General features: G+C 46.8%; 49 protein-coding genes (1 of these 49 running past the window's edge). 26 read left to right on the top strand and 23 right to left on the bottom strand.

All coding sequences use genetic code 11. From position 1 onward, the window contains the following. The 7 genes in view from flhA to C5684_RS00210 are tightly spaced (at most 28 nt apart) and all read left to right on the top strand, a layout consistent with a single transcriptional unit that may run on beyond the window. A protein-coding gene (gene flhA, locus C5684_RS00240) for a flagellar biosynthesis protein FlhA (protein WP_104639034.1) crosses the window boundary here: on the top strand, positions 1 to 1,623 show its 3' portion. The gene continues 576 nt to the left of window position 1, outside the view; 1,623 of the gene's 2,199 nt are visible here — the last part of the coding sequence; its start codon lies beyond the left edge, outside the window; its stop codon occupies positions 1,621 to 1,623. A 9-nt stretch (positions 1,624 to 1,632) separates the two neighbouring features. Beyond that, positions 1,633 to 2,718 carry a DHH family phosphoesterase gene (locus C5684_RS00235; protein WP_104639033.1) on the top strand — a complete coding sequence of 362 codons (1,086 nt, stop codon included), beginning with the start codon at positions 1,633 to 1,635 and terminating at the stop codon, positions 2,716 to 2,718. 28 nt (positions 2,719 to 2,746) lie between these two features. Further along, positions 2,747 to 3,424, top strand: a complete 678-nt coding sequence (locus tag C5684_RS00230; protein ID WP_104639032.1) for a hypothetical protein — start codon at positions 2,747 to 2,749, stop codon at positions 3,422 to 3,424. 8 nt (positions 3,425 to 3,432) lie between these two features. Beyond that, a complete protein-coding gene (gene pheS, locus C5684_RS00225; protein ID WP_104639031.1) occupies positions 3,433 to 4,431 on the top strand; it encodes a phenylalanine--tRNA ligase subunit alpha in 999 nt (332 codons plus the stop codon). Next, positions 4,431 to 6,725 carry a YtpR family tRNA-binding protein gene (gene ytpR, locus C5684_RS00220; protein ID WP_233708595.1) on the top strand — a complete coding sequence of 765 codons (2,295 nt, stop codon included), beginning with the start codon at positions 4,431 to 4,433 and terminating at the stop codon, positions 6,723 to 6,725. The genes pheS and ytpR overlap by 1 nt, the downstream gene beginning before the upstream one ends. Further along, entirely contained in the window at positions 6,722 to 8,032 is a 1,311-nt protein-coding gene (gene aroA, locus C5684_RS00215; RefSeq protein WP_104628751.1) for a 3-phosphoshikimate 1-carboxyvinyltransferase, read from the top strand. Before ytpR ends, aroA begins: the two co-directional genes overlap by 4 nt. Continuing rightward, positions 8,022 to 8,846, top strand: a complete 825-nt coding sequence (locus C5684_RS00210) for a 4-hydroxy-3-methylbut-2-enyl diphosphate reductase (protein ID WP_013890702.1) — start codon at positions 8,022 to 8,024, stop codon at positions 8,844 to 8,846. The genes aroA and C5684_RS00210 overlap by 11 nt, the downstream gene beginning before the upstream one ends. Positions 8,847 to 9,295: 449 nt before the next feature. Here the strand turns inward: C5684_RS00210 and C5684_RS00205 are convergent, their stop codons facing one another. Together C5684_RS00205 and C5684_RS00200 are read right to left on the bottom strand one after the other, a co-directional pair. Next, the gene (locus C5684_RS00205) at positions 9,296 to 11,089 is read right to left on the bottom strand and encodes a coiled-coil domain-containing protein (RefSeq protein WP_013890700.1); all 1,794 of its coding nucleotides are present in this window, start codon (positions 11,087 to 11,089) and stop codon (positions 9,296 to 9,298) included. Between the two features lie 120 nt (positions 11,090 to 11,209). After that, entirely contained in the window at positions 11,210 to 13,801 is a 2,592-nt protein-coding gene (locus C5684_RS00200) for a TonB-dependent receptor family protein (RefSeq protein ID WP_104639030.1), read from the bottom strand. Between the two features lie 296 nt (positions 13,802 to 14,097). On the opposite strand from C5684_RS00200, the gene hemH reads away from it, so the two are divergent. The 16 genes from hemH to C5684_RS00120 all read left to right on the top strand — a co-directional run bounded on the left by hemH (position 14,098) and on the right by C5684_RS00120 (position 32,734). After that, entirely contained in the window at positions 14,098 to 15,060 is a 963-nt protein-coding gene (hemH, locus tag C5684_RS00195) for a ferrochelatase (RefSeq protein ID WP_104639029.1), read from the top strand. A gap of 42 nt (positions 15,061 to 15,102) precedes the next feature. Next, positions 15,103 to 15,729: a SoxW family protein gene (locus C5684_RS00190; RefSeq protein WP_065757265.1), complete on the top strand. Its 627-nt coding sequence runs from the start codon at positions 15,103 to 15,105 to the stop codon at positions 15,727 to 15,729. An 8-nt stretch (positions 15,730 to 15,737) separates the two neighbouring features. Then, a complete protein-coding gene (gene ccsA, locus C5684_RS00185) occupies positions 15,738 to 18,569 on the top strand; it encodes a cytochrome c biogenesis protein (RefSeq protein ID WP_104639028.1) in 2,832 nt (943 codons plus the stop codon). A gap of 121 nt (positions 18,570 to 18,690) precedes the next feature. Continuing rightward, positions 18,691 to 19,992 carry a transcription termination factor Rho gene (gene rho, locus C5684_RS00180; protein WP_013890694.1) on the top strand — a complete coding sequence of 434 codons (1,302 nt, stop codon included), beginning with the start codon at positions 18,691 to 18,693 and terminating at the stop codon, positions 19,990 to 19,992. Beyond that, positions 19,992 to 20,753: a glutamate racemase gene (gene murI / locus C5684_RS00175; protein ID WP_104639027.1), complete on the top strand. Its 762-nt coding sequence runs from the start codon at positions 19,992 to 19,994 to the stop codon at positions 20,751 to 20,753. Before rho ends, murI begins: the two co-directional genes overlap by 1 nt. Positions 20,754 to 20,860: 107 nt before the next feature. Beyond that, a complete protein-coding gene (gene alaS / locus C5684_RS00170) occupies positions 20,861 to 23,470 on the top strand; it encodes an alanine--tRNA ligase (RefSeq protein WP_104639026.1) in 2,610 nt (869 codons plus the stop codon). Then, a complete protein-coding gene (gene ccoS, locus C5684_RS00165) occupies positions 23,470 to 23,667 on the top strand; it encodes a cbb3-type cytochrome oxidase assembly protein CcoS (protein ID WP_013890691.1) in 198 nt (65 codons plus the stop codon). Before alaS ends, ccoS begins: the two co-directional genes overlap by 1 nt. A gap of 1 nt (position 23,668) precedes the next feature. Continuing rightward, complete coding sequence (locus C5684_RS00160) at positions 23,669 to 24,625, top strand: NAD(P)-binding domain-containing protein (RefSeq protein WP_104628758.1); 957 nt, start codon at positions 23,669 to 23,671, stop codon at positions 24,623 to 24,625. An 86-nt stretch (positions 24,626 to 24,711) separates the two neighbouring features. Next, entirely contained in the window at positions 24,712 to 25,260 is a 549-nt protein-coding gene (locus C5684_RS00155) for a YbhB/YbcL family Raf kinase inhibitor-like protein (protein ID WP_199764443.1), read from the top strand. Positions 25,261 to 25,345: 85 nt separating this feature from the next. Then, positions 25,346 to 25,828, top strand: coding sequence for a 3-hydroxyacyl-ACP dehydratase FabZ (gene fabZ / locus C5684_RS00150; protein WP_006016940.1), 483 nt, complete (start codon positions 25,346 to 25,348; stop codon positions 25,826 to 25,828). Then, positions 25,825 to 26,631 (top strand): acyl-ACP--UDP-N-acetylglucosamine O-acyltransferase, encoded by an 807-nt coding sequence (lpxA, locus tag C5684_RS00145; RefSeq protein WP_104639025.1) that lies wholly within the window; start codon positions 25,825 to 25,827, stop codon positions 26,629 to 26,631. Before fabZ ends, lpxA begins: the two co-directional genes overlap by 4 nt. Then, entirely contained in the window at positions 26,628 to 27,935 is a 1,308-nt protein-coding gene (gene clpX / locus C5684_RS00140) for an ATP-dependent protease ATP-binding subunit ClpX (RefSeq protein ID WP_013890684.1), read from the top strand. Before lpxA ends, clpX begins: the two co-directional genes overlap by 4 nt. A 20-nt stretch (positions 27,936 to 27,955) precedes the next feature. Continuing rightward, complete coding sequence (locus tag C5684_RS00135; RefSeq protein WP_006016944.1) at positions 27,956 to 28,993, top strand: rod shape-determining protein; 1,038 nt, start codon at positions 27,956 to 27,958, stop codon at positions 28,991 to 28,993. Between the two features lie 8 nt (positions 28,994 to 29,001). Further along, positions 29,002 to 29,859, top strand: coding sequence for a rod shape-determining protein MreC (locus C5684_RS00130; protein ID WP_013890683.1), 858 nt, complete (start codon positions 29,002 to 29,004; stop codon positions 29,857 to 29,859). After that, positions 29,859 to 31,961 carry a tetratricopeptide repeat protein gene (locus C5684_RS00125; protein WP_104639024.1) on the top strand — a complete coding sequence of 701 codons (2,103 nt, stop codon included), beginning with the start codon at positions 29,859 to 29,861 and terminating at the stop codon, positions 31,959 to 31,961. The genes C5684_RS00130 and C5684_RS00125 overlap by 1 nt, the downstream gene beginning before the upstream one ends. A 2-nt stretch (positions 31,962 to 31,963) precedes the next feature. Then, entirely contained in the window at positions 31,964 to 32,734 is a 771-nt protein-coding gene (locus C5684_RS00120) for a hypothetical protein (RefSeq protein ID WP_013890681.1), read from the top strand. Here C5684_RS00120 and rlmN read toward each other — a convergent pair. From rlmN to rsmA, 7 genes are all read right to left on the bottom strand, one after another. Beyond that, a complete protein-coding gene (gene rlmN, locus C5684_RS00115) occupies positions 32,718 to 33,806 on the bottom strand; it encodes a 23S rRNA (adenine(2503)-C(2))-methyltransferase RlmN (protein WP_041602833.1) in 1,089 nt (362 codons plus the stop codon). The two genes, C5684_RS00120 and rlmN, sit on opposite strands and share 17 nt — an antisense overlap. Beyond that, positions 33,803 to 35,617, bottom strand: coding sequence for a glutamine--fructose-6-phosphate transaminase (isomerizing) (gene glmS / locus C5684_RS00110; protein WP_013890679.1), 1,815 nt, complete (start codon positions 35,615 to 35,617; stop codon positions 33,803 to 33,805). Before glmS ends, rlmN begins: the two co-directional genes overlap by 4 nt. A 9-nt stretch (positions 35,618 to 35,626) precedes the next feature. After that, positions 35,627 to 35,866: a DUF2443 domain-containing protein gene (locus C5684_RS00105; protein ID WP_013890678.1), complete on the bottom strand. Its 240-nt coding sequence runs from the start codon at positions 35,864 to 35,866 to the stop codon at positions 35,627 to 35,629. Between the two features lie 9 nt (positions 35,867 to 35,875). Further along, positions 35,876 to 36,841, bottom strand: coding sequence for a KpsF/GutQ family sugar-phosphate isomerase (locus C5684_RS00100; RefSeq protein WP_013890677.1), 966 nt, complete (start codon positions 36,839 to 36,841; stop codon positions 35,876 to 35,878). Next, on the bottom strand, positions 36,841 to 37,812 hold the full coding sequence (gene msrB / locus C5684_RS00095) for a peptide-methionine (R)-S-oxide reductase MsrB (protein WP_041603003.1): 972 nt from the start codon (positions 37,810 to 37,812) through the stop codon (positions 36,841 to 36,843). The genes C5684_RS00100 and msrB overlap by 1 nt, the downstream gene beginning before the upstream one ends. 85 nt (positions 37,813 to 37,897) lie before the next feature. Further along, positions 37,898 to 39,877, bottom strand: a complete 1,980-nt coding sequence (locus tag C5684_RS00090; RefSeq protein ID WP_104639023.1) for a ribonuclease J — start codon at positions 39,875 to 39,877, stop codon at positions 37,898 to 37,900. Next, entirely contained in the window at positions 39,870 to 40,757 is an 888-nt protein-coding gene (gene rsmA / locus C5684_RS00085) for a 16S rRNA (adenine(1518)-N(6)/adenine(1519)-N(6))-dimethyltransferase RsmA (protein ID WP_104639022.1), read from the bottom strand. Before rsmA ends, C5684_RS00090 begins: the two co-directional genes overlap by 8 nt. An 83-nt stretch (positions 40,758 to 40,840) precedes the next feature. On the opposite strand from rsmA, the gene C5684_RS00080 reads away from it, so the two are divergent. Then, positions 40,841 to 41,395: a phosphorylase family protein gene (locus C5684_RS00080; protein WP_104639021.1), complete on the top strand. Its 555-nt coding sequence runs from the start codon at positions 40,841 to 40,843 to the stop codon at positions 41,393 to 41,395. Here the strand turns inward: C5684_RS00080 and C5684_RS09225 are convergent. The 6 genes from C5684_RS09225 to glyS all read right to left on the bottom strand — a co-directional run bounded on the left by C5684_RS09225 (position 41,354) and on the right by glyS (position 49,424). Beyond that, entirely contained in the window at positions 41,354 to 41,563 is a 210-nt protein-coding gene (locus C5684_RS09225) for a hypothetical protein (protein WP_199764442.1), read from the bottom strand. The genes C5684_RS00080 and C5684_RS09225 overlap by 42 nt on opposite strands. Before the next feature lie 94 nt (positions 41,564 to 41,657). Then, entirely contained in the window at positions 41,658 to 41,942 is a 285-nt protein-coding gene (locus tag C5684_RS00075) for a DUF3240 family protein (protein ID WP_104628771.1), read from the bottom strand. Continuing rightward, positions 41,942 to 45,004 (bottom strand): efflux RND transporter permease subunit, encoded by a 3,063-nt coding sequence (locus C5684_RS00070; protein WP_199764441.1) that lies wholly within the window; start codon positions 45,002 to 45,004, stop codon positions 41,942 to 41,944. The genes C5684_RS00075 and C5684_RS00070 overlap by 1 nt, the downstream gene beginning before the upstream one ends. Next, on the bottom strand, positions 45,004 to 46,068 hold the full coding sequence (locus C5684_RS00065) for an efflux RND transporter periplasmic adaptor subunit (protein ID WP_104639019.1): 1,065 nt from the start codon (positions 46,066 to 46,068) through the stop codon (positions 45,004 to 45,006). Before C5684_RS00065 ends, C5684_RS00070 begins: the two co-directional genes overlap by 1 nt. Next, positions 46,065 to 47,333, bottom strand: coding sequence for a TolC family protein (locus tag C5684_RS00060; protein ID WP_104639018.1), 1,269 nt, complete (start codon positions 47,331 to 47,333; stop codon positions 46,065 to 46,067). The genes C5684_RS00065 and C5684_RS00060 overlap by 4 nt, the downstream gene beginning before the upstream one ends. A gap of 3 nt (positions 47,334 to 47,336) precedes the next feature. Next, positions 47,337 to 49,424, bottom strand: coding sequence for a glycine--tRNA ligase subunit beta (glyS, locus tag C5684_RS00055; RefSeq protein WP_233708594.1), 2,088 nt, complete (start codon positions 49,422 to 49,424; stop codon positions 47,337 to 47,339). A gap of 104 nt (positions 49,425 to 49,528) precedes the next feature. Here glyS and C5684_RS00050 point away from each other — a divergent pair, with 104 nt between their 5' ends. Both C5684_RS00050 and gpmI read left to right on the top strand, forming a co-directional pair. Beyond that, the gene (locus C5684_RS00050; protein ID WP_104639016.1) at positions 49,529 to 50,335 is read left to right on the top strand and encodes an energy transducer TonB; all 807 of its coding nucleotides are present in this window, start codon (positions 49,529 to 49,531) and stop codon (positions 50,333 to 50,335) included. A gap of 1 nt (position 50,336) precedes the next feature. Beyond that, the gene (gene gpmI / locus C5684_RS00045) at positions 50,337 to 51,824 is read left to right on the top strand and encodes a 2,3-bisphosphoglycerate-independent phosphoglycerate mutase (protein ID WP_104639015.1); all 1,488 of its coding nucleotides are present in this window, start codon (positions 50,337 to 50,339) and stop codon (positions 51,822 to 51,824) included. Here the strand turns inward: gpmI and C5684_RS00040 are convergent. From C5684_RS00040 to C5684_RS00005, 8 genes are all read right to left on the bottom strand, one after another. Beyond that, positions 51,821 to 52,543: a metallophosphoesterase gene (locus C5684_RS00040; protein WP_104639014.1), complete on the bottom strand. Its 723-nt coding sequence runs from the start codon at positions 52,541 to 52,543 to the stop codon at positions 51,821 to 51,823. The genes gpmI and C5684_RS00040 overlap by 4 nt on opposite strands. A 6-nt stretch (positions 52,544 to 52,549) precedes the next feature. After that, positions 52,550 to 52,747: a sulfur carrier protein ThiS gene (gene thiS / locus C5684_RS00035; protein ID WP_104639013.1), complete on the bottom strand. Its 198-nt coding sequence runs from the start codon at positions 52,745 to 52,747 to the stop codon at positions 52,550 to 52,552. Positions 52,748 to 52,794: 47 nt separating this feature from the next. Next, entirely contained in the window at positions 52,795 to 53,250 is a 456-nt protein-coding gene (locus C5684_RS00030) for a peroxiredoxin (protein WP_104639012.1), read from the bottom strand. 43 nt (positions 53,251 to 53,293) lie between these two features. After that, positions 53,294 to 53,815 carry a DUF2846 domain-containing protein gene (locus tag C5684_RS00025; protein ID WP_199764440.1) on the bottom strand — a complete coding sequence of 174 codons (522 nt, stop codon included), beginning with the start codon at positions 53,813 to 53,815 and terminating at the stop codon, positions 53,294 to 53,296. A gap of 9 nt (positions 53,816 to 53,824) precedes the next feature. Next, positions 53,825 to 54,469, bottom strand: a complete 645-nt coding sequence (locus C5684_RS00020; RefSeq protein ID WP_013890661.1) for a LutC/YkgG family protein — start codon at positions 54,467 to 54,469, stop codon at positions 53,825 to 53,827. Then, positions 54,462 to 55,904 (bottom strand): LutB/LldF family L-lactate oxidation iron-sulfur protein, encoded by a 1,443-nt coding sequence (locus C5684_RS00015; protein WP_104639011.1) that lies wholly within the window; start codon positions 55,902 to 55,904, stop codon positions 54,462 to 54,464. The genes C5684_RS00020 and C5684_RS00015 overlap by 8 nt, the downstream gene beginning before the upstream one ends. After that, positions 55,901 to 56,644: a (Fe-S)-binding protein gene (locus tag C5684_RS00010; RefSeq protein WP_104639010.1), complete on the bottom strand. Its 744-nt coding sequence runs from the start codon at positions 56,642 to 56,644 to the stop codon at positions 55,901 to 55,903. Before C5684_RS00010 ends, C5684_RS00015 begins: the two co-directional genes overlap by 4 nt. Before the next feature lie 60 nt (positions 56,645 to 56,704). Continuing rightward, positions 56,705 to 57,671 (bottom strand): DNA type IV secretion system protein ComB10 (locus tag C5684_RS00005; protein WP_233708593.1); only part of this gene is annotated, 967 nt, incomplete at its 5' end.

Here is a 57,671-nt window from a genome sequence, read left to right as displayed (position 1 = left end):
AGCCAAGAGGCGGATTTTTATGGTGCCATGGATGGGGCGAGCAAGTTTGTCAAGGGCGATGCGATTGCAGCCATCATCATCACCTTGATCAATATCATCGGGGGTTTTTTGGTGGGGGTGTTCCAAAAAGACATGAGTATCTCTTATAGTGCCTCGACTTTCACCATTTTAACCATTGGCGATGGGCTGGTCGGGCAAATCCCAGCCTTGATTATCGCCACGGCTACGGGCATTGTCGCCACGCGCACCACCCAGCATGAAGAGGAGAATTTTGCTAGCAAACTCATCACGCAATTAACCGACAAGAGTAAAACCCTTGTCATCGTGGGCTTTATTCTCTTGCTCTTTGCCAGCGTGCCCGGTCTGCCCACCTTTTCGCTCGCCTTTGTGGGGAGTTTGTTTTTATTCATCGCATGGCTGATTTCACGCGAGGGCAAGGACAATTTATTTGTCAAATTTGAGAAGTGGTTGAGCCAAAAAACGGGGGTCGATCTCAGCCACAAGAGTGCCACCCCCACCGAACAAACCCCCATCACTCGCCCCCAAAAAAGCGCTGAGGAGATCAAAAAAGAAGAAGAACAAGCCATCAATGAGGTGCTTAAAATTGAGTTTTTGGAATTGGCTTTGGGCTACCAGCTCATCTCCCTAGCAGACACCAAACAGGGGGGGGATTTGCTCGAGCGTATCCGGGGCATTAGAAAGAAAATTGCCAGTGATTATGGCTTTTTGATGCCCCAAATCCGCATCCGCGATAATCTCCAGCTCCCACCCACCCACTATGAGATCAAACTCAAGGGGATCAGTATTGGGGATGGGAGCGTGATGCCCGATCGTTTCTTGGCGATGAATACGGGCTTTGCGGGCAAAGAGATCGAGGGCATCCCCACTAAAGAGCCCGCCTTTGGCATGGATGCGCTTTGGATTGAGCCCAAAGACAAGGAGGAGGCGATCATTCAAGGTTATACCATCATTGACCCCTCCACCGTGATTGCCACCCACACCAGCGAGCTAGTCAAAAAATACGCTGAGGAGTTCATCACCAAAGATGAGGTCAAATCGCTTTTAGATCGCTTGGGCAATGACTATCCTGCCATCATTGAGGAGGCAAAAAAAATCCCTACCGGGGTTATCCGCTCTGTTTTGCAAGAACTCTTGCATGAGAAAATCCCCATTAGGGACATGCTCACCATTTTAGAAACCATCACCGATATTGCCCCCAGCGTGCAAAATGACATCACCATTTTAACCGAGCAGGTGCGCGCTAGACTTTCAAGAGTCATCACCAATATTTTTAAATCTGAAGATGGAAGCTTAAAATTACTCACTTTGGGCACAGCCACCGAGCAACACTTACTCAATAAACTCAAAGATCAACCCTCGGGCAAATTCTTGCTTTTAAACGCAACTGAGATGCAACAACTCATTGAGAATATCTCTGCTGAGTCGATGAAAATTTTACAACGCGGGATTGCCCCGGTGATTTTGATTGTCGATCCCGAGTTGCGCCGCCCGCTCTCCTCTAAGATGGAGCAATTTAAGATCGACATTGTGGTGCTTAGCCATGCCGAATTAGACACCAACGCCAAATACGAAGTGCTAGGCACAATCAACATTAATTTTTAAGGACTTAAGATGCAGGTTTTTCATTTATCCCATATTGATTTAGATGGCTATGGTTGCCAATTCATTAGCCGCCATTTTTTTCAGAATATCACTTATTACAATGCCAACTATGGGCGGGAGGTATCCGCTAGGTTGCATGAAATTGCCGATGCCTTGCAAGCACAGACCAGCCAGCACAAGCAATTTTTGATCTTGGTTACAGATTTGAATCTCAGCTTAGGCGAGGCGGAGTTTTTGCAAAAACAAAGCGATACTTTGCGCTCACAGAGTGTTGAGGTGCAACTCTTGCTCTTAGATCACCACATCACGGGCAAGGAGGCTGCTGAGGCTTACCATTGGTATCATTTAGATGTGGATCGCAGCGCTTCTAAGATCACTTTTGAAACCCTCAAAGCCCAGTATCCCCCCTTACAGGATTTGACAAGCCTAGAATCGATGGTGGAGATGATCAATTCCATTGATATTTGGAAAGAGGGGGAATTTGGGTTTGAATTGGGCAAGGTGTGTATGCGCATGATTGCTGGGAGTTCTGAGCTCAACCGCTTTATGTTTGACACCGAGCACCGCAACTATAAATTTGCCCTCTTGGAGCAAGCCCAAGACTATATCGCCAAAGAGAATGGCGCGGTGGTCTTTGATAACGATCTTTTTAGGTTAAAAAAAATCGCTCTAGGGGGCAACCCCGATCGAGAAATCATGGATAATATCGCTTCTAACGCCCAAGTAGCCTTATTGTCCCAAAAAAAAGAGGCGTGTAGTATCTATTGTGAAGGCAAACGGGGGTTTTTGAGCTACTCTATGGGCGGGATTAGCGTTTTGGCAAATTTATTTTTGTGCCAAAATAGCGAATTTGACTTTTACATGGATGTCAATCCTAGGGGTAATGTGAGCTTGCGTTCCAATGGCAAATGCGATGTGAGTAACCTAAGTAAGCAATATTTTAATGGTGGCGGGCATAAAAACGCCAGCGGGGGCAGAATCGAAGGATTTAAAGAAAGTTTTAGCTATTATGACATCAAGGAGCAGGTGGAAAAGGCATTGAATAAAACAACGGAGACAGATTACAGCTTTTTTGGCAATCGTTTCCAATTTTAGTCCAATCGATATTCTAAAGGAGTCAAATATGCGATCGTGGTTTGTGTGTTTTTTGCTGACGATAGTTTTAAGCGGATGTGTGAGCTATCAGATCAAGCCCGAGAATGTTTCTAGTTACAATAATGGGATTCAGGTTTTGACCTCTTCTAAGGCGCGCTCTAAGGTGCAAGTGGAGGTGGCACAAAAAAAACTCAAAGGGATTGATAACCCGCCTTTGGTGCTGTATGTGGGGGCTCAGGTGATCGGGGGTGGTCTGGTGGATTTTGATACTTCTCATATCTCTGTGAGCGAAAATGGCAAGAGTCTATCGGTTTTGAACTTTAACCAAATGATGCGTTCTAGCTATGACTTTGAGCCCGCCTTGCAAAAATTCAATATCGCCGTGCCCACCTCATCTGCTACCGATGTGATGGCACCCCCCATGTTTTACTACGGGCAGGGTGATTTTCTAGCCTATGACATGATGTTTGGCATGCCCTTTATGATGATGGATGATGCCCAAACCCAAGCCATCGAACAAGAGGAACGCCAAGCCTTTAAAATCATGGCGATCAACTACCTCAAACGCTCCACCCTCAAGCCCGGAGGCAAAGCTAGGGGCGGGTTTGTTGTGATCAATTCAAAATACATTGTCCCGGGGACTCTTGTGGTGCAAGTCCTGTTAGAAGATGAGGTCCATACCTTTAAGATCGATATTTTGCAGTAAGGATTGTCTTGCAATTTCTACACGATTTACTCACCCAGATCCAAGAGGTTGGCAACCTTAAGGATTTAGAAACCTTGCGCCTCCAAGTTTTGGGTAAAAAGGGGGTGCTCACCCAAGAGTTTAGCGCGCTCAAAAATTTAGAGGGCAAGCAAAAGACCCAAAAAGCCCAAGAGCTCAACCAACTTAAAGAGGCTTTCACCCACGCGCATGCCAGTAAGAAAAAAGAATTGCAAGATTTGGAGCTAGAGGCTAAATTGCGCGCCCAAGCCATCGATCCCACTTTGGCTAATAGCGCGTTGGGCTCTAGTCTAGGGCATCCTTTAAGTTACACCAAAGATCGCATCATCACCTATTTTACCCAGCAAGGGTTCAAATTGCATGTGGGCATGTTGGTAGAAGAGGAGTGCTATAATTTTGACATGCTCAACATGCCCAGCCACCACCCCGCCCGCGACATGCAAGACACCTTTTACTTTAAAGATCACAAGTTATTGCGCACCCACACCTCGCCCACCCAAATCCATGCCATGCAGACCCAAAAACCCCCGATCAAGATGATTGGCGTGGGTCCTACCTTCAGGCGTGATTATGACACCACACACACCCCCATGTTTTCCCAAGTGGAGGGCTTGGTGGTGGATTGCGCCCAAAAAGTGCATTTTGGGCACTTAAAGCAGGTCTTAGAGGACTTTTTGCATGGTTTTTTTGGGGGTGTCAAGGTGCGTTGGCGTTCTAGCTTTTTCCCTTTCACCGAGCCTAGTGCTGAGGTGGATATTAGTTGTGTGTTTTGCGCTCAAGCAGGGTGCAAGGTGTGCAAGAACACGGGTTGGTTGGAGGTGTTGGGGGCAGGCTGTGTGCATCCAGCCGTCTTTAAACACGCCGGGCTTGAAAATGTGAGCGGGTATGCCTTTGGGCTAGGGATTGAACGCTTAACCATGCTCACTTGTGGGATCAATGATCTTAGAAGTCTATTTGAAACCGATTTACGCCTCTTGGAGGGCTTTTAATGCTGCTTAACACCGACACCCTACGCGATTTTTTGGAGGGGTCTTTGCCCGCTGTGTCTGCCCTGTGTGCGGATTTAAGCTATATTGGCTTGGAGGTGGAGAGCGCAACCCCCTTTGATCTGCCCGATTTGGTGGTGGTGGGGCATGTCTTGGAGTGCGCCAAACACCCCGATGCTACCAAGTTGCATGTTTGCCAAGTGGATATGGGTTCTAAAGTCTTGCAAATTGTGTGTGGGGCGGGCAATGTGGGTGTGGGGCAGTTTGTGGCTGTGGCTTTGCAAGGGGCGTATCTGCCAGCATGCAATCTTAGCATACAAGCAAGCCACTTAAGGGGTGTGCAGAGTTTGGGCATGCTCTGCTCGGCTGTGGAACTGGGGTTGCCCAAAATCAATGAGGGGATTTTGATCCTAGATAGCAGTATCAACCATGATAAACCCCTCAAGTTGGGCACGCCCCTAAAAGATTTACCCTTTTTTAAAGGCACGCTCTTAGATATTGCAATCACCCCTAATCGGGGCGATTGCTTGAGCGTGTTGGGCTTGGCTCGTGAGATCAGCGCACTTTATCATCTGCCCCTCAAATCCCCCCCTAAGTTACCTTTTAGCACGCCTCTAAACATCCAAATTGCCCCTAATCTCCCCCCTTGTGCGCTTAACTACGCCTTGCTTGATTTAAAGCCCTCTATGCCCTTAGAGATTGCCCTAAGTTTAGTCCTGCAACACAACCTACAGCCCGACCCCCTAGCCAATTTCTTAGAATATGCCACCTATCTTAGTGGCGTGCTCTTGCATGCCTACCCCCATGTGCGCTTAGAAGTGGGTATCAATAGTGCGGGTTTTGTGTGCGTGGGCGATCACGCCCAAACCCTCTCTGTGTTAGGCGTTAGCCCCCCCAAGCCCACCAGCGCGCCCTATTTGATCCAAGCAAGTTTCATAGACCCCGAACATGTGTGCCAAAGTCTGCACGCCCACCCAATAGAAAATAGCCCCACGCTGACCCATCGCTCCAAGCGTGGGAGCAATCCACAAGTCCTAGTGGGTTTGGAGTGGCTAGCCTTTTTGCTCCAACGCTTTGCACCCCAAGCTAACTTGCAAGTGAGCCCCCCTAGCACGCCCCCCATATCTGCTAAGACTCTCAGCTTCAGCCCCCAAGACATCGGGGACATTTTGGGGCAAACACCCAGCAAAGAGCGCATACAAGAGATTTTAAAGGCACTGGGGTTTAAACTATGCGATCAAGGCGATCAATTCCTAGCCACCATCCCCCCCTTTAGGCATGACATTAATGCAATTCCTGACATCGCTGAAGAGATTTTGCGCATACAGGGCTTAGATGATCTGCCTAAGAGCCCCTTAGCCACTTTTGAGCCTAGCAGCGCTAACCCCCATTACACACGCCATCTCTTTGAGCGCCAAATAGCCACCAAAGCCCTAGCATGGGGTTTTAAAGAGGTGGTGCATTATCTCTTTGCTAAAAAAGAGCAATTAGAAGCCCTAGGTTACCCCACCTTGCAAGAAAACCTAGATTTGCTCAACCCTATTAATAGCGATCTCAACACCCTACGCACCTCTTTGATCCCCGGACTCTTAGAAGCCCTAGGGCGCAATAAAAATTTGGGCTTTAAAAGCGTGTCGTTGTTTGAACTAGGCAGTGTCTATGACACCCAACGCACCCAACAACCCAGTTTGGCATTTCTAGCTGCTGGTTTGCAAACCCCCCCCCACTACCCCCACCCTAAGGGCACAGAATGGGATTTTTACAGCTTTACTGCCATGCTTGCACGCATTCTAGGAGTCTTTGAACTGCGCCCCATTAGTCCCCAACAACGCCAAGATCAACCCTATTTAAACACCACCTACCACCCCTACCAAAGCGCATGGATATTCCAAGAGGGCGTGAAAATCGGCGTGGTGGGCGCGCTTAACCCGATTTTAGTCCAAGAACACGACTTGCTAGAGGGTTTTATCGCTGAGGTCTTTAGCGCGCATTTAAACCCCAAAGCCAACAAGACCCAAGAGTTTTCCAAACTCCCCACCAGCTTTAGGGATTTGACTATTTTAGTGGGCAAAGAATTGCCCTTTAGCGATCTTAAAAAGAGTATCCAACAAGCCCAAATCCCCCACCTAAAAGAAGTCTTTGCCCTAGATGTCTATCCCCAAAGCCCCCAAGAGATCGCCTTGAGTTTGCGTCTTAAAATCCAATCTCAAGAATCCCTTATAGATAGCCAATTACAAGAAGTGGTGGATCGCGTGCTCCACATCCTAAACACACACTTTAAGGCTAAACTCAAATGATCACAATCCAGCCAGCCAAGAGTTTTGATCTCAGCCTCAATCAACTCCCCCCCGATAAATCCTTGAGTCACCGCGCCTTTATACTGGCTTTGCTAACCAAGAAGCCCTCTGTGGTGCATCACCCCCTGTGCGCTAAAGATTGTTTGAGCACTCTAGCCACCAGCAAGGCTCTGGGTTTGGGCGTGCAAAAAAAACAACACACCTTCAAGCTCACCCCGCCCCAAGATTTTTTACGCTTTAGCGAGCCAGCTAAACCCCTAAATTGCCATAACTCGGGCACGACCATGCGCCTTTTTGCAGGTCTGTTAAGTTCTAGCCAAACCCTCCAGCAACACTACATCTTAAGTGGGGATTCCTCACTCAACAAACGCCCAATGGGGCGCGTGATCACCCCCTTAACCCAAATGGGGGCAAAAATCTACGCAAGAGCGCAAAATTCCCTAGCCCCTCTAAGCATTTTAAGCGCGCCCTTACATGGGATTAATTACACAAGCCCCATGCCCTCTGCACAAGTCAAAAGCGCAATTTTACTAGCCACCCTGCAGGCTAATAGCCCAACCACCTTTAGCGAGCCCTTTTTGAGTCGCGATCACACTGAGCGCATGTTAAAAGCACTGGGGGCTAATATCCAAATAAGTAATCAGCGCATCAACCTAGAGCCCCTAAGCAAACCCCTAGAGAGTTTTGAATGGGCTATCCCGGCTGATCCCTCCAGTGCGTTTTACTTTGCCCTAGCAACACTCTTAGTGCCCCAAAGCCGTGTTTTGCTCCAAAATGTCTTACTCAACCCCACCCGCATTGAAGCCTTTAAGGTTTTAGAAAAAATGGGTGCTTATGTGGAGTTTTACCCCAAAACCCAAGAGATCGAACCTGTGGGGGATATTTATGTGGAACACCGCCCCTTAAAAGCGGTGCAAATCCAAGAAAACATCGCCTTTTTGATCGATGAACTGCCCGCTTTAAGCGTGGCTATGGCAGTGGCTAGCGGGGTTAGTGTGGTGGAAAATGCCCAAGAGTTGCGTTTTAAAGAGAGCGATCGCATCGCCACGACTTTAGCCAATTTGCAAAAATTAGGCATTGAGTGCCACGCCCTAGAAGATGGCTTTAAAATTGTGGGGAGCAGTTTAAAACGCCCCAAAGAACCCCTAGAGAGCTTTGGCGATCACCGCATTGCACTGAGTTTTGCCACCGCTTTATTAAGCTGTGGTGGCGCGCTCAAAAATGCCGCTTGCATGGCAATCTCCTTCCCCCAATTTTTAGAAATCTTGGGGCGCATTGTCCCGCTTAAGGTGGCTGATGGAAGTTAAAATGGCAAAGAATTACGGCTTTTGCTTTGGGGTCAAACGTGCCATTGAGATCGCCCAAAAGAATAAAAATAGCTTGACTCTAGGTTCTTTGATCCACAATCCTAAAGAGATCAAGCGTTTGGAGCGCGATTTTAATGTGCGGGTACAAGAGGATGTAGAGAGTGTGGAAGCCAATGAGAGCGTGATTATCCGCACGCATGGCATTCCAAAGCACGATTTGGCTTTACTCAAAGAAAAAAACGTCCATATTATCGATGCGACCTGCCCCTATGTGATCAAACCCCAGCAGATTGTGGAAAAAATGAGCGCACAAGGCTATCAGATCGTGATCTTTGGGGATGCTAACCACCCCGAAGTTAAAGGCGTGATCAGCTATTCGAGCACACCCCCCCTAGTAGTGGGTTCTTTAGCAGAATTACAAACCCAAAAGCTGGGTAAAAGGATCGCTCTAGTATCCCAAACCACCAAACAAACCCCCAAACTTTTAGAAATTGCCAGCTTTTTGATCGCCCATTGTGCCGAAGTGCGCATTTTTAACACCATTTGCAACGCCACCTTTGACAACCAAGAGGCGGTGCGCGAACTCAGCCAAGAGGTGGATATTATGGTGATTGTGGGGGGCAAGAGTTCTTCTAACACCAAACAACTTTTCAACATCGCCAAAGAGTTTTGTGCGGATAGCTATCTGGTGGAGGATTTTAACGACCTTGATCCCACATGGTTTGTGGGCAAAACCCTCTGTGGCATCAGTGCTGGGGCTTCAACTCCTGATTGGATCATCCAAGGGGTAAGAGAGAAAATCGAAGAATTCTAGGGTTGAAAATTCCTTAGCAGAAATCTCACTCTAGAAAACGCACCACATTTGTTTTAGCGGGTAGGTGATTTGCCAACATCTGATACACATGCTGTGCATTTTGCTTGTTTTCCAAATCTTTTGGCATACTCCCACATCTTAGCTTTTTCTCCTTGAAAGTGAAATATGGATGTGGGGGCGGTCTGCCCTGTAAATTTTTTGTAGGTTTGTCTATCCTCTCTCTTGCAAGGTTTGCGAACCTAGAGTTTTAAAGATAAAGCGTGTGGTTTTGGTGCTTGTTGGTGTAGAGTTAAATGCCCTAAAAAGCCTATAATACCGCTGTGTAGGGCAATACAATGGTTAAGCCTGAAGGCGTAGGAGTTGTTGATGTGCTTATTCTTGTCTGTGTTGCGAAAGTTTTTTCTTATAGGCGATTAACATGAGGACATGATACACGACTCCAGTGATATTTAAAAACATGTGCCAACTATCCGCTTGGCTAGACTTGGGGCTTTAGGGCGTGGATTGGGTAAATCTGCCAAATTAGGGGTATGCATGCTTTTGAGCCAAATGGTTTTTTTGCTATTTAAAATCAAGGGCAAGAGATCGAGATTTAACCCGCCCTCATCTAAAATCACCACCACATCAAAGGGGCTAGCCATTTCTAAAACACTAGGATCGCTCCCAAAGGAGATAAAACACAAGCTTGTGTCTGTGGGGGTGCTTGGGTTTAATGCCTCTTTTAAGCCCTCTAGGCGGGTGTTTAGGGCATTTGGGATTTGCTCCAAATTTTCACAAGGCTGTATTTTTTGAATCTGCTCTAAGCTGGCTTGCACTTGTGCTTTTTGGGTGGTGATTTGCTCTATTTGGGCTTTTAAATCTTGGATTTGTATCTCTAGGACTTGGCATTCTGTGGGCTGTGTTTTTGGCTCTGGTTGAAAATTTTGCGCTTGGGCGTGTAGGGTGGTGCTAAAATGCCCCTTTAATCGTGCCACTTTTGTTCTATGGGTTTCCAATAAATGCTTAATTTGTTCTAATTTGCCCGTGCCAAAGAGTTTAGCATACTTGCCCAAAGCAAACGCCCCCCTTTGTTCTTGTTCTTTGTGACGGATTTGCTCTTTGAGTGCCTCTAAGCTCTCTATATCGGTGGCTTTGTCCTTTTGGGCTTTAAGCTCTTGGATTTCTCGGGTAAGTTTGGCGTGCTTTTCTTGCAAGGCACTAAAATCAATCTTTGCCACCTCTTGATCGCATTGTTCAAAGTGCAAAATGTCTTGGTAGATCGCTTTTAGTGCGCTTGAAAAGTCGTGTGTAGGCATGTCTAAAGAGAGGGTGCTAAATTTAAGGGGAGTAAGGGTGTTTAAATCCTCTTTGAGAGTATGGTAGATGGGCTCTAAAAGCCTGCTAGGCAAAATAAAATCCCCCATCTGCCCCTCTAAAAAGCTGAGGAATTTATCTAAATTTGTTTGTGGTTGGGGGGTGTTGTTGGTTTGCTCTTGGAGGCTTTCTAGTTGTTGGCAACTTGCCTCAAGCTGGGCTTGTAGGCTAGTTATGTCCATGCTTTGGCTTTGGGCATAAAGCCTCTCAAAGTGATCTAAATCCGCTTGCAAGGCACTACATTGCGCCATCACCTGCCCTAACTCTTGGGTGCTTAGATCGCAAAATCTCAAGGGCGTGTGTGGGCTTGTTAGCTTGTTTTCTAAGGACTCTTTAAAGGTTATAGAGCTGGCTAGTAAAATTTTATCTTGTTGGTTGGTGTGGTAGTTGATCGCTGTGGCGACTAGCTCTAGGCTGTGTTGTAACCGACCCTCCACTTGGATCAAGCAGACTTGTAGCGTGGCGATCATCTTTACAAGGGCGGCACGCAGGGGTGGCGCAAAACGCTTGATGAGGGTTTTTGCCATATTTTGCGAAATGCTTTGGCAGATGTGATCGGGGTGTAATTCTTGTGCCTCTTTGGGGTTTAAAAGCCATAGAGGATAAGGACGCACACCCAGCAAGCCGGGTAAAGCGTGGGCGTTTTGCAAGGTAGATACCCTCTTGCTAAGCGTGCAAGTATTCAAATATGTCTCCCATCCCTCAAAACAAAAGTGTGTTTGCAGTTGTGTTAAAAACTCTTGTGGGCTATCCATGGATTTTAGGGCATTGGCTAAATCTTGCCCTTGTGCTTGACTCGCATCCATTAAAAGTTCCACCCCCTCAAAACGTACCCCCAACCCAAAGGGCACAAGCACCACCCGATCCAACACCAAAAAACCCCCATCCACACAGCCCCCAAAAGCAAGACTCTCCCCCTTAAAAAATGCGCTTGAGTGACCAGGATCGCCATAGATGAACGCCCTCTGTTGGGTCTCTCTTATTGGGGGTGGGCAGAGCCCAAATAGGATCTAAAAAGTGTAGTTCAAGTAGGCTGTAACCGAGCGCCCGGGTCCGGGTTGCAAGCCAGCTGGGCTTGAGCCAATCCCGGTAAAATAATACTTCATGTTGAGCAGATTATTGACCTGCAAGCTCCCCACAATCTTATGCCGTCCGCTCTCCCAAAAAACTTGACTCACCTCAACATTCCACACCCAATACCAAGGCAAGAGTCCTTCATGCTGAGTCATACACCACTGCGCACATTGATAACCGCTATTGAAGACACTTTGATAGTTATTCCCCCCGCTATAGTATTGAGTTCCATAATAACCCCCCGCTGCGCTGTTGCTAATCCCGCTGTAAGCCCGGCTATAAAAATAGCTAGATGTGCCAAAGGTGGTTTTAGCATAAGTGTAGCGCGCATCTAAGATGAATTGGTAGGGGCTCACAAAGGGGAAGTGTTTGTTATAACTAGTTTTTCCAGGAAAACTATCCCCATTCAAGTCTGTTAGAGTCTCATGGCTAGTAACGCGTGTGTCAATGTAGTTAAAGGCGGCATGGAATTGCAAACCCTTAATGGGGCGGTAATACATCTCCAATTCTACACCCTGAGAATAACCATTGACGGGTCTAACACTGCCTGCATAAGGTCCGCTAGTATAGACAGAATATTGCCCGGTAGCAAAATTGCGTGCCCAAATTCTAAAGAAATCGGCGTTAAAACTAAATTTGTCTTTGTAGGTGTAGCGTGCGCCTACTTCCACGCTATCAAAGTGCTGGGTGAAGTATTCGGCTCCCCCAAAACTCAACACATCTAATTGGGGGGGGACAAAAGAGCGTTGGTAGTTAAAGTAGGTGAGCAAAGTGTGATCGCCTTGCACGGGGATAAAGCCAATATTGAGCGAGGGCAACCAGTTATTCATGTGTTTGATCTTTTTCAAAGCTTGTGCAGATTCTTGCTTGGAAACCGCTGCTCTATCAGGTTTAGGTACATTACTAGGCCAATTATCGGAAATAGGTTCCCAATTAGATGGGTTTTCGTTATTATACTGCACGAAAGCATAGCGCAACCCGGGCACAATGAAAAAACGCCCATCCCATGTTTCAATGCGATCGCTCAAATACACCGCCGTATAATTGTTACGCCAATCAGCCCAGTTCCAGTAAAATCCATGTTTCTTATGGGGTTGCCAGCCTGACATCACATTTTGACCATTTTTACAGAAAAAACCAGAAACTCCATGCTGAGTTTCAGTGGGGCAAATATTGGTGTTCATGTATTGGCGTTGTAAAAAGGTGGTGGTCATGAAGCGCAAGCCGACGATAAAGGTTTGCTTGACCTTGCCGGTATTGACCACTAAATTCACCTTAGGCTCAAAGGCGTTATTGATAGAACGCACGGGGTTTTCTATCTCTGCGTAGCCATTGTAATTAGTAAATGTATAAGGCACAGCTAAGTTGTAGCCACTAGGCAAGCCCTGAGCCACGCAGCTTGCTTCGGTGTAACAAGTAACCATATTTGCGCTGTTATAGCTAGAGCTCACTTGGAAGTCGCGGGTCATGAACTGCCCGTAATAGGTGAAAGTGAAAGTCCCCCCCACCTTGTCTAAATCCCCAAAGCGGTTTTCATACACGATCCCAAAGCGTTGGGATCGCCCGCCTTTGGCATTAAAGGGGCGTAGATTGGCAAAGCGGTTGATCTTGTAATCCTGCTCGCTTAGAGATCCGGGCTGGGCGATGTTAAATTTATAATACTGGTAGTAGGCTTTAATGCCATTGTTTTCATTGATGTCATAGACCCCATCTAACCAGTAGTTTTGGATATTAGTGGGGGTGTTGTCCCTAAAACCCTGCCCCATCACCCAGTTAGCTTGGGCTTGCACCCCAAAGTGCTTGTTGATCATCCCCCCACTTCTAACATAGGTGTTGTAGAGTAAGTTATTGCCTAGGGATTTAAGAAAAGAGGAATCGCCGGTATTAGTGTTGGCAAAGCCCGCATTTCTAGCCTTAGCCCAAAAAGTCATCCTCTCAGCGGCTTGGTTTTCCCAGCGTTTGGGGATGGGCTTGGTGATGATATTGACAATGCCCCCATAAGTATTGGGTCCATATTGCACGCTCCCACCGCCCTTAATCACATCGATGCGATCGATTGCCTGGAAAGTTACGGGGAAAATGTCTAATTCAATGTGGGAATAGGGAGCCATATAAACCGGGATACCATTAACCAGCATAAGAGTTGCGTTGCTATGCCCTGAGCCCCCCGCCCCAAAGCCACGCACTTGGATGGTGGGCATCGCCCCCACACCGGTGGCATTTCTGACCTGCAAGCCGGGCACATTTTGCAAAGCCTCTTCAATGCTTTGGTTGGCTTGTTGGGTGAGGGCTTTATTAGAGATCACCGTGCGGCTACCGGTGTATTTTTTAACTTCCTCATCTTGCCAGCTTTTGGGAGCAGTAAGCCCACTATAGCCCAAATTAACTTGCCCAGAATAATCCGTTCTATCCTTTTGCCCGGCGGTGGAAACCTTGCCTAGAGTGTAGGTTTTATCCTCTTTGGCGAGCAACGACTCAGAGCAAACCAAGCTAGTGCTTAATGCTAGCAGAAATTTTTTACGCAACATAAACTCCTTAAAAATTTCACACAAAATTTAAAAAACAGAAGAAGGCACAAATCTAAAATGCAAACTTTTGATACAAAAACGGCTAAAAATCCATGTCTAATAATAAAAACAAAAGATTTTTAATAAATGGAGTGGATTTTACCATGTGAAACTTAAAGAGTAACCCTATTGGCATGGAGTTGGCAAATTTGGACCACCAAACCTAATTAGTGGCTTTATCCTAAGAACTACGGCGAACTTATGGCATAATTAGTATAATAATAAAATCCATAATGCATAATTGATAGGCTGTGATGATGAGTGAAGCTGTTGTGCTGTTGAACATGGGCGGGCCCAATAACCTCTATGAGGTTGAGGTGTTTTTAACAAATATGTTTAACGATCCCTACGTTTTACCCATTAAGAGTCATTTTTGGCGCAAAATCCTAGCCAAAATCATTATCAAAAGCCGTTTAAGCAAGTCCAAAGACATTTATAAAAACATCGGGGGCAAATCCCCCATTAACGATCTGAGTGCCCAACTTGTCCAAGTATTAAGAGAGCTAGACCCCACACGGCACTACACCTATGCGATGCGCTACACCCCGCCTTTTGCGCCCATGGTCTTTGCCGAGTTGCAACAACAAGGTTTCCACTCTATTTTGCTTTTTTCCATGTATCCCCAATATTCCACCACCACAACCCTATCTTCGATGCAAGATGCCCTGCAAGCCCTCAAAAACCTCAACTACACGCCCACTCTCTCTAGCATCGATCGCTTTTACACCCACAACCTTTATAACCAAGCTATTTTAGATAGCATTGCAAAAACCATGCAAGGGCATAACCCTCAAGAATTTGTGCTGGTTTTCTCTGTGCATGGCTTGCCCGTGCGTATGGTTGAGGAGGGCGATCCCTATGAAGCCGAATGCCGCCACCATGTGAGCTTGCTTAAGCGCGCTTTGCTCCCCTTTGGCTTTAAAGCCATTGAATTATCTTACCAATCCAAATTAGGTCCTTTAAAGTGGCTAGAACCCAGCACGCTAGAGATGATTGAACGCCACCGCAAAAATAAAATTCTTATCTATCCTTTAGCTTTTAGTATTGACAACTCCGAAACCATCTATGAATTGCACATCCAATACAAATGGGAGGCGATGCGTCTAGCTGTGCCTAAGTTTTTAGTTTGCCCGTGCTTGAATGCTAATTTGGCTTTTGCCCATGCCATTTTAGATTTGATTCAGTATGGCGATCGCCAATCCCTTTCTCTAAGCCAATAATTAGCACAAAAAGCTACAATGAATGAAAAACAAGGAAGATTGATGGAAAAAAGTGTTCTTTATGCTCTCTTATTAGCCCTTTTTGCCCATGTGGCTTTTGCCAGCAGTGATGACAAGATCGATGAATCCATGATCAGCTCAGGGGCGATCTCCCCTAAGAGCGCGCAAGAGGATGCCAACAATTTAGACAAACAAAGTTACGCCGGCTTAGAAGATGTCTTTTTAGACACCAAGACCATCACCCCCAATGGCAAATACATGCTCTTAGTCTTTGGTAAGAATGGGTGTGCTTATTGCGAATTGCTCAAAAAAGACATCAAACAACGCCAAGACCTGAAAAATTTTATCAAGCAACACTATAGTGCCTACTACATCAACATCAGCTATAGCAAAATGCACGAGTTTAAGATCGGCACCAAGAAAAAGCCCCGCGAGGTTGTCCTCTCCACCTCCCAGCTGGCTCAAGTCTATGATGTGAGCTCCACGCCCACCATTGTTTTAGCTGATTCTGATGGTAAAACCATTTACGAGCTCCCCGGTTATATGCCCTCCAAGCAATTCTTAGCGGTTTTGGAGTTTATTGGCAATGGTCTGTATAAGGGCATTACAGATGATAAGGTCTTTGTTGAAAAATTACGCGACTACATTTTGAAAAAATCTAGAGCTTAATTTAAAATATGCAAGTCAAGCAAATCTTTGGTTTCTTTTTTGGCTCTTTTTGGGTCGCCATTCCCTTGATGATCGTCTATGCCACAGCTTGTGCGATGGCGACCTTTATTGAAAATGACTATGGCACGCCCGCTGCCCAAGCGGTGGTCTATGGCACTTGGTGGTTTAGTGCCCTGCATGTGTATTTGCTCATGGTCATCGTAGGCACGCTGATCACCTCTAGGGCATTCCAAAGAAGGCGTTATGTGAGTATCTTTTTCCATAGCGCATTGGTACTGATTATCTTAGGTGCTGGGGTAACGCGTTTTTTTGGGTTTGAAGCCACCATGCACATCCGTGAAAACCAAACCTCTAATTTAATCACCACCACCGCAACTTACTTGAACTTACACATTGAGAAACCCGGACAAGCCCCGCTGGATTTTTCCTTTAAAAGCAATCTCTCACCCTTTTCCAAATACCTCCCTAGTCAAGAGGTGATGGTTTATGATAAACCCCTTTTGTTAGAGCCCCTCAAAGTCCTCAAACAAAGTGCTGACAAAAGAGACAACCGCGCGTTATTAGAACTCAAGGCAAGTTATGATGGGGAGAGCCATGTTTATGAAATTATCGGCGGGCATGGGATTGAGAGTCAGAGCGTGGTCGCCACCCTTAAGGGCATGCAAATTGCCATTAATTGGGGCGTAACCCAAAGAGAACTGCCCTTCAAGCTCAAGCTCAAACGCTTTGAGTTGGAACGCTACCCCGGATCGATGAGCCCCTCCTCTTATGCCTCTGAAATTGAGGTTTTGGATTCTAAGGATCAACTCATCATGCCCTACCGGATTTTCATGAATCATGTTTTGGATTATGGCGGATACCGCTTTTTCCAATCCTCCTACGATCGCGATGAAAAGGGCACGATCTTATCGGTCAATCGGGATCCAGGCAAAAATCTAACCTACTTGGGTTATGCCGTGTTGATCTTGGGTGCGGTGTTGATGCTCTTTAGCCATAGTGGGCGTTTCCAAAGACTCTCCCGTTTTTTAAAATCTCAAAAAATCAATGCCTTTTTATTAGCCTCTTTGGTGGCTTTGAGCACTCACACTTTGCGCGCTGATGATTCCAAGCAGGGCAAAATTGACATGCATGGGGGCAAATCGGTTGCCACGCCTTTAGATAATATGGGGAAACTCAGCCTAGAAAAAGAGAAGATGGCTAATATCAACGCCCAAATCATCCAGCGCATGAAAAATCTCAAGGCGCACTCCAAAGATCAGCTAGGGCAGTTCCAACGCCTGCAGATTCAAGGTTTTGAGGGGCGTATCAAGCCCTTAGACACTCTGAGCATGGATTTGATCCACAAGATCACCCATGAAGATGGTTTTAAGGGCATGGATAATATCCAAGTGATGTTGGGCATGATGCTCTATCCGGATGATTATAAGAGTATCAAAATGATCTACACCTCCACGCCAAAACTACGCACCATGCTAGGCGTACCCGCCCACCAAAAACGCATTGCCTTTTTAGATGTCTTTGGCCCGCATGGGTATAAGTTGCAAAACTATGTTGAGGAGATCAACCAAAAAGCCCCCAAAGATCGCGATGAATTTGATAAAGATGTGCTCAAAGTTGATGAACGCATTAATCTAGTCTATATGATCTTTAGTGGGAGCATTTTAAAGATTTTCCCGGAGAAAAACTCCAACGCATGGCTCTCCCCAGCTGAGGCGATCAAGAGCAGTGATCCCGAGTTAGTCAAGCAAGCCACGCATTTTTTGCGCGCGTTGTTTGTGGGCTTTGATGCGGGGGTGGAGAGCAATAAATGGGATGGCATCAACCAAACTTTAAAAGAGCTGGGGGCTTACCAACAAGCCCATAGCAAACTTTATCTACCTGCCAGCCGCATTAACTCCGAGATTTTCCTAAACCACAGCAATTTTTTTAATGCCTTAACCATCCCCTATCTCTTGCTGGGTGTGGTGTTGCTGATCGTGGTGCTGGTGGGGACTTTCAAAAACAAGGCTCCGCATGCTTGGTTGCATTGGGGATTTTACGGGCTATTGCTCTTGTGCGCCTTAGCCCATAGTGCGGGCTTGCTCTTAAGGTGGTATGTTAGCGGGCATTCGCCTTGGAGCAATGCCTATGAATCCATGCTCTACATCTCTTGGGCGGCTGTGCTAGCCGGGCTGATCTTGCGCTCCAATTTAGCCCTATGTGCCTCTAGCTTTTTAGCCGGCACGGCGTTATTTGTCGCACATTTGGGCTTTATGGACCCCCAAATTAGCAATCTTGTGCCCGTGCTCAAGTCTTATTGGCTCAATATCCATGTCTCCATCATCACGGCTAGTTATGGCTTTTTGGGCTTGTGTTTTATCTTGGGGCTTTTGACCTTGATTTTATTTGTGTTGCGGAGCAAAAAACGCCCCCACATCGATCAAACGATTCTCTCATTAAGTGCCATTAACGAAATGGGCATGATCTTAGGGCTTTTCATGCTCACTGTGGGTAACTTTTTGGGGGGTGTGTGGGCTAATGAATCTTGGGGGCGTTATTGGGGCTGGGACCCTAAAGAAACTTGGGCGCTCATCTCCATTGCGGTCTATGCGGTGATCTTGCATTTGCGCTTTTTACGCTTTGAGTTCATGCCCTATGTCTTTGCCTCTGCTAGCGTGTTGGGCTTTTACTCCATTTTGATGACCTATTTTGGGGTGAATTATTACCTCTCTGGCATGCATAGCTATGCTGCTGGCGATCCCTTGCCCATCCCTAGTTTTCTCTACCCCTTTGTGGCTTCGACCTTCATCTTAATTTTGCTAGCGGGCTTGAAGCGTAAATTAGTGATGGCTAAGCTCTAGCCAGTCCTTGACTTTTGCCCATTTTTTCACTAGAATTTGGGCATACTTGTTTTCCTCTTAACCGATTTAATAGCGTTGCCAATCTGTCAAAACGCAAAACCAATGTAAGTTAAGGATGTTAATGGCGCAAGAGCACCACAAGCAAAAGACACACACCCCTGTAAGCGGGTATCGCATCGAGGAGTTGCGCGCCCAGCCCACCGAAAAACTCCTAGAAATTGCCAATGAATTAAAGGTGGAAAACCCCCAAGAGTTCAAACGGCAAGATTTGATGTTTGAAATCCTCAAAAATCAAGTGAGTCAGGGCGGGTATATTCTTTTTACCGGGATTTTAGAAACCGCCAATGAAGGCTATGGCTTTTTAAGGGGGATGGATGGGAGTTTTTCAGATAACCAAAATGACACCTATGTGAGTCATTCCCAAATCAAGCGTTTTGCGCTCAGAAATGGCGATGTGGTGACCGGGCAGGTGCGCCCACCCAAAGATCAGGAAAAATATTATGCCCTGCTTAAAATTGAAGCGGTCAATTATTTGCCCTTAGATGAAATCCGCAACCGCCCGCTCTTTGATAACCTCACCCCGCTTTTCCCCACCGAACAAATCAAACTAGAATATGAGCCCACCAAAGTAACCGGGCGCATGCTCGATCTCTTTAGCCCCATCGGCAAGGGGCAACGCGCGCTCATTGTCGCCCCACCCCGCACGGGTAAAACCGAATTGATGAAAGAATTAGCCCATGGGATCACCTCCAACCACCCGGAGGTGGAATTGATTGTGTTGTTAGTGGATGAACGCCCTGAGGAAGTAACCGACATGCAAAGAAGCGTTAAAGGGCAGGTTTTTAGCTCCACTTTCGATCTGCCCTCTACCAATCATATCCGCATCGCCGAATTGGTGCTAGAGCGGGCTAAAAGGCGGGTGGAGATGGGTAAAGATGTGGTGATCTTATTAGATTCGATCACGCGCCTAGCCCGTGCCTACAATGCCGTAACGCCCTCTAGTGGCAAGGTGCTCACCGGGGGCGTGGATGCTAACGCTTTACACAAACCTAAGCGTTTTTTTGGAGCTGCGCGCAACATTGAGGAGGGGGGGAGCTTGACCATCATTGCTACTGCCTTGATTGAAACCGGATCGCGTATGGATGAGGTGATCTTTGAGGAATTTAAAGGCACGGGCAATAGCGAGATCGTGCTCGCTAGAAGCATCTCCGATCGGCGTATTTACCCCGCCTTTGATGTGCTCAAATCCGGCACGCGCAAAGATAATATCTTGCTAGGCAAGGACAAACTCACTAAGGTTTGGGTGCTCAGAAATGTCATGCAACAAATGGATGATGTGGAAGCCCTCAATTTTATTTACTCCAAAATGCAAACCACTAAGGATAACCAAGAGTTTTTGAATCTCATGCACGAAAATACCTAATGCGTGTGGGGGTTTTTGATAGCGGGGTGGGGGGTTTGAGCGTGCTTAAAAGCGTCCTGGAGGCGCGCTTATTTGCAGAGGTGATCTACTATGGCGACACCGCCCGCGTGCCCTATGGTCCTAAGGATAAAGCCACGATTGAACGCTTTTCCCTAGAGGCACTGGACTTTTTCAAGCCCCACCAAATCGACTTGCTAATTGTGGCGTGTAACACCGTGAGCGCATGGGCATTGTCCGCCATGAGAGAGCAAGCCACCATGCCCATTGTGGGCGTGATTGAGCCCGGGGCGTTGGCTATTACACAAAGTACGCCTAAAAATGCCTCTATTTTAGTTCTGGGCACTAAGGCGACCATCAGCTCTGGGCGTTATGAAAGGGAACTCAAAGCGCATGGTTATAGCTCTATTAAAAGCCTAGCCACCGGACTTTTTGTCCCCTTGATTGAAGAGGGGGTTTTACAAGGGGATTTGTTAGAGGCTTGCATGCGATATTATTTTAAAAACCTCCTAGAAGCCCCCGATGTGGTGGTGCTGGGTTGCACGCATTTTCCCTTGATCATCTCCAGTTTGCAAGATTATTTTACCCGCTATTTTAAGCACCCTTGTCAGTTTGTGCATTCTGGGAATGCCATTGTGCAATATTTGCAAGAGCACCACCACCTAAGCCCCTTGCCTAGCCCCTCCCAAGTGCGCTTTTTTGCTAGTGGAGATGTGGGCATGCTCCAAGCTCAAGCCAAAGCGTGGTTGGGTTTAGCAAACTAAACGAGCAAGCCCACCAACAGCACCAAAATGGGCTCGAGGTTGCCATCTTATGCTGAAACTAAGTTTTTTTGGGCTAAAATCGCCCTTATTTTAAGCAATGGGGAATAATGGAGATCAAGAGAGCTTTTTTAGATCATTTCAAGCATCTCGATCACATGGAGGTGCCAAGTTCTAGTCTCGTGCCTGCGGATTCTTCTTTGCTCTTCACCAATGCGGGCATGGTGCAATTCAAAGATATTTTTTTAGGCAAAACCAAACCTTTTACCAGGCGCGCCACCAGTGCCCAGCTGTGCATGCGTGCAGGAGGCAAGCATAACGACTTAGAAAATGTGGGTTATACCAACCGCCACCATACTTTGTTTGAGATGTTGGGTAATTTTTCCTTTTTTGATTATTTTAAAGAGGAAGCCATCGCTTACGCCTTTTCTTTCGTCCAAAAGTTGGGTTTCAAGCCACAAGATATTTATATCAGCGTCCATGAAAAAGACACGCAAGCCTATGCACTTTGGCAAAAATTTGTCCGCCCCGATCACATTAAAAAAATGGGCGATAAGGACAATTTTTGGCAAATGGCAGATACGGGGCCTTGTGGGTATTGCAGTGAGATTTATATTGACCAAGGGGACAAACATTTCCACTCCAAAGAGGATTATTTTGGGGGGGAGGGGGATCGCTTTTTAGAGATTTGGAATTTGGTTTTTATGCAATATGATCGCTCTGAACAGGGGGTTTTAAGCCCACTTAGCCAGCCTTGCATTGATACGGGCATGGGCTTAGAGCGCGTGCAGGCTCTCTTAGAGGGCGTGCATAATAACTTTGATAGCTCGCTCTTTAAGCCCTTGATGGCTAGCATTGCTAATGTCTTTGATCTGAACTATCGCGAACATTTAGAATCCTTTAGGGTGCTAGCCGATCATGCTAGGAGTGTGGCGTTTTTGCTGGCAATGGGGGTGTATTTTGAGAATACGGGGCGGGGGTATGTCCTCAGACGCATTTTAAGGCGGGCACTCAGGCATGGGTATTTGTTGGAACTCAGCAAGGGCAAGGAGTTAGACGCGCCCTTTTTCTACCAAATCTTGGGGGATTTGTGCGAGTCTATGCATGATTATCCACTACTCAAAGAACATCAAGAGAGTATCCAAGCCGAATGCCGTGTTGAAGAAGAATTATTCTTAGCCACGCTCAATAAGGGCATGCATTTATTTGAAAATGCCTTGCAAGAGTGTAGCGGGTCGAGCTTTAGTGGGGCGGTGGCTTTTAAACTCTATGATACCTATGGTTTCCCCCTAGATTTGACCATGGACATGTTGCGTGATAAAAACATGCATGTCAATATGGCAGAATACCAAGCGTGCATGCAAGAGCAAAAACAACGCTCCATGCATAGTTTTAAACAGAGCAATGCCAAAGATGGCTTAAAGGCGTTGGATTTGAGTGCACTAGAGCCTAATGAATTTGTGGGCTATGACTATGAGGAGGTGCGCGCTAAGGTTGTGGCACTCTACATGGGCATGGATTGCAAGGCGTATGTTGTGTTGGATAAAACCCCTTTTTATGCGCAAGGGGGCGGGCCTATTGGGGATAGGGGGGCGATCTTGGATACCAACCATGTTTTATTGGCTCAGGTTTTGGACACCCAAAAGGTGGGGGGGATCAATGCCAGCTTACTAGAGTTAGAACCCGGAGCAAGTTTAAAAGTGGGCAATGAGGTGATCGCCCAAGTCTTTGATCGTGCTGAGATTGCCAAACACCATAGCGCAACCCACCTTTTACACCTTGCCCTAAGAGAGATTTTAGGGGCTATTGCCAAGCAAGAGCATAAAAACGCCCAAATCCAGCAAAAGGGCAGCCACATTGAGCCCCACCGTTTGCGTTTTGACTTTAGCTTTTATCGCAACTTGGAGGACACCGAGATCGCCCAAATTGAAGCCTTTGTGAATGATAAAATCTGTGCGGGGGCAAGCACGGCTATAGAGAATATGGAGGTTGGTTGTGCTAAGAGCAGTGGGGCAGTGATGCTCTTTGAGGATAAGTACTTAGAACAAGTGCGTGTGGTAGAGATTGCTGGGAGCTTGGAGGCGTGCGGGGGGGTGCATGTGAGCAATAGCGCGCATATTGGGGGCTTTGCGGTGATTAAAAGTTCTAGCGTGAGTGCGGGGGTGCGCCGTTTAGAGGCGGTGTGTGGGCGGGCTTATTATGACTTTGTGGCTAAGGAGCGTGCTATACTCAAAGAAGCCCGCCAAAGGCTTAAAAACCCCGATCTGCTCAAAGCCTTAGCGCAAAAAGAACAGCAAGGGGCAAAATCTAAGGGAGCGAACGCCTGCCTAGAAGCCCTCAAACTCTATCCCATTGCCCATAAAAAGCTCCAGCTAGCGGTGTTGTTGGCACAAAAACAAGATTTAAACACTTTCTTTGCCTTTGTGGATCAATATAAGAAAAATCAAGAGCCTTTAGTGGCGATTTTCAAGCACCATAACGCCCAAAAGCATGCGTTAGATGTGGTGCTTAAGAGTGTGGGGGCTTATGACATGCTGGCTTTGCTAGAGGTTTTAAAAACGCATGTGCAGAGTTTGGACTACACCACAAAGGGTGGGGGCAAAAAAGACCATGCCTCTTTGAGTATTAGTAAAAAAGATCAAGCAGAATGGGGGGCACAAGAAATCCAAGCCATAGCCCAAGAGTTGAGCCAAGTTGCGTTAAAAAGTTTGGAGAGTTAGTGCATACCAATACCCTTTTTTTAATGCTCTTTGTGTCCTTGATCTTAGGGCTGGTAGGCTTACTCATTTTTTTATGGGGGTTAAAAGGCAAGCAATTTAGCGATGAAAAAAAGATGTTGGAGTCGCTTTTATACGATGGTCCTGAGGATCTCAACCTTGCCAAACAAGAAGAGGAATTGAAGAAAAAGAAAGGGTAATATGACGACAATTTACGATGTGTTGGTCGTGGGGGCAGGACCTAGTGGGATTGCCACCGCCATAGAGTGCCAGTTGAATGGAATCCATAAAGTTTTGTTATGCGAAAAAGAGGAACAATGTTGTGGCATGTTACGCAAATACTACAAAGCGCATAAGAGAGTGGATAAAGATTACCGCAAGCAAGTTGTGGATATTAGGGGGCATATCCCCTTTGGGGATACAGACAAAGAGGGGGCTTTAGCGGTTTTTGAAAAGGCATTAGAGGAGCATAAAACGCAGGTGCGTTATAAATGCGGCATTGAAAGCGTGCAAAAAAAAGGCGATCTCTTTGAGGTCGTAACGGGCAGTAATGAGGTCTTGCAAGCGCGCGCTGTGGTGATCGCCATTGGCAAAATGGGGCAACCCAACCGCCCCAGCTACCCGATCCCTGTGGAGGTGATGCGCCAAGTGGTCTATACGATCAATGATTGCAAGGAGCGCGAGGAATTGTTAGTGGTGGGTGGGGGTAATTCAGCTGTGGAATATGCCATCGCACTTGCTAACACCAACCACACCACTTTAAATTATAGGCAAAAGACTTTTAGCCGTGTGAATGCAGAAAATTTAAATGCCTTGCAAGAAGCCTTTGCTAACAACCTCAAGCAAAAACTGGGCGTGGATATTGAGGGCTTAGAGGCTGTTGAGGGGCGTATCCAAGTGAATTTTAATGATGGAACGCATGGGGTCTATGATCGGATTTTATTTGCCATTGGGGGTTCTACGCCTTTAGAGTTTTTGAAAAAATGCCAAGTGTCTTTAAATGCGTCTAACCTACCCATTGTGGATGACAAACACCAAAGCAATATCGAGCATCTATACATCGTGGGGGACATCGTTTATAAATCGGGGGCGAGTATTGGGATTGGACTCAATGCCGGCTTTGATGTCGCCCAAGTGCTTAAAGAACAATTAGCCTAATGCTAAAAATGCAGTTTAAGGCGGGGTGGCTACTCTTTATTGGGATTTTAATGTTAGGCTCAATCCAATTTAGTCAAGGAGAACACATGCAGGTTTTTAAAGTTTTTGTCAAAACAGATGATCGGGGGTTTTTGGACCTTAAGTTTGGGGGGAATGCCGAGGCAGAGTTTTTAGATCATGGCTTACCCAAGCGATCCCCTAAAATTAGCTGGGAGAAAGTGCCCGGAGCCAAGAGCTATGCCCTAGAGATCGTGGATTACGATGCCAGTGCGGTGATGGGCAAACCCTTCATCCATTGGGTGGTGGGTAATATCACCAGCACGGAGTTGCTTGAAAATGCCTCCAAAGAGGATAAGGATATTACACAAGGGATCAACTCACTCACAGAGGGCTATTGGCGATCCTCTTTAAGCCCAGAGCAAAAGCAGGCTTCCAATCTAGCCAACAGCGACTATATTGGACCTATGCCTCCCGATCGCGATCACCATTATTTGATCCAAGTCTATGCCCTCGATGTGGCGCATTTGGATCTAAAACCCCCTTTTTTCATTAACCACTTGCACGATGCGATGCGGGGGCATATCTTAGGCTTTGGGCGTGTGGAGTTCAAATACCCCCAAATGCGTGCGCGTTAGTCTCATTGAGTTTTAAACTTAGGTGTGTTAGGATCGGGGGCTACTTACGCTTGAAGTGGTGCTGAAAAATAAAAAAGGGTTGGAGATGCAAGAGGGTTCTGTCTTTGATTTTGACATCCATGCGATCAGCCAAATTCTCCCACACCGCTATCCGTTTTTGTTAGTGGATCGGGTGGTGCGCTTGGAGACTTTTAAAGATGTGCATGCATATAAGAATATCACTTATAACGAAGAGGTGTTTATGGGGCATTTCCCGGGCAAACCCATTTATCCGGGTGTGCTGATTGTGGAGGGCATGGCGCAAGCGGGGGGGTTGCTGGCTTTTATTAGTCTTTTTGGTTATGATCCGGTGGCTGCGAGCACGAAAATTGTTTATTTCATGACCATTGATCGGGTTAAGTTTAGAAATCCGGTGATTCCCGGGGATCAATTACATTATCATTTGGCAGTCCAAAAACACAAGGGCATGATTTGGCAGGTGGCGGGCGTGTCTAAGGTGGGGGACAAAGTTGTCGCTGAAGCCGAGCTTAAAGCGATGATTGTGGATCGCAAGGAGGAAAAAGCATGAACATCGCTCCTAGTGCCATTGTGGATCCGCATGCGCAAATCCATAGCACGGCTAAGATCGGGCATTTTTGTGTCATTGGACCCGATGTGGTGCTAGAGGAGGGGGTGGAACTTTACAACAATGTTACTTTGCTAGGAATCACCACGATCAAGGCGCACACCACCATTTTTCCCTACGCCACTTTAGGCACGATCCCCCAGGATTTAAAATACGGGGGCGAACGATCAGAACTCATTATCGGGGAACATAATTTGATCCGTGAGTATTGCATGATCAACCCGGGCACCAAGGGCGGGGGGAATCAAACCATTATTGGCAACCATAATCTACTGATGGCTTATGTGCATGTCGCCCATGATTGCAAAATCGGGGATCATTGCATTTTGGCTAATGGGGTAACCTTAGCCGGGCATATTGAGATTGGCGATCATGTCAATATTGGCGGACTGACTGCAATCCACCAATTCACAAGGATCGCTAAGGGGTGCATGGTCGCTGGGGCAAGTGCTTTGGGTAGAGATGTCCCCCCTTATTGCAATGCTGAGGGCAACCGGGCGTTCATTCGGGGGCTAAACAGATACCGCATGCGCAAACTCCTAGAAAGAAGCGAGATTGACTTTATCAGCGTCCTTTATAAAAAACTCTTTGATCTCAAAGACACTTCGATCCGCAACAATGCGCTTAAAATTTTAGAACAATACCCAGATAACCCACACGCCCAAGAGATTTGTAACTTTGTTTTGCAAAGCGATCGGGGCATTGCCATTAAAGAAGGATACTTCCAAGATGAGGAGGCAACATGAATACCCGTTATTGTAGTTTTTGTAATAAGCCTGAAAGCACCTTACACCACCACCGCCGCTTAATTTTCTCTTCGCGTAAGTCTGGCAAGGACACCCACATTTGCGAATATTGTGTGGAATATCTCTATAAAGAACTCCACACAGAATTACCCACTCTGCACCCACGCAAATTCGATCACATTGAGGGCATGCTCCCCCCAAGCAAAACCCCCCCCATGTCTTTGATCCCCTCTCCTAGCGCGCTTAAAGAAGCGCTGGATAACTATGTGATCGGGCAAGAGGAGGCTAAACGGGTTTTAAGCGTGGCGGTCTATGATCACTACAAACGGCTCAATTACCAAGAAAAGCACACGGAAAACACCGCCCTAGAGGTGGAGATTTCTAAGTCCAATATTTTGTTAGTAGGGCCCACCGGAAGCGGTAAAACCTTGATGGCACAAACCCTAGCACGCTTTTTAAATGTGCCTATTGCCATTAGCGATGCGACTAGTCTAACTGAGGCAGGCTATGTGGGCGAGGATGTGGAGAATATCCTTACGCGCTTGTTACAGGCTAGCGATGGGGATGTGGAGCGCGCCCAGCGCGGGATCGTCTTTATTGATGAGATTGACAAGATCGCCCGACTCTCAGAAAATCGCTCCATCACGCGCGATGTGTCTGGGGAAGGCGTGCAACAAGCTCTTTTAAAGATCATTGAGGGGGCGGTGGTGAATGTGAGCCCTAGAGGTGGGCGCAAACACCCCAATGAAAATTTTGTCCAAATTGATACGACCAATATTTTATTCATCTGTGGCGGGGCATTTGATGGGATCATTGACATCATTAAAAGACGCGTGCATAGCAATGTCTTGGGCTTTGGGAGTGAGAAAAAGACCAAAGAACAACTTGAGGATATTTTGCACCTAGTCGAGCCTGAGGACTTGATCTCCTATGGTTTGATCCCTGAGTTAATTGGGCGTTTGCCCGTGATCTCTGCACTCAAACCCATTTCCAAAGAGGCGATGGTTGATATTTTGCAAAAACCCAAAAACGCCCTCATCAAGCAATACCAAGAGCTGTTTAAAATGGACGATGTGGAATTGGTGTTTGAAGAAGATGCGGTTGAAGAGATCGCCAATTTAGCCATTAAGCGCAAAGTCGGGGCTAGGGGCTTAAGAGCCATCATGGAGGATCTCACTTTAGATGTTAGATTTGATCTCCCCAGTCTCAAGGACTACCAAGTTATCATCACTAAAGAGTGCGTGCTCAAGCAAGAAAAGCCCTTGCTAATTAAAAAAAATAAACCCTTGCTGATGCCCTCTTAAAATCCAACAGAAAGAGTTTCATGATCCTAGATAAAATAATCGGTGTTTTTTCTCACGATGTGGCGATTGACTTAGGCACGGCTAATACCGTGGTGTCTGTCAAGGGGCAGGGTATTATCATCAATGAGCCCTCCATTGTCGCTGTCAAACTCAACAAATACGATCGCATGGAGGAGGTCTTAGCGGTGGGGAGTGAGGCTAAGGAGATGATTGGCAAAACGCCCGCTGGCGTGCAAGCCATCCGCCCCATGAAAGATGGGGTGATTGCCGATTTTGACATCACCGAGAAAATGATTCGTTATTTTATTGAAAAGGCGCATAAACGCAAATCCTTGATCCGCCCTAGAATCATGGTCTGTGTGCCCTATGGGCTAACCAGTGTGGAGCGCAAGGCGGTTAAAGAGAGTGCGATGAGTGCGGGGGCTAGGGAGGTGTTTTTGATTGAAGAGCCCATGGCTGCAGCCATTGGGGCGGGCTTGCCTGTTAAAGACCCACAAGGGAGCTTGATTGTGGATATTGGGGGGGGCACAACAGAAATTGGGGTGATTAGCCTTGGGGGGCTGGTGGTGAGCAAGAGTATCCGTGTGGCGGGCAATAAGTTAGATGCTAGTATTGTAGATTATGTCCGCAAAACTTATAACTTGCAGATTGGGGAGCGCACGGGCGAGGAAATTAAAATCGCCATTGGATCAGCCATTGAGCTAGACCCCCCTTTAAAAATGGAGGTGAGCGGGCGCGATCAAGTGAGCGGGATTTTAAACACCATTGAGCTTAACAGCGAAGATGTCAGAGAGGCGATCAAGGAACAAATTAAAGAAATCAGCAACGCCTTAAAATCTGTTTTAGAAGAGGTCAAACCTGACTTGGCTGGGGACATTGTGGAAAATGGGGTCGTTTTGACCGGTGGGGGGGCTTTGATTCGTGGGCTAGATAAATATTTGAGTAATATTGTCAAGTTGCCCGTTTTTGTGGGCGAAGAACCGCTCTTGGCGGTGGCTAGGGGCACGAGCAAAGCCATTGAAGATTTGGATTTATTGAGTAGTCTAGGGGATTTGTAGGATCAAGTTTGGTTGGCAAGCGGGGCATTTTAGTTTTAGGCGTTTTTTTCACTATCTTGTATTTGCTAGACATCCGCGGGTCTAGCAGTTATTTAAGCGATAAAATCAAGGTCTTTTTTTTAAACACCAAAGATTATTTTGTTGTGGGCTACCAAAAGCACTTCCAGCAAGCCCAAATGATTGAGGATTACCAGCAACAACTACAAGGTTATCGCGATCTCAAACTCGCCTATGCTGATCTGATCAGCAAAAACAAGGCTCTAATAGCTACTATTGGCGATTTAGAAAATCTCCAAAAGACCTATGCGCCCAACACTTCAAACCTATCTGCCCTCCTTGCTAACAAAACCAAAAACCCCCATGTTTGCCCAACCCCCCTAGAGTCAGCCCTGCTCCCCTCTGCGCTTTTCACGCTCACACGGGTTTATGGCTTTGCCAAGTTGGGCGATACCCACCAGTTACTCCTAGATGTCAAAGCCTCCTACCCCAAAGATCAGATTTTGGGCATGGTGGCATTTAACCGCACCATAGGAATCGCCGTGCAAAGAGATGGGCGTTTTGTGGGGCTCTTGCATGGCGATCCGCAGACTAGCTATAGCGTGATGGTCAAAAATGGCGGGAAAGTCTATTATGGTTTTATCACCAGCGAGTCGTTTAATACCTATGTGAGTTTTTTGCCCGCCTATGCGCCCATACAAGTAGGAGACCCGGTTTTCACCAGTGGTTTGGATCACATCTTTAGCACGGGGATTTATGTCGGCAAAGTCGCTAGCATAGAAGATCACTACCTTTATAAAAGAGCCTTGCTCCAAGTCGAGCCCCTCGATCAGATGATTTTTTACACCACCTTAGTGAGCATGCCCTAATGGCTGATTTTGGGCGTTTTTACCAAGATTTGCTCTTAAGCGATGGGGTCTTTTTTTTAGAAAATAGTTTAGATGCGCTGCTAGATACGCCCATTCCCCCCGACAAACAACAAGAAATCTTTAAGATCTTCACTTCTAAAGCCCTCGACTTATTTAAAAAAGGCGAGGTGTTGGGAATCAAGTATTTGTATTTGGGGCTGTTGATCCCAGATATGATCGCCCTAGATATGGACTTTGAACGCTATTTTAGCCTAGCCCAGCAAGCCATGCAAGCTAGCAGCAACCCCATCGAGACACGCATGTTTTTTGAGCTGGCGTGTATCTCTAAGTTGATGAGCGGGGCAAAATTAGAGGCACTGCATTTTTTAACCGAACAACTTTGTTTGCAAGATAGTGCCTTTTTATGCCATTACAACGCCTTGATCATCGATCTTTTCACAAAATTAAAAGTCCCCTTTAGCGTGCCTAAATGCGTGTTTGACAAGCTCTTAAACCCCGTCCACTTTCTAGCCCTCCACCCCAAGACCCAGCGCAATATTTTAAACGCCCAATTACATTTATTTTGGAATGTCCCGCATTACTTTGCCTCCAAAGAGTGGTTAGGGCTTTATGAAACCTACAAAGTTTTATTTGTGGCTTTGTTGGAGGCAAATGCCCTAGATAACGCCCTATTTTTGCAATTTCTCATCTACCATGTGTGTGGGAACGCCTTTAGCGATGGGGCACAATGGGAGGATTTTAATACCCATATTACCTTGATCGCCTCCAAGCATTACCCCCGATTATTCCAGCAATACTGCACCACGCATGCTAAAAGCTACCCTTGCTACTTGGAACACAGCACGCCCATTATCATTGGCATTTTGCGGGATCGCTTGGTGGAAAATTCCCCCTTCAAGGTGGAATGCTCACTAATAGCCATGCTCACCAAGCACCCCGCCTTCAATACACGCTTTAAAATCAAGGTTTTTAGCATGGACTATGATGAAAAAAGCCCCAATGACCCCCAAGCAATCGCCTTGTTGCAAAATTTGGGCGAGTGGGCGGGCTTTGGGGGCACTATTGAGGTGATCACTCTCCCAGTGGGCGATGCCTTTTATCAAAGCCACTTAGAAAAAGCCTTGAGGCTAAAAGAATTGCTCTATGCCCACCAAGTGCGTATTTTAATCAGCCCCAATAATGGCTATGGAATCAGCGATTTTTTGCTTGCCACCCGTTCTGGTGTTGTGCAGATTTATTATAGCCATGGCAACAAGGCTTACCATCTAGATACCCTAGAGGGTTATATGACCCACATTGCCCCCACCATTGGGGCTTATAGCCAATCAAATCTGCCCTATCTGGGTATTTTTGTCCCCATGCTCTCTTTTTTTTACAACCCCCCCCTAGATGCCTATAGCCAGCATTTGGTGCAAAAAACCCGCTCATTTTATGTGTCTGACCCTAATGCGTTGATTTTAGGCACAATCGGGCGACTCACTAAACTAGATAGCTTGGAGTTTTTGCACAGCGTGTTAGAAATTTTGCACCAAGCCCCCCAAAGCGTGTATTTGGCATGCGGGATTGGGTCTAGCCACGCCATCCAAGAAAAATTAGAGCAACTCATTAAAGAGCACAGCCTCCCGCCCTCTTTGTTGGAGCGTTTTAAATTTGTGGGCTATGTGGATGCGCATTTATACGGGCATGTGATCGATTTGTTCTTAGACACCTTCCCCATGCAACAAGGCGAGAGCAAGGCGGAGTTTAGCGGGAAAAATAAGCTAGTTTTGACCCTCTCAGAGAGCACGCCCCAAGCACGCCAAGAAAATTTTAACGCTTTTGTATCCGCTCACATGCGTGCCCTTAAAGAGCTTTGCAGCACCCATGCCATTAGCCTAGAGGATTACCAACGCTACTACCACCAAGAAGCCCAAAGCGTGATCGCGCTTAGCCCTAAGGATTATGTGAGTAAAGCCCTAGCACTCTTAAAACTCTGGCAAAACCCTAAGCAACTTAAAACCCTGCTAGAGGAGCGATCAATCTTGCGCGCGATCACCCACAAAGTGAAAGCAGAGCAAAGCGTGGATTTAATGGTCAAATATTTAGACCAACTTTTGGGATAGGCATGCGTTGGGTCTATGTGGTATTTTTAAGCCTTGTTTTTTTAGGATTTTTGGGGTGCATGGGGATGTTTTTACCCATGTTTTTCTCCTCCCTCTCCCAAGATAACCAAAACCAGTTAGACCAATTTGGGGACGATCCCATCAATGGCGATCGCCAATCCCAAGAGGTGCTTTATTACACCCGCTTAGAACCCCCAATGTTTGAAGATTCCTCAGGACACCCCATCGAACAAGATGTGGGCTTGTCTTCCCAAGACATTAGGGGCACGGCGATGGGTGGGGTTGAAATCCAAAGAAGCGACTTGCTCCAAGAGGTTAAAGACAGCGAGCAAGAACGCAAAGACAAGGCAAATACCCCCGAGACTTTCCACACGAAGTTAAACGATTGTGCCAAAAACGACCTTTTTAACGAGCTAGGAGCCCAACTCACCATCAAAACAGACGAACAGAAACGCTGTATCCGCTTGCAAAACCACTACTTTAGCGTGCTCAACAAACATTACGCCGCCATCAACCAGAAAAAAGCACGGGTTTTGATCCTCTTACAAGATCTAGTGAGTGCTTGCAACACCTACCCAGAAAAGCAAGCTTTGCTAAAAAGCCCCTTTTTCAAACGCCTAGCCCCCCATATCAACACACGCAGAGAAAAATTACTTTACAAACAACTCAGCAATGCCAAGCCCTTAAAACGCGATGGTTTGCATGCGCTCTTAATCGATCCCAAACTGGGCGAACGATTCTATCGTTGTCAATATTTTATCCACGCGCCTTGAGGCGTTTTTCTCGTAGTTGCCCACAAGCCGCACTGATGTCTAGCCCCTTAGAGATGCGAATCGTGCAAAGCAAACCTTTTTGATTCAAAAAGTCCGCAAAGGCTTGCACTTTTTCTAAATTAGGACGCTCAAAGGGGCTATTTGGCATGGGGTTATAGGGGATGAGATTGACCTTAGCTCTTAGCCCATTGAGCAATTTTAACAATGCCCTGGCATGCTCTAAGCCATCATTATGATCTTTTAAAACCAAATATTCAAACATGATGCGTTTGCGGGTGTCTAAAGGGAAACGCCTAATGGCATCAATCAAGGCTTGGATATTATAAGTCTTGTTGATGGGCATTAATTTAGAACGCAAAACATCATTGACCGCATGCAAGGAGATTGCCAACTGCACGCCTAGATTAAGCGCGCCCAACGCGTCAATGAGGGGTGCCACCCCGCTTGTGGAGATGGTGATGCGTCTGGGGGCGATATTAAGCCCTGCTGGATCGCTTAAAATTTTAATTGCGCGCACGACCTGCTCAAAATTATGCAAGGGTTCGCCCATGCCCATAAAGACCAAATTAATCCCCTTGGTGGGTTCTAAATGGTGATCGCATTTGAGATACACCACTTGTTGTACGATCTCAGCGGCTGATAAATCACGCACAAAGCCCCCCTTAGCGGTCGCACAAAACACACAGCCCACCTTGCAACCAATTTGGCAACTCAGACAAAAGGTCAGTTTCTCTTGGGCGATTAATTGCCCCTCATCGCTAAATTGTTTGTCTTTCATCACCATAAAAACACTCTCAAAGGTGTGATCATCAGGGGTTTTAAACAAATACTTTTGGCTTTGATCGGCACTGCACTCATGGGCAACCACCTCTAGCGTGCCTAGATTAAAATCTTGCATGGCTTGTTGTCTAAAGCTCTTGGGGAGATTGTGCATGCCCTCAAAGCTAGAGGCGTAGCGTTGGTAGAGCCAGCTAAAGACTTGTTTAGCCACAAAGGGCTTAAAATGGTGCTGGGCGCAATAACTTTTGAGCTCCTCTAAAGTGAGCCCGTATAAAGAGGGTTTCAAACTCACTCCACGGTTACGCTTTTGGCTAGATTGCGGGGTTTATCCACATCTAGCCCTTTGAGTTGCGCCATCTCTAGGGCAAAGAGTTGCAAGATGACCAACATGCTAAAAAATTCAGGCATGTAGTGGGTGTAGGGCTTGGTTTGGATTTGGAAGGTGGCGTTATCAATGGGCGTGGGGCTAATGGCAAAAATGAGCCCATCGCGGGCGCGCAACTCCTCCACATTGCTTAGATTCTTAGAAAAAAGGAGATTTTGGGGCAAAAGGGCGATGCTTAATAAACTGCAATCAGCTAGGGCAATGGGTCCATGTTTCATCTCGGCACTGGCATAACCTTGTGCATGCACATAGGCAAGTTCTTTAAGCTTGAGCGCGCCCTCTAGGGCGAGGGGGTAAAACACCCCCCTACCCATGAAAAAATACCCCTTGGGGTTTTGCTCTAAAATCTGTGCGCTTAGGGTTTTAATTTGGGGGTGCAATTCTAGGGCATCTTTGATGGCTTGCATGCTTGCATGCAGGGCTTGGATTTGCTCTTGCATGGCTTGTTTGGATAAGCGTTTGTGCCCTAATTCTAGGGCTAAGAGCCACAGCGTTAAGATTTGACTCACAACGGCTTTTGTGGAGGCTACACTGCGTTCCAAACCCGCATGGGTTAAAAGGGTGGCATGCGCTAAAGCGCTCATGGTGGAATTTTGCGTGTTGCAAATGGCAAGCGTGTTTAAGTCCAAGCTTTTAGCCAATTTGAGAGCCTCTAGGGTGTCTGCACTCTCCCCACTTTGGGAAATGGCGATCACAAGTTCTTTGGCTTGGGTGGCGGGGTGGGCATAGCGGTATTCGCTGGCTAATTCAACCTGCACCTTGATCTGGGCTAGGTCTTCAATCAAGTATTTGCCCACCAAACCCGCATGGTAGCTCGATCCGCATGCAACCACACTCAAGCACGAGAGATCCTCTAAAAACCCTTTGGGGAGTTCTAAATGCACTTGATGGGCTTTAATCCGCCCTAGCAAGGTGAGCACTTTATCTTGCTCATAAATTTCTTTTTGCATGAGTGTTTTAAAACCCTCTAAATCGCTCTGCGCGCTATCTTGGATCACAGCAGAGGGCGTGCCTAAATCCTCCAGCTTAAAGGGCGTGTGTAAATCCAGCACGCCTATAGCCCCATCCTCTAGGCGCACCATTTGGCTAGCCTGGCTTAGAGCGCTGGGCGCGCTGGCAAAAAAGATACCTTGTTTGGCAAGTGCGATGAGTAGGGGCGATCGCTCTTTAGCATAAAAAATACAGCTGGGAAAATGGGTGTTGATGAGTAAAATCGCATACGCCCCCTCTAGCTGGGCGATGGTTGTTTGGAAGGCGTGCAAAGCCTGTTCTTTGGTGGGCGCACTGTGCAGGTGCTGGGCTTGTAGCTGGGCTTCAAATAAATGGGCGATGATTTCACTATCGGTTTGGCTGCTAAAAACATGCCCCTTTTTTTGCAATTTTTCCTTGAGGGTGGCGTAATTTTCAATGATTCCATTATGCACAATCGCACTGCCCGCATAAACATGCGGGTGGGCATTGGTGGCACTGGGTTTGCCATGGGTTGCCCAGCGCGTGTGGGCAATCCCCACCCCTTCCCCCTTTGAGGTGAAATCCTGAGTTAGGCTCTCTAGCGCATTGATTTTCCCATCGGTCTTATAAATCTCTAGCACCGGGCATTTTTTCTCTAAAGTGGCTAGCCCGGCACTATCATAGCCCCGATACTCCAACTCCTTAAGCCCTGCAATCAAAAGGGCTTTTTTTTCTTGTTTGCCAATATAGCCAACAATCCCACACATGGCAACCCCCTAAAATACCAGCATTTCGCGTTTGTATTTGTTGAGTGCGTTAATGTGCTCCTTTAACTCCTCCACATGCTCGCCAATTTGGGTGTAAAAAGCCATGTTGAGTGTGTCAGGGATGTCTAAGCTCCCCCGTTTCATCAAAATAAAATCGCCCAAGCTGATATTGGCGATCTTTAAAAGCACTTCAATCTCCTCTTTGGAATTTTCAATATTTTTAATGATGAGCTCTAATTTTTCAAACATGTTTCCTCTTTAAGTGGGTTTGCTAAGTCCTAGTGCTAAGAGTGTGTGTAGGTGCAACACACCTAGCACCCTTTGCTGGGTGTCTAGCACGATCAATAGCGAGATTTGGTGGGTTTCGATGAATTCTAAGGCTTGGATTAAGGGCATGTGGGGGTTATCAATGCACTTGGGCTCTAAGGTGGCAAAATTTTTAGCCGGGGCATGCAGATCAAAACTTGCGGGCTGGAGCAGAGCGCGGCGGATGTCCCCATCGCTTAGCACCCCCACTAATTGTTGCGCCTCATTTACCAGTAAGGCATTGCCTAAGCCCTTATCAGTAGCGCACAACAAGGCTTGGTGCAAAGAACAATCTGCACTCACTAGGGGTAGGTTTTGGGTGCGGTAGACATCTTTAACCTGCAAGCGTAATTGTTTGCCCAGTAGCCCCCCCGGGTGGGTGAGCGCAAAATCTTCTTTTTGGAAGTTTTTATGCACCATCAAGCACACCGCCAACACATCGCCTAGGGCTAAACTCAAAGTGCTCGAAGTGGTCGGCACGAGGTGGAAGGCTTCTTGTTCAATTTCTAGCTTTAAATGGTGGGTTGCCAGTTTGCCTAAGGAACTTTGAGAATCTTTACTCATGGCAATTAAAGTTTTATAGGGGATCACCCGTAGGGCATCGAGCAATTCCACACTCTCGCCCCCATAGCTAATGGCTAAGATGGCATCTTGGCTCCCCACAATCCCCATATCCCCGTGCATGGCTTCTGTGGGGTGCAAAAAGATCGCCTTTGTGCCCGTGCTGGTCATCGTGGCGGCGATCTTACGCCCCACATGCGCGCTCTTGCCAACCCCCATCACCACAACCAAAGGCGCACTGGCTAGGGCGTGGATTATGGGCTCTAGGGTGGGGTTACCCAGTGCCCCTATAGTCTTTAAAAGCGCATTGGCTTGTAGCTCTAGGGTGTGGCGCGCATGGCGGGCATAATCTAGCATTATTTTTGATGCACCTCTTTTTTGAGCATGGCGGCCTTGAGCGTGGGGATCAAATAGCCATAACCTTCTTTTTCCATGTCCTCTAGGGGCACAAATTTCAAGGCAGCACTATTGATACAATAGCGCAAACCGCCTAACTCTTTGGGGCCATCTTCAAAAACATGCCCTAAGTGTGCCCGCCCCACACGGCTACGCACTTCGGTGCGCAAGCGATCTAGGCTTCTATCCTCTTGGTAATTGACCACATCCTTAGCAATGGGCTTGCTAAAGGCTGGCCACCCACAACCGCTATCAAATTTATCGGTGGATAAAAAGAGGGGTTCGCCGGTGGTGATATCCACATAAATGCCCGGTTTGAAGAGTTTGTCATATTCATTGTCAAAGGGGCGTTCTGTATGGCTTTCTTGGGTAACTTGGTATTGCAAGGTGCTCAGTTTAGCCTTGAGCTCACCATCGCTGGGTTTGTGGTAGTCGTTAGGATCGATCAAGGGCTCATTGGCCTTTTTCAAATCAATGTGGCAATAACCCCCCGGATTCTTTTTCAAGTAATCTTGGTGGTATTCCTCAGCCACCACAAAGTTTTTCAAGGGTTCTAGCTCAATTTGGATTTTTTGTTGGTGGTGTTTTTGCAACTGCTCTAGGGCGTTAGCGATGATGGGGCGATCCTTAGGATCGGTGTAGTAAATCCCGGTGCGGTACTGCCTACCGCGATCATTGCCTTGTCGATCAATGCTGGTTGGGTCGATGACTCGGAAATAATAGCGCAAGAGTTTATCCAAACTGATTTGGGAAGGATCAAAGGTAACTTTGACGGCTTCGGCGTGATCGGTGTTGTGGAGTTCATGGTAATTGGTCTGATCGCTCTTGCCATTGGCATAGCCCACTAAGGCATCTTTGACCCCATAAATGCGCTCCATATACGCTTCCAGCCCCCAAAAACACCCCCCCGCTAAATAAATCGTGTGTTGCATAGGTTTCTCCTGATGGGTTTTAGCAAACAAACTAAGAGGAACAAGGCACAAGAGCCACAAAAAAAGCGCACGCATGGCAAGCCCCCTAATGCACGAAAACATGGCTGACAATAGCCGGATATTTTTTGGTGTGCTTGAAAAGAGCCTTGCGGATAAAATTACGCACGCTCTCATCTAGGCTCTTATTATTGTTCAAAACATCTTGCCGTAGGGCTTTGATGTGCAATCCTAATGAGCCTTGCAATTCAGATACAAAGGCACGCTCCTCTTTGAGATTGGCAATCCCCACACTGGTGATCTTGGAGTGGGGCATTAAATCCTGCCCCTCTTTGGAGATAAAAAGAACCGCACTCAAAAAGCCCGCACTGGCAATCTCTAGGCGTTCTTGGACAATCTTTTGCTCAATGCTCACATTATTGGTGTTATCCACATAGCTTTTCCCGCTTTTCACGCTTTTAACCTTGCGCATAAAATTAGGATTGACCTCCACCTGATCGCCATCTTCCATCAGGTAGATATTTTTTTCAGGCACACCGCATGCGATTGCGGTTTCTTTGTGTTTGGCGACATGGTTATACTCCCCATGCACGGGCAAGAAAAACTTAGGCTTGATGAGGCGCAACATCAATTTTTGCTCCTCTTGGGCGGCATGCCCGCTGACATGGACATCAAAGGCTTGATAAACCACTTGGGCTTCTTTTTTCATCAATAAATTTAGAATGCTGGACACGCTCGCCTCATTGCCCGGAATCGCTTTAGCCGAAATGATAATGAGATCGCTAGGCTTAATGCTGATGTGGCGGTGCTCATCGGTTGCCATGCGGTAAAGCGCGCTCATGGTCTCCCCTTGTGAGCCCGTGGTAACAATGAACACCTCATGATCTTGGAGCTTTTCGACCTCATGGGCTTCAATGAAGGTTTTAAAGGGCAGGTGGATATAGCCTAATTCCCTAGCAATGTCTAGGTTTTTCTCCATAGAACGACCGATCACGGCGACTTTGCGGTTGTGGTTGATGGCATGTTGGATGGCTTGATACACCCGGTGGATATTAGAAGAAAAGGTGCTCATGATCACCCTGCCCTTAGCGTTTTTAAAGAGATTTTCAAACACGGGGCTAATGCTGCTCTCAGAGGGGGTGATTCCGGGTTTATAAGAGTTGGTGCTATCACTGAGCAATAACATCACCCCTTGTTCGCCATAGTGGGCGAGGCGGTAAAGGTCGGTGGGGATATTATCAACAGGAGTGTGATCGATCTTAAAATCGCCTGTATGGATGATCGTGCCCACTTTGGTTTGAATCGCTAGCGCGCTGGCATCGATGATGGAGTGGGTGATGTGAATCCACTCCACGATGAACTCGCCGATCTCAATGGGCTGGCGTTTTTGCACGATTTTAAAATAGCTTTTGAACTTCTTTAAGCCATGTTCGTCAAATTTATTGCCAATCATCCCCAAACTTAAGGGCGTGCCATAGAGGGGGAATTGCAATTCCTTAAACAAGTAGGGCACCGCCCCGATGTGATCTTCATGGGCGTGGGTGATGAGAATGCCTACAATCTTATCTTTAATGCTGTGTAGGTAGCTAAAATCGGGGATCAAAATATCCACGCCATGCATGTCCTCGCTAGGGAAACTCATCCCCACATCAATGATGATAGCTTGTTGCATGGTTTCTAAAACCATCATGTTCCCCCCAATCTCGCCCAAACCGCCTAAGGGTGTGATTTTCACACGGGCTTTGACATTCAAATCTAGTTTGTAATGGGGGTTTAGGTGATTGATGTGGATTTTATGGTTAGTCTCCACGCCCTGCTTTAATTCCTTATGAAAGCCCAAATTCCCCCGTTCGTTGGCTTTGGTGATGTTCTTAACGCCCTCTTGTTCTTGCATGTGCGGGTGGCTCATCGCCGGGTTGCCCGCTTGTTTCCTGCCATGTTTGATGCGGTTTTTGCGCCCAAACTCCCCAAAATTCTTGTTTTTGGGTTTGTGCGTGTTGGGGTGGGCTTGTGCGGACTCTTTGCTCAAATCAACTTTGGGGGGATTATCTTTGGAAGGATTATCCATGTTGTTCTCCTGTAAGATTTTGGGAGAGATGTGCCAAGCCTAGATAGTGGATAGGGTTTAGCTGGTGGGGCCTAAGAGTGGGGCTAAGATCGTGCTTGGCAAAAAAGGCTTGCACCCACTCTAGAGGGTAGGTGCTTTTAAGATTATTAAACAGAGTCTTGCGATTAGCTTTAAAGCAAATCTTAAGCACGCTCTCTAAGACCTCCAAAGAAGGTGCGCCCAAGTTAGGACCCAAAGGGGCTTTGAGCAGACGGATCAGTGCTGATTGCACTTTGGGCGGGGGGTTAAAGGCCTGCGGAGGAACTTCAAATACATAATCGCGTTGGTGGCACACGCTAGCAGCCAACACGCTTAAAGCCCCGTAATCGCTACTCCCACTCAAGGCACAAAACTTAGTCCCGACCTCAGCCTGCACCATCACAACCATGCCCAAACAGAGCGCGTCTTTGAGCGCGTGGGTGATGATGGGCGTTGCAATGTAGTAGGGGAGATTAGAAACCAAAAAATACGGCTCAGAGTGCAAGAAGCCCCAAGCAGACAAGGCAAAAGGGTAACCCTTAAAAAGCTCCACTTGGTAGTTTGTCTGTTGTGATTCATCTTTAACCCTTTTGCGCTCCATCACATCGCCCACCACGAGTTTTAAAGGCACTAGCAAAGAGGGTTCTAGGCAAGCCCTTAACCTCTGAGCTAATTTGCTATCCACTTCATAGGCTAACAGACCCTTAGGTAGCCTCCCTAAAAGCCTGGTGGTGAGATCTCCCAAGCCAACCCCTATTTCCACCATTTGCACTTGATTGTTAAAGTGCTCACAGGGGATCGCTTGCAAGATCTGCTCTAAATAGCGGGCATCATGTAAAAAGTGCTGCCCTAAAATTGCCATCTTCCTAACTTTAAAACTTTGGGGCGCATTCTAGCACAGGCTAGCTTAAAAGTGGTAGAATAAAGAAAATGATAAGGATTAGCATGTTTGTGTGTGCGGGGAAAATGGAAAGTTTTAGTTTTGCTAGGAGTATCGGGGTGGGTTTGGTGCAAAGTGCCTTAGAACTTAGCCGTTTGTGCTTGCTAGAAAAACCAACCTCTTTGATCTTTATTGGGAGTGCGGGGACCTATGATTTTGATCTGCCCTTATTGTGCTTATATAAAAGTGCCCATGCTTTTCAAATTGAGCAGAGTTTTGTTACCCAACACAGCTACACGCCTATAGAAAATGCCCTAGAAATCCAAACAGATGATTTTAAAGCTCTTGATTTGCCACCCATCAAGGTCAATTCCAGTAATTACATCCACACCGATCCCAATTTTGCGGGCTGTATGCGCCATTTGGGGATTGGGCTAGAAAATATGGAATTTTTCAGTGTCCTAAGCGTGGCTAAAGCGTTTAATCTGCCCAGCTTTGGGATTTTTTGCACCACCAATTGGGCTGATCACAACGCCCATGCCCAGTTTTTAGAAAACCATGCCCAAGCCTGCGCCAAGTTACAAGCATGGGTTAGACAAGCCAATTTGTGCTATACTTGAGTGTGGAAGTGCAAACTTCCAAAATTTTAGAAAGGAGAAAAAGTTATGAATAGCAATAACAATAGCTGTAGCAACCACAGCCACAGCAATAGCCAAAACAGCAACAATAGCAATAGCTGCAACAACAGCAACCAAAACAACAATAGCTGCAATAACAGCAACAAACAAGACTAAGGTCTATCTCCGCTTATTAATATAAGCGGGGGTTAATTATCCCCTAAATCTGACAGCCGCTATGTTTTAAATCCCCGCATCTGCGTTTTTAAGTTGGAAATTTGGCAACACTGGGCAAGAGATACAATGCGATCTCTTGGCTCAAGGCTTGCAATTCTTGGGCGAGCTTGTCTGCTTGGGCTTGCTCTAAATAGAGTTTGAACAAGCCATAGTCCTTGCGCCCGCTGACCTGCTCCTTTTCACTCTTTAATAAAGAAATAGCCGCATACTCAAAGCACTCAAAAAAGTAAAAGTAATCATGCCCATGTTCTAGGAGGTGATCCACGATCATGTCCTTGAGTTTCATATCTGCATAAACTTCTAAGATCACCATCAAACCACCTTGATTTTTTTAGCCACCAGCATAAACATCGGAGGCAAGAGCAAGAGCGTTAGGATGCTAGAGGTTACCAGCCCGCCTAAAACCACAATGGCTAGGGGTTTTTGCACCTCAGAACCTACGCCATGCGAGAGCAACAAGGGGATGAGCCCCAAGCCCGCAATGCAAGCGGTCATCAGCACGGGGCGCAAACGCCGCAAAGCCCCTTCAAAGACGCATTCCTCTACGCTCTTGCCCTGATTTAGAAGTTCTCTAAAATACCCAATCATCACCACCCCATTTAAAACGGCAATCCCAAAGAGGGCGATAAAGCCCACGCTAGCCGGCACAGAGATATATTCTTGGGTTAAGAAAAGGGCAATCAACCCGCCAGTGATGGCAAAGGGGATATTGAGCAAAATTAAGAGCGAGAGGGGGACGCTTTTAAAGGTGAAAAAGAGGATAAAAAAGATCACCACAATACTAATGGGGATCACGGTCGATAGGCGTTTGTTGGCGCGTTCTTGGTTTTCAAACTGCCCGCCGTAGGTGATGTAGTAGTTGGGGGGCAGCTGCACCTTCTTGGCGATCTTAGCCTTAATCTCATCGACAAACCCGCCCAAGTCCCGTCCCACGACATTAGAGCGCACCACGCTCATACGGGTGCTATTTTCGCGCACAATGGCTACAGGACCATCCACTTCGCTAATGGTGGCAATGGAGGTGATGGGCACAGCAATCCTGCGTTTAGAGGTCATCTCTAAACTTTTAATGAGGGTAATATTGGTGGAGATGTCCTCTTTTTGGCGGATAATAACAGGGGTTCTAGAAATGCCCGTTGGGATAAACTCCACAATGATCCCCTCTAGGGCGGATTTGAGAAACTTAGCAAATTCATCGCTGGTGATCCCCACATTAGCCATCGCATCCCGATCGGGGGTGATGTAAAGGTAATTTAGCCCTTTGTTAAGAGCTGTAAAAACCTCGCTAGAGCCCCTAACCCCCCTAATCACCTCCACAATCTGCGCGCTCAACTCATTGAGCTTATCAATGCTATTCCCAAAAATCTTAATGGCTAAATCGCCCCTAACACCGGTGAGCATCTCTGAGATGCGCATTTCAATGGGTTGGGTGAAGGCAAAGCTAATCCCCTTGTAATCCTCCAAAGATTTGAGGATTTTATCCAAAAGCTCTTGTTTGGTTTTGACACTCCATTCTTTTTTGGGGATGTAGGAGATAAACATATCAGTTTGATTGAGCCCCCCTAAATCCAAACCGAGTTCATCGGATCCCGTCCTTGCTACGATCGCCTTGACCTCTTTAACATTCTCCCTAATGGTCTTTTCAATGCGTAAGATCAAATCCTTAGATTGGTTGAGCGAGATAGAGGGCACGCTATCCACACTCAGCACGCTATCCCCCTCATCTAAGTTAGGCATGAAAGCTTTACCCACAAAGGGGAAGAGCGAGAGACTCCCGGCTAAAAAGATCAATGCCCCTAAGAGCATTTTTTTAGGGTTTTTCAAGGCAAACCGCAGAGCAGGGGTGTAGATAAAATAAAAAAAGCGGGTGAGGTAGGTTTCTTTATGGGGCTGGGCTTTGAGCACCATCGAGCTAATCACGGGCACCACCGTGATGGAGAGCACCAAAGTGCCCAGCAGAGCAAAGACGATACTAGAGGCTAGGGGGCGGAACATCTTGCCCTCGATCCCTTCCAAAGACAAAATGGGGACAAAAAAGACAATGATGATGATGATCCCACTCACCACCGAGATCGCAATTTCTTTACACGAGCGATACATCGTGTGTAACTTGGTGGTGGTGCGGTTATGACTCAATTTCTCAAAGGCATTTTCCACCACAACCACTGCCGAGTCGATGAGCATGCCAATGGCAATGATGAGCCCGCCTAAGCTCATTAAATTGAGCGTGATCCCATTGAGTTTGATTAAAATAAAAGCCACGCTCAGGCTTAGGGGCAAGATCACCCCCACGGCTACACTGGCTCTAAAATTACCCAAGAATAAAAACAAGGTGATCACAATCAGCACGACCGCCTCTATGAGGGTTTGGGTAACCGTGTCAATGGCTTTTTGGGTGAATTCGGAGCGATCGTAAAAGACATGGGTATGCACGCCTGCAGGCAATAAGGGCTTGATGTCTTGATCGAGTTTTTGGCGGACCTGCTTGATGATTTCACTAGAATTTGCCCCCTTAAGGGAAAGCACGAGTCCTTCTGTGGTTTCATCAATGCCATTTTTAGTAACAAAGCCTAAGCGGGTGCGGTAATGCACCACCACCTTAGCAAAATCGCGGATATGCAAAAAGCCCATTTTGGTCGAGATGGTGATGTCCCCGATCTCTTTGGGGGTGAGTGCCATGGTTTGGATTTTGACTAAAAAGGTCTCCCCATCGCGATCCACACGCCCCGCCCCGCTATTACTCAAGTTGGCTCTAAGCGTATTTTCTAAATCGCTAATGGAAATCCCTAAGCCTGCCATGTCATTAAAATCGGGGATCACCACAAAGGCACGGCTAAAGCCCCCAATGGAATTGACATCTGCCACCCCCGGGATCGTCCTTAACATGGGGCGGATCACAAAGTCCAAGAGTTGGCGTTTTTCCACCTCAGGCAAATTCCCATCGATGGTGAACATGAAAATATCTGATAGTGGGGTAACAATGGGGGCGATGCCACCATCCACCTCTGGGGGCAAATCTGGCATCACAAGGGCGAGTTTTTCATTGACAATATTGCGCGCTAGGTAAATATCCATGCCATCTTCAAAATCGATCGTGATGTCGCAAATGGCGTATTTAGAAGTGCTCCGCAAGGACTTTTCCCCTTTTAAGCCTAGCAATTCCAACTCTAGGGGGCGCACCACATTGTTTTCCATCTCCTCAGGCGAGCTGCCCGGAAGCTTTAAGATGATCTTAACTTGGGTGGGGGACATATCCGGGAAGGCATCAACAGGGGTGGTGAAAAAGGCATACAGCCCAGAGAGCAAGAGCAAAAAGGCACAGATCAAGATAATCAAGCGTTGGCGTAAAGAAAACTCAATGATGGAAGCCAACATCAATCATCACCTAGATTGTTTAAAATGCCCTTCAGGCTCACTAAGGCCCCGGCGGCGACTTTGGCATGCGGATTAATATTTTTATTGCTGATCACAAAAACACGGGTGCGTTCCTCAATGATTTGCACGGGGGTGGGCATAAAACCCTTGGGCGTGCGCACAAACATTAAGTAATCTTGATCGTTGCGGATAATCGCACTAGAGGGGACGATCAAAGAGTTTTTGGGTTTGAACCCCTCAATATAGACATCGACCACCTCGCCCACATGGTAATTGTGCGCATCGATAAAGGCGGTGGCTAAAATGGTGTTGGAGTTGCGATCCAGCACCACAGAGATGCTCTGAATCACCCCAATTTTATTCCCCAGCGCGTCTAACACACGCGAGCCTTTTTTAATATACCTAGAGAGGCTGACGGGTAATTTGATACGCGCGATCAAATCGTTATTTTCAGCGATGCGGATATAGGTCGTGAAGGGGAGGATTTTTTCGCCCAACACTTTGGGGGCGATGGATAAAACGCCACTATTGCGTGCAATGATCTTAAAGCCATAAAGCCCCATGGGTTTTTTAGGGTCAATCCCAAAGTTGCGGAAAGTGTCTTCTAGTTGGCGCACCCTTAGGCGCATCTCTTCGCTGATAAGGTGGCTGTTTTGATACTCCCTTTTGGCGATCACACCTTGTTTATAAAGTTTATAGTCTTTGGAGCTCACATCTAGGGCAACCTTGAGCTTGTTTTGGCTATTTTGGAGCTGGAAGTAAAGGTTGCTTAGATCAATGGAGCTAATCTCACAGATGAGATCGCCCCTTTTGACATATTCGCCCTCGCTCTTGTAAATGGCGACCACGGTGGCGTTAAAACTCAAACTTTGAATCACCGTGTGTTTGGGGTTGGAGTTGTTAAAATCAATCACGGCGTTAAAGGGCAAGCCCTTTGTCCCAAATTTTTTATCTAGGGGCACAACACTAATCCCCAAGCTATCAATTTGCTTTTGGGTCAAAACGATTTCATCATAAGCCCCCAAAACCCCCAAAAAGAGCAACAAGCAGACCCAGATTTTCATTGGGGTCCCTTAATGCGTGTGAAAGTCTGCCCCAGTGTCTCTTCTAAAAGGGCGGTGATATTGACATACTCGATCTTAGCCTCTGCCAAAGCGATCAATGCGTCCATGTAAGAGTTTTGGTAGATCAAATATTCAAAGAGCCCGATTTTTTGGGCTTCATAGGCAATGCGCCCCATCTCCATTAACTTAGCTTTGTTATCAATGGCTTCAATTTGGATTTTCATGTATTTTTCTTTGGTTTGGAGCTGGTTGAGGTAGGCACGGGCGTTGATCCCTATGTTGCGTTTCATCACCACATTTTTAGCCCGTGTGCCATTCTCTAGGGCTAAAAACTTGCGTTTCAAGTGGATATTTTTAGGCGTTACAGGCAGGGGGATATTAAACTCAATGGAAAAATTGGTCGCTGAGTTATAACTCTCTGCCCCCAAACCAAATTCAAAGTTTTTAAAGACATCCCGATTAGCCAAATTGGCATTCACTTTATAATCTTTTGCGCTCAAGTCCAGCACTTCCACATACAAGGAATGATCCAAGATTCGTTGCAGCCCATACTCCCCAATACGCACATATTCAAATTGCAAACCTGGAATTTTGATGAGGTGATCTTTGTCTAAGAAGGTGCTAAAATCGGCGTTTTTGGAGACGACAGGATGCACGATGGCTAACATGGTGTTGAGCGTTTTTTCTTGGTTGATGATTAAGGTCTCCATGTTGATCTTGGCTAATTTGGATTCCAAATAGGAGTTTTTGAAGTTGATATAGTCCTTTTCAGACATGCTCCCTGCCTCAACTTTGCGTTGGGCAGCGTTGAGCTGGGATAAAAAAATCTGTTCACGGCGGGCGTAAATATTGTGTTTTTCAATGTTTAAAATGTAGTTCAGATAGAGGCGTTTTGCCCCAATAAAGGCGAGATTGCGGCTGAGCTCATAACTCTTGCGGTATTGCACATTTTTAATCGAAAGACTGCGGGCTAAAAGACGGCTAACCCATGGGAGTTTGGGTTTGATCATCAGCACGGTTCTAGGCTGGGCCTCAGCAATGCCTTGGTAGTTGCGCACCATAGAGGTTTCATTGGAGATAAAGGGGAAATCCCAAGCATTGGTGGATTTTTGCTCCTCCAAAAGGCTAATAAACTCTGCCTTTTTTTGGATCAATTCCATCGAATTATGCTCGACTCGTTTGAAAAATTCCTCTACAGAAAAGGTTTTAGCACTTAAAAAGCTGGCTAAAAGGCTTGCGGTTAGCCAAAGGGTTTTAAAACGCAAGCCCTACAATTCCTTAATATCCGCCACACTCAAAAATTCCCGACAAATTAAAAAGAGTAAGCTTTTGCGGTTATTTTGGATTTGGGGGTTGGAATCGTTGATGAGCACTTTTTCAAAGAAGAGTTCTAGGGGGGCTTTGAGGGCAAATAGGGCATGGATTTTATCGCCCCATTGGGTGAATGTGCTTTTTTGCAAGTTCAAGTAAGCCTCATAAAGCCCTTGTTCGCTGGTATCTTGAAAAAGGCGTGGATCGGGGTTGCTGGCATGTTGTGTGTCTTGGGTGATATTAGCGACTCGTTTAAACACGCCCACCAACTGCTTAGAATCCTCCACTTGATTTAAAAAATCTTGCAAGGCATAGAGTTTGTTAGCCATTTGGCAAATCTCATAATCTTGCCCCCCTAAGGCTTCAATGCCTTTTAGCACACTTTTATAAAGATTGGGGGTTTTGACACTTAAAACATGGGAGAGGCGTTCCAGCATGAACTCTCTTAGCAAAGAGAGATCAAAGGGGGCATAGTGGGCACTCAGGGTTTGCAAATCGGCTTGGAGATTAAAGGGCAGGTTGTAGTGCAAGCAGATACGCAATACGCCATTACACGCACGGCGCAATGCAAAGGGGTCTTTAGAGCCCGTGGGGATTTTACCCACGCTAAAAAGAGCCAACAAGCTATCTAGTTTGATACTCAACGCCAAGAGCGCGCCTAAAAAAGTGCTGGGTAAGGGCGCACCCTCAGCGATGGGGTGATATTGTTCTTTAAGTGCGGTGCAAATCTCTAGGCTTTTGTGGTGGTGCTTGGCATAGTAAGAGCCCATCACGCCTTGCAACTCGGGGAACTCATAGACCACTTCGCTCAACAAGTCCGCCTTGGCTAGGTGCAAGGACTCTAAAAGTTTGGTTTGCAAAACCTCTTGGGGTTCTGTGGAGTGGGGAGCGTATTTTTGGGCTAAAAAGAGGGCGATTTTTTGCTCACGCCCCACTTTGTCTTCCAAGCTCCCCAAACCCTGCATAAAAGCGATCTTATCTAGGGCTGGGGCTACATGTTCCCATTCGATGGATTTTTTCAAATCGTTTTGGTAAAAAAACACCGCATCGCTTAGGCGTGCACGCAAAACCTTTTGGTTGCCCGCTAAAATGGTGGCAAAATCTTGGGGGTGTTGCAAGGGCGCATTGCTCACCACAATAAAACCATTATTGAGCGTGCCCTCTTTGAAAGTGGCAAAATAGCGTTGGTGCTCTTTCATGGAGGTGGTGATAACCTCTGTAGGCAAATCCAAAAAGGCACGATCAAAAAGCCCATAAAGGGCTGTGGGGTAGGTGGTGATGGCGATCACCTCCTCTAAAAGTTCAGGATCCATCTGGACCTGCACGCCATGTTCTTGCTCTAGGGCGGCAATCTCATGCAAGATTTTTTCTTGGCGTTTGTCGGGGTCTAAGATCACAAAACCTTCTTGCAGGGTTTTAAAATAAGCCTCTATGCTGGGTGTCTCATGGTAGGCAAAACTCTTAGCCACATGGATTTTAGTCGCACGCTTAGCGGTGCAACCATAAGCTTGTTGGCAAGCCTCTAGGGGCACTAGATCGTCCCCAAAAATCACGCAAATATTATGGATGGGGCGTATAAAGCGTTCTGGCACACTGCCCCACGCCATGCTTTTGCCAAAATCTAGCGATCGCAAAAACTCCAACAAAATGCCATCTAAAAGCGTGGCGGTGGCAATGGGTGCGCTCTGCACCACAGCATGCAAGACTTCCTTATTGTTTTTGAGTGCCGTGCTAAAGGCTTGGGTGGGGTCTAGCCCCAATTTGGTATAAAACTTCTGCCCGATGGGATTGAGCTGGTGATCGCTCATCGCCACACTTAAGGGGGGACCAAAGTGTTCGATCTGTTGGGCTGGGGTGTGGGTGGGGAAATCGAGGGCATGCAAAACAAGGCGTGTGGGGGCGTAATAGCTGCGCAAGTCGCCTTTAAAATCCACTTGGTGGTTTTGCAGGGCTTGGTGGAATTTGTCTAGGATGTGTTTAAATTCTGCCAACAAAGCCTTAGCGGGCATCTCTTCAACTAGAACTTCAATGAGTAATGGATTCAAGTAAGCTCCTATGCGTGAATCAGGCTAGCCATTAATAGTTATCAAGGGTTACTTATGTTAAGATTATAGCAAAACTTAAAGTGAAAAACTCTTAAAGGTTTGTCATGTGGGCTTGGGGATTTTTCCGCCATGTTTTTGTGCTGGCAATTTTGGGTGGTGCGGTGGTGAGTGGGGTAGCAGCCAAGCCTGACTTTGTGGAATGTATGAATCCTAGTCATTTTAATTTGGAACAAAAAAAGGTTTTGGTCTATGCCTACCATTATGGTTCTAAAGAAAATTTAGGCTATGAGATGGCGGCCATTGCATGGAAAGAGTCGTGTGCGGGGGCTTATCGAGTCAATTTTGATGAGACAAGTGCGGGGATTTACCATGCCTATATCCCAGCCGTCTTGAAGTTTTACAATGAGGGGCAGACTCCTTTTATGAAAAGTTACTATGGCGATCTGCTCATCAGAGATCGTAATTTCGCTTCCCGAATCGCCCTAGACACTTTGGTCAGTTTCAAGCGTATCCACAAGGGCAACCTCAAAGAAATGATTCGGGCTTACTATATCCAAAGAGCCAAACACCCAGCTATGGCTAACCAAGAAGCCGATGAGTATTACCAAGACCTCCTAACCAAGATCAAAACCCTACAGAGCCTCATGCCCACCTTAGAGCAGTTTGTTAGAGAGCACGAGCACAAGCCCAAAACCCCCCTCTATGCCCAATCTGAATTGCCCTACCAACCCCCCAAGCAAACTAAGAAAAACCCTCCTAAAAAAACCCATAGAAAACCCTCTAAACCCAGAACAACCCAGCACCACAAGCCCAAACCCAAAGTGGAGCCAACCCACCACACACAGCCCAAACCCAAAAAGCGTCAAGAGGATGATGGGATTTTCTTGATGCAAGAAGCCCCGGTGTTTTAATATGCAAAAAACATTGCTGATCATCACTGATGGGGTGGGGCATAGCGACACAAAAGAGGGCAATGCCTTTTACCATGCCAAAAAACCCACCTACGATTGGATGTTGGCTCATTTGCCCCATAGTTTATTAAACACGCATGGTCTTAGCGTAGGTCTGCCCGAGGGGCAAATGGGCAATTCTGAGGTGGGGCATATGTGTATTGGGGCGGGGCGCATACTCTATCAAGATTTGGTCAAAATCTCCAAGGCGTTTGAAGAGGATTGCATGGAGGATAACCCCGCCTTCAGGCATGTAGTGGATAACGCCCACATTGTGCATGTGCTGGGCTTGATGAGCGATGGGGGCGTGCATGCCCATATCGATCACCTCATTGGCATGGCATTGCTCTTAGAGCGGGTGGGTAAAAAGGTGTGGTTGCACTTGATCACCGATGGGCGCGATGTGTTGCCCACCAGCGCACTAGAATACCTCAAATTGATCTCTTGCATTTGCAACCACAATATCGCCATCGCCACCATTTCTGGGCGTTTCTTTGCTATGGATCGCGACAAACGCTATGATCGCATTTTAGCTGCCTATGAAAGCATCGTGCATGCCCAAAATAAAACCATGTTGAGCCCTTCAGCCTACATTGAATCCATGTATGCCCGCAATATTTACGATGAATTCATACAGCCCGCCAGCTTTGGGCACTATAAGGGCATGTTTGATGGCGAGGGGGTGATTTTTGTCAATTTTCGCAGCGATCGGGCTAGAGAGCTCACCCAAGCCTTAAGCGGGGATTTAAACATGTTTAAAGGGCTAAAGGAATGCGGGGCGGGCGCACCCGAGCTAGTGATCGCCACGATGACCAGTTATAGCGCGGATTTTAAGCACCCGGTGTTCTTTCCTAAGCTAGAGATTACAGACACGCTCGCCCAAGTAGTCTCTCAAGCCAACCTAAGCCAAGTGCATATTGCCGAGAGTGAAAAATACGCCCATGTGAGTTTTTTTATCAATGGCGGGGTTGAAGAGCCCTTCCCCAATGAGGAGCGCATTTTAATCCCTAGCCCTAAAGTCCCCACCTATGATCTCTGCCCACAGATGCGCGCACCTGAGATTGCCCAAGCGATCATCTCTAGCATGCGCGCGGGTAAGGACTTGATCATCGCCAACTTTGCTAATGGGGACATGGTCGGGCACACGGGTAATTTTAAGGCTTGTATCCAAGCCATAGAGGCTTTGGATAGCGCGCTAGGTCAGGTGCTCAAAGTGGCTCAGGAATTAGGCTATGCGATGCTTTTAACCAGCGACCATGGGAATTGCGAACAAATGCACAGCGCTAAAGAGGGCGTGCTCACCAACCACACCACTAACCCGGTTTATTGTTTTGTGATGGGGCAAGATGCCAAACAGATCAAGTCCGGCGCACTTAATCATGTCGCTGCTAGCGTGCTCAAACTAATGGGTTTGCCTATTCCTAGCGTGATGGACGACCCCCTATTTTAGGGGATTGCGCTAATTACTAGCCCCCTAGGTGTGAGGGTGGCAATTTGCTTGGTGCAATAAAATGCGGGCAGGGGGCAATACAGGCTATCTTGCGGGGCATTTTGGATATGAAAATGCCCTTCAATGACCCTATCTAGCTTGCCTTGCGCACCTTTGAGGTAGTGTTTTAAACGCTCTTGCTTAAAGCGCACCCAGTCTGCTGGATTCAAATGCCATTCTCTGATCTTTTTCTTTTTGATCGGGCGGGCAACATAGGGGTAAAGTTGGCTGATACGATCCAAAAACCCCAAGATTTTACACGATAGCGCACTGGACAAAAGACGGATGTAAAATTCATACCCCCAGCCCAAGAACAAATCACCATGGGCGATTAGGTAGGTTTGATCTTGATAGGCAAAGGCTAGGGGCTGACACTTGCGGGGGTAAATGGTGGCATATTGAGTCAAGTTAGCCCAATATTTTAAGCCGATGTCGTGATTGCCCTCAAAGTAAAAGATCGTGCTTTTTTGGCTAAGGATACGCAGTTGTTCTAAAATCAAGGCATGGGGTTTATAGCTACTAGGCACACTCCCCATTAAAATTTGGAAAACATCCCCCATTAAAAACAGCTGTGGGGGCGGATTGGCAATTAAGCCATCAAGCAAACGGGGGAGGTGGGGGCTACCCTCTTGGTGGTGGGCATCGGCAACAAAGATCGCCCCCTCCGCCAAAGTCTCCACAAAGGCTCACCCCCCGCCCATGAATTGCAAACACTCCAAACGATCATTTTCTTGTAAAGGGGTGTTGCCCCATTCCTCTTTTTTGACAACCCGTTCATTCAAAGCCACCGCACAAACGCGTTTTTCAATGCCCAAAGTCTGGATCAACGAGTCAATATTGGGCGCGATGACCTCTTGGGCTTGCCCGTTAATGAAAATTTGCATGCACTGCCTTTATAAAATAATGCGCATTATAACAAAACCCCGCCCATTCAGAGCAAAACAAGCACTCTTTTAGCGTGATCTTTGGCACGGACATTATAGAGGGCGTGCAAGATCACGCCCTCTTCATCAATGACAAAGGTTGAGCGGATCACCCCCTCGATCTGTTTGCCATACATGTTCCTAACCCCATAAGCCCCATAAGCCTTGATGGCCTCCAAATGCGGATCGCTCAAAAGCGTGATGCTGAGATTCTCGCTTGTGATAAAATGGCAATGACTCTTGGCATCATCAGGACTAACCCCAATGATCAGTGCCCCCCTAGCCTTAAAGTCGCTTTGCAAAGCGGTGAAATCGCGCGCCTCAAGGGTGCAACCCGGGGTGTTATCTTTGGGGTAAAAATACAACACCACCTTTTGCCCGCGCAAATCCTGCAAAGAAACTTGCTTGCCTTGAGAATCCAACAAACTAAAATTAGGGGCTTTGTCTCCAAATTGTAACGCCATGCACACTCCTTAATACAAAATCACTGCGACCGCTCTATAAAAATCATTTTGGATGTGGATCGCTACAATGTCCCGGTTCAGCCATCTTTAATTGCGCTACCGCCACCCGACCTTTTTCTTCATCAACTAATTTCAAATTCGCACCGCCGACAAATACCCCCATTTTGATATATTGCCGGACAAAATAATTTTTGCCAGATTCCATATCAAGGCTTAAGGTATTGGGGGAGAATTCAGATTCGGTTGCGATGGTGTGTTTGCCTGCTGGCAACCGCATAAAGAAAAACACTTTAGGTGCCGACTCGCCCAAACATTCGCCATCAACCCAAATATCTTTTTTTAGAATGCTGCCAAAAATACCATCGCGATAAACATAGAGTCCGGCTTGACCCATTTCAGGCGCAACAAATTTTTTAGCTTCTTGAGCAAGTGATGATGGTGCTATTCTCACTGTAGCACAACCATAAAACAACACCAAAATAGAGCCACATAAAAACAATTTTTTCAGTGCCGCATAGATCATTTTTCCCTCTGCTTTGAGCGTGGTTTTTGCTTGCAAGCACATCATTTCTCCTTAATACAAAATCACTGCGACCGCCATAGGTCCATGCACACCAAAGACGGTTTTAAGCTCAATATCAGCCGTGCGGCTAGGCCCGCCAATGAGGAGCATATTAGTCGCCAAGCGATCGGGGCTTTGGGCTTTGAGGGCTTCTAAACCCTCATAGAGGTTTTTAACCAGCTTGCTTTTTTCCAGCAAGAAAACACATTTGAGCGTGATGAGAGAGCTTAGGCGCGGACTAGCTGGAGAAGAAACCACACCCACCATGCCCAAGTTAGCAATCCCGCATGTGGCTTTGAGCACTGAGGTATCCACATGGAAAAGGGTGTCTTTAAGCTCCTCCACACTTTGGTTATAAGGGATTTTCACCCATGCATTTTGGCTATCTAGTGCATCTAAATCCAGCGGTAAATCCGTAGCATGCAAAATCTTTTCGCTCTCAAAACCCACCAAAACCTCTTTTAAATCCTGCGCTAAATTCTCTGGGCTAGATTGCACCACTTGGGCGCGATTCAAGGTTTGGAAGTGGATATACTCCTCAAGCAAACTCTCTTTTTCGTCGCGCAACATATTTTTAAAATGCACTCCCTCATGGGCGATGGTGTGCCTTTTGAGGGCATTTTGCACGCGTTCTAAGACAACAGGTCTGCTATTCATAAACCACTCCTTGCAACTGCTTAACTTTGGCATGCAATCCGGCGTTGATAGTGGGCATGTCGCGGTGTTTGAGCCAAATTTTAAGCACCGGGGCATAATCGCCAAACCATTTGCCTAAAGGGGCTAACCAGCCATTGAGCTTTAAAAACGCCCGCCACAAAGCCCCATTAGAAGCCATTTTGGCAAAAGCTTTCATGGCTAGCTCTTCAAGCTTGCTATGCTTGGTGTCCTTGTAACCCCGCACCACGCCCCGCCCTTCGTGGGCTTTCTCACAACGCAAATCCCTAATGAGTTCAGGCAAGGGGATTTTAACCGGGCAGACCTCCCCACACCGCCCACACAAACTACACAAATTGGCAATGTGATCGTAATTATCCAGCCCAAAGAGTTGGGGGGTGATCACCACGCCAATAGGTCCAGGATAAGTGGCTAAGTAGGCATGCCCGCCGATTTTGTCATAAACCGGGCAGTGATTCAGGCATGTCCCACAGCGGATACAGCTTAAAGCCCGATAATATTTTTCATCGGCTAGGATATTAGAGCGGTTGTGATCTAATAAAATGATATGTGCCTCTGTGGGGCCATCTAAATCCCCCTCTTGGCGCGGACCGGTGATGATATTTTGATAGCATGTAATGGGCACGCCCACCGCACTAGGCCCTAACAAACTCACCAAAATAGAGGCATCTTCAAAACTCTCAACCAGCTTTTCAATCCCACAAATAGCGACATGTACATCGCAAGCGGTGGTGGTCATGCGCCCATTGCCCTCATTTTCCACCAACCAAATTGCCCCCTCGTTGGCAATGGCAAAATTCACACCCGAAATCCCCATTTTAAAGCTTTTAAACTCCTCACGCATGTGCTTTCTAGCAATGCCATTGAGCTTTTCAGGCTCGCTCTCTAAGGGAGCGTTTAATTTTTGGTGGAAAATTTCGCCCACTTGGTAGCGGTTTTTGTGGATGGCAGGCACCACGATATGCACGGGGTGTTCATCGATGAGCTGGATAATGAGCTCGCCCAAATCGGTTTCTTTGGCTACAATGCCCTTTTCTTGCAAGAAGTGGTTGAGTCCGATCTCCTCGCTCGCCATCGACTTGCCCTTTAAAATGCGATCGACCTTTTTTTCTTTGGCTAGATTGTAGATGATCTCATTGGCATCTTTGGCACTGCTGGCATAATGCACGATAAAGCCATTGGCTTTAGCCTTTTCCTCAAAGGTTTGCAAGTAGTGATCCAGCCTAGCTAATACCTTGAGTTTGGCATTTTTACCCAATTCTCTGAGCTCCTCCCAATCATGATAACGATTGGCGATTAAGTTTTTGCGGTTGGTGATGAGGGTATCCATTGCCGATCGTAAATTCGTGCGGAGTTGCTCGTCCCCTAGTTTTTCCTTGATGGCGTTTTCATATTCTTGTGCGCTGTGGGCTATCATGCTAGACCCCCTGGAGCAACCCCCACCCTTTGGGCTAAAAAGTCGTAAAAATGCATCGCTTTAGTTTGGCTTTGCATTTTACTCATCGCCCCACTGATGTTTAACAAACAACCCGCATCGGCGGCTAAGACATATTCTACTTGTCGACTCTCAATGTCTTTGATCTTATCTTGCACCATCGCAAAAGAAATCTCGGGTTCTTTGACCGAAAAAGTCCCCCCAAACCCACAACACTCCTCCTCGCGTTCCAATTCCACCAGTTCGACATTTTCTAGTTGGGCGATGATTTTTTTAGCACTCTGAATCACCTTAGCCACCCGCAGGGCATGGCAATTAGAATGCCAAGTGATTTTGACCGGCGCACCAGTATCGGTGTAGCGCACCCCTAATTTTTGATCCAAAAACTCCGAGAGTTCAAAAACACGCCCTGCAAAGTGCGTTACCTCATCATAGTGCGGAGTGCCCTCAAAAAGTTCTTTGTAATCATGTGCCATCATGCCCACACAAGACCCGCTAGGCACGATGATAGGATAATCTTCGCTAAAAAGTCTCAGATTATGCAAAATCACTTGTTTACTCTGATCGTAGTAACCCGAGTTGTAACTGGGTTGCCCACAACAAGTCTGATCCTTTTTAAAGATCACCTCCACCCCCTCTTTTTGTAGTAACTTGATACAATTCACAATGGTTTGGCTATAGACCGCCCCACCTAAACATGTGGCAAAAAAATAAACTTTCATGGCTATCCTTAAAAACTCATTATATCCCTAATTATAGCTAATTTGTGTTTCATTTGTGTTTCAATGGGTAAAAAACTCTGCCAAAATCTCGCCCTCTTTGGGAATGGGAAAAAAAATATCGAGGTTAGGGGAGATGAAAACACGGCTACCCTCCCTAATCACCACAACGGGTTTTAAATTGCTCTTGTCCTTGAGGATTTGGGCGACAATTTGGTTCAAGCCCATGCCACTTTGGCGGGTGAGCTGCATTAAGAGATAATCCCCAAAAAAGTTATTACGCCCAGTTTTGTTAGCAATGCCCGCTGTGAGTGCGATTAAAAGTCCATTTGAGAGGGTGGAGACCAAAAGGGGGAGCCCGTAGCGTTGGAAATTATGGGTCATCATCTCGCCAACCAACCCACTATAGCCCTTAATATCCGCACTTTTGGCATTGGTGAGCATGATATTCACGCCATGGGGGGTGATGATACGGGTCCAAACAATGTCTAGGCGGTATTCCCCAATCTTGTTAGTGTTGTTGTAATACCCTATCACCTTAGACCCCTTAGGGATGAGCACGGCTCTGCCCATGTTGGCAAAAACATCGCTCTCCACTTGGGCGATCACCTTGCCAGCCAACTGGGAGCTAATGGGCGTGATGAGAAATGCTGGGATGAGCTTATCGGCTGTCATGGTCCTTAATAGTTTGTTCTCATGGGTTGCCATATCTTTTTGGGAGAGATTATCAAAGCCATGCGCACCATAATCGGTTGAATCCTCTAAACCACTATCATCGATCTCTTCTTTAGGGGCTTGGGGCTCTAGGGGGGCAAAGGGCTGGATACGCGTGGCTAGAATCTCTAAAACTTGGGGGTCCTCTAGGGGCTCTAGCTCTTGGGGTGGGGGCTTAGCGGGCTTTGGAGCGGGGTTTTTGCTTTGGGTTTGTAGCTGGGCTTGTGGTTGTTCGTTTTGGCTTGCCCTGATTTCTAATTTATCTTGGGTGCGTTGGTAATCTTGGAGTGTGGGGGCGGGGGCTGAAACTTTGGGG

It is taken from the genome of Helicobacter bizzozeronii, from assembly GCF_900196775.1.
In the GTDB taxonomy this organism is placed as follows: domain Bacteria; phylum Campylobacterota; class Campylobacteria; order Campylobacterales; family Helicobacteraceae; genus Helicobacter; species Helicobacter bizzozeronii.
This window is presented reverse-complemented; position numbering and strand designations above follow the sequence as displayed.

Coding starts and splice junctions, on each gene's coding strand:
- C5684_RS00235 (WP_104639033.1), top strand. CDS start 1,633: ATGCAGGTTTTTCATTTATCCCATATTGATTTAGATGGCTATGGTTGC.
- C5684_RS00230 (WP_104639032.1), top strand. CDS start 2,747: ATGCGATCGTGGTTTGTGTGTTTTTTGCTGACGATAGTTTTAAGCGGA.
- ytpR (WP_233708595.1), top strand. CDS start 4,431: ATGCTGCTTAACACCGACACCCTACGCGATTTTTTGGAGGGGTCTTTG.
- aroA (WP_104628751.1), top strand. CDS start 6,722: ATGATCACAATCCAGCCAGCCAAGAGTTTTGATCTCAGCCTCAATCAA.
- C5684_RS00210 (WP_013890702.1), top strand. CDS start 8,022: ATGGAAGTTAAAATGGCAAAGAATTACGGCTTTTGCTTTGGGGTCAAA.
- C5684_RS00200 (WP_104639030.1), bottom strand. CDS start 13,801: ATGTTGCGTAAAAAATTTCTGCTAGCATTAAGCACTAGCTTGGTTTGC.
- hemH (WP_104639029.1), top strand. CDS start 14,098: ATGAGTGAAGCTGTTGTGCTGTTGAACATGGGCGGGCCCAATAACCTC.
- C5684_RS00190 (WP_065757265.1), top strand. CDS start 15,103: ATGGAAAAAAGTGTTCTTTATGCTCTCTTATTAGCCCTTTTTGCCCAT.
- ccsA (WP_104639028.1), top strand. CDS start 15,738: ATGCAAGTCAAGCAAATCTTTGGTTTCTTTTTTGGCTCTTTTTGGGTC.
- rho (WP_013890694.1), top strand. CDS start 18,691: ATGGCGCAAGAGCACCACAAGCAAAAGACACACACCCCTGTAAGCGGG.
- murI (WP_104639027.1), top strand. CDS start 19,992: ATGCGTGTGGGGGTTTTTGATAGCGGGGTGGGGGGTTTGAGCGTGCTT.
- alaS (WP_104639026.1), top strand. CDS start 20,861: ATGGAGATCAAGAGAGCTTTTTTAGATCATTTCAAGCATCTCGATCAC.
- C5684_RS00160 (WP_104628758.1), top strand. CDS start 23,669: ATGACGACAATTTACGATGTGTTGGTCGTGGGGGCAGGACCTAGTGGG.
- C5684_RS00155 (WP_199764443.1), top strand. CDS start 24,712: ATGCAGGTTTTTAAAGTTTTTGTCAAAACAGATGATCGGGGGTTTTTG.
- fabZ (WP_006016940.1), top strand. CDS start 25,346: ATGCAAGAGGGTTCTGTCTTTGATTTTGACATCCATGCGATCAGCCAA.
- lpxA (WP_104639025.1), top strand. CDS start 25,825: ATGAACATCGCTCCTAGTGCCATTGTGGATCCGCATGCGCAAATCCAT.
- clpX (WP_013890684.1), top strand. CDS start 26,628: ATGAATACCCGTTATTGTAGTTTTTGTAATAAGCCTGAAAGCACCTTA.
- C5684_RS00135 (WP_006016944.1), top strand. CDS start 27,956: ATGATCCTAGATAAAATAATCGGTGTTTTTTCTCACGATGTGGCGATT.
- C5684_RS00125 (WP_104639024.1), top strand. CDS start 29,859: ATGGCTGATTTTGGGCGTTTTTACCAAGATTTGCTCTTAAGCGATGGG.
- C5684_RS00120 (WP_013890681.1), top strand. CDS start 31,964: ATGCGTTGGGTCTATGTGGTATTTTTAAGCCTTGTTTTTTTAGGATTT.
- glmS (WP_013890679.1), bottom strand. CDS start 35,617: ATGTGTGGGATTGTTGGCTATATTGGCAAACAAGAAAAAAAAGCCCTT.
- C5684_RS00105 (WP_013890678.1), bottom strand. CDS start 35,866: ATGTTTGAAAAATTAGAGCTCATCATTAAAAATATTGAAAATTCCAAA.
- C5684_RS00100 (WP_013890677.1), bottom strand. CDS start 36,841: ATGCTAGATTATGCCCGCCATGCGCGCCACACCCTAGAGCTACAAGCC.
- msrB (WP_041603003.1), bottom strand. CDS start 37,812: ATGCAACACACGATTTATTTAGCGGGGGGGTGTTTTTGGGGGCTGGAA.
- C5684_RS00090 (WP_104639023.1), bottom strand. CDS start 39,877: ATGGATAATCCTTCCAAAGATAATCCCCCCAAAGTTGATTTGAGCAAA.
- rsmA (WP_104639022.1), bottom strand. CDS start 40,757: ATGGCAATTTTAGGGCAGCACTTTTTACATGATGCCCGCTATTTAGAG.
- C5684_RS00080 (WP_104639021.1), top strand. CDS start 40,841: ATGTTTGTGTGTGCGGGGAAAATGGAAAGTTTTAGTTTTGCTAGGAGT.
- C5684_RS00075 (WP_104628771.1), bottom strand. CDS start 41,942: ATGGTGATCTTAGAAGTTTATGCAGATATGAAACTCAAGGACATGATC.
- C5684_RS00070 (WP_199764441.1), bottom strand. CDS start 45,004: ATGTTGGCTTCCATCATTGAGTTTTCTTTACGCCAACGCTTGATTATC.
- C5684_RS00065 (WP_104639019.1), bottom strand. CDS start 46,068: ATGAAAATCTGGGTCTGCTTGTTGCTCTTTTTGGGGGTTTTGGGGGCT.
- C5684_RS00050 (WP_104639016.1), top strand. CDS start 49,529: ATGTGGGCTTGGGGATTTTTCCGCCATGTTTTTGTGCTGGCAATTTTG.
- gpmI (WP_104639015.1), top strand. CDS start 50,337: ATGCAAAAAACATTGCTGATCATCACTGATGGGGTGGGGCATAGCGAC.
- thiS (WP_104639013.1), bottom strand. CDS start 52,747: ATGCAAATTTTCATTAACGGGCAAGCCCAAGAGGTCATCGCGCCCAAT.
- C5684_RS00030 (WP_104639012.1), bottom strand. CDS start 53,250: ATGGCGTTACAATTTGGAGACAAAGCCCCTAATTTTAGTTTGTTGGAT.
- C5684_RS00025 (WP_199764440.1), bottom strand. CDS start 53,815: ATGTGCTTGCAAGCAAAAACCACGCTCAAAGCAGAGGGAAAAATGATC.
- C5684_RS00020 (WP_013890661.1), bottom strand. CDS start 54,469: ATGAATAGCAGACCTGTTGTCTTAGAACGCGTGCAAAATGCCCTCAAA.
- C5684_RS00015 (WP_104639011.1), bottom strand. CDS start 55,904: ATGATAGCCCACAGCGCACAAGAATATGAAAACGCCATCAAGGAAAAA.
- C5684_RS00010 (WP_104639010.1), bottom strand. CDS start 56,644: ATGAAAGTTTATTTTTTTGCCACATGTTTAGGTGGGGCGGTCTATAGC.